This window comes from Catellatospora sp. NPDC049609, from assembly GCF_040675365.1.
Classification (GTDB): Bacteria; Actinomycetota; Actinomycetes; order Mycobacteriales; family Micromonosporaceae; genus Catellatospora.
In genome coordinates, this window is the sequence record NZ_JBFAOU010000037.1 from 1 (window position 1) to 54,222 (window position 54,222).

Genomic DNA, 54,222 nt, shown 5'->3' on the forward strand with positions numbered 1-54,222 from the left:
GTGGCCATATCTGTTTCACACCAAAACCAAAATTCGAAATACTTCTCGCCCCACGTCTATGGCAGAACGGGGCCGCCCACCGCCCCGCGCCGGTCGGGGCGGGACGGTGGGCGGTGGGTGCGGTGGTCAGGCGGCTGCGGCGGCGGCCACGTTGTGCAGGAGCAGGGCCTCGGCGAGGCAGACCCGCGCGAACTCGCCCAGGTGCAGGCTCTCGTTCGGGCCGTGCGCCTTGGCGTGCGGGTCCTCCACGCCGGTGACCAGGATCGACGCGTCCGGGAACATCTCCTGGAACGTCGCGATGAACGGGATCGAGCCGCCGACGCCGATCTCGACGGGCTCGGTGCCGTCCCACGCCGTGGCGAACGCCGCGCGGGCCGCGTCGAAGTACTTGCCGGTGGCGTCGATGACGCACGGGTTGCCGTCGTGCTCGAACTCGAAGCTGAGCTTCGCACCCCAGGGCACGTGCTTCTCCAGGTGCGCGATCAGCGCCTGGTACGCCGACTTCGGGTCGTCGCCGGGCGCCAGCCGCATGCTCAGCTTCGCGCGCGCGGACGGGACCAGCGCGTTCGGCGCCTCGGCGGTGCGCGGGGCGTCGATGCCGAGCACCGACAGCGACGGCTTGGTCCACATCCGGTCGACGATGCGGCCGGTGCCGATCAGCTCGACACCGTCGAGCACGCCCGCCTCGGCGCGGTAGCGCTCCACCGGGTAGTCCAGCGGCGCGGCCTGCCCGCTGACCAGGCCCGGCACCGCCACATCACCGTTCTCGTCGTGCAGCGTGGCGAGCAGGCGGCACAGCACGGTCAGCGCGTCGGGCACCACGCCGCCGAACATGCCGCTGTGCACTGCGGACTCCAGCACCTGCACGTCGACGAAGCTGTTGACGATGCCGCGCAGCGACGTGGTCAGCGCGGGCACGCCGATGTCCCAGTTGCCGGAGTCGGCGATGACGATGACGTCGGCGGCCAGCTCCTCCTTGTGCTTGGCGAGCAGGCCGGGCAGCGAGTCGGAGCCGAACTCCTCCTCACCCTCGACGAACACCACCACGCCGAGCGGCAGCCGGTCGTCGTCGGTGCCGCAGCCGAACGCGCGCAGCGCCGCGATGTGCGCCATGACGCCGGCCTTGTCGTCGGCGGCGCCACGGCCGTAGAGGCGGCCGTCGCGCTCGGTCGGCTCGAACGGCTCGGACTCCCACTTGCTCAGGTCGCCCACGGGCTGGACGTCGTGGTGGGCGTAGAGCAGGACGGTCGGCGCGCCGGGCGGGGCCGGGCGGCGGCCGATGACCGCGGGGTGCCCGTCGCCGATCCGGCTGACCTGCACGTCGAGCCCGACACCGCGCATCAGTTCGGCGACGGCCTGGGCCGAACGCTCCAGCGGGGCGAAGTCGAAGCCGTCGAAGGCGATGCCGGGGATGCGTACGAGCGCCTCGAGGTCGGCCCGTACCCCCGGCAGCTCGCGCTCGATCGCAGCGCGCAGCTGATCAACAGTGAGGGTCGTCATGAAAATGATCCTGTCATGGCACCCGGACACCCGCACGGCGACCTGCCCGTTCACCCGCTGCCGCGGTCGGCTCAGGCCGACCCGTCGATGCGCAGGTCGGCCTGGGCGGCGGTGGCGTCGGCGGCGAAGTGGATCGCCTCGCGGCGGCGCCACTCGCGCAGCACGGGCTGCATCGACGGCCCGTCGCGCACGATGCTGCGCGCCCGGCGTACGGCGGCGGGGGCGTGCACGTACACGGTGAGGCTGGCCCAGGCCCGGCCCTCGGCGCGGCCGCAGCCCACGCCCTCGACGATCACCACGTCGGCGGGCCACACCGCCGTCCACTCGGTGCCGAAGCGCCGCAGGTGCCAGTCGTACGGGTGGTAGCCGCCGGGCGCCCCTTGCCGGATCGGGGTCAGCACCTGCCGGTCCAGCCGCGACCAGTAGGTGAACTGGTCGTCCCAGCCGTCGAGCAGGTCGTCGGTGTGCACCGTCGCCACGCTCAGCCCGACCTCGGCGAGCGCCTCGGCCAGCCCTGCGGCGTAGAAGGTCTTCCCGGCCCCGCTCGGCCCGTCGACCAGCACCAACCTGGTGCGCCCCAGCCTCGGCGCGGCCGCCAGCACCAGGCCGACGTCCTCTCGGGCCACGCGTCCCTGCTCCCCCGGCCTTCCTCCGTGAAGGCGCGACGCGGACGGCTCCGCCGGCTCGGCACCCGGACGCAGCGGCTCGGACGGCGGCCCTGGTTCGGCGTCCCGCGGCGGGCGCGCCGTTTCCCGGACGGGCCCGTCGTCCGCCGGCGGCACGGGCGCCGCGATCCGCTCGCGGTGCCCGCTCATGCGAGCGCCGGGGCGCCGGGCGGCAGGAACGGCAGGCCGGGCGGGGCGCCCTTCTCGACGAGCCGCCACAGGGCGTCGGTGTCCAGGTGCTCCTCGACCAGGTCGCCGAGCCGATCGACGGTGGCCTCGCGCAGCGCGGCGAAGCTCGTGTCCGGGGCGGCGACGAAGCCGTGCCGCCCGGCCAGCCCCGCCACCCGCGTGAGGAACCGGCGCCGGAACTCGTCCGACTCGAACGCGCCGTGCCAGTGCGTGCCGAAGACATGGCCCGCGACCGCACCCTCGGTCTCCCCGCCCGGCAGGGTGATCAGCGGGGCCAGCCCGGCGTCGCGGTACGCCACCCGCCCGTGATGGATCTCGTAGCCGCGCACCTCCGCGCCGAGCGCCTGACCGGCCGGCCGGGCCAGCGTCTTGTCCGCCGCGAACGCGATCCGCACCGGCAGCAGCCCCAGCCCCGGCACCTCGCCCCGGCGGCTTTCCACCTCGTCGTCGATCCGCTCGGACAGCATCTGGAACCCGCCGCAGATGCCCAGCAGCGGCTTGCCGGCACCCGCGTGCGCGAGCACCGCCCGGTCCAGCCCGGTCTCGCGCAGCCAGCGCAGATCGTCCACGGTCGCCTTGGTGCCGGGCAGCACCACCAGATCGGCGTCGGCGAGCTCGCCCGGCTCGACGGTCAGCCGCACGCTCACCCCGGGCTCGCAGGCCAGCGCCTCGGCGTCGGTGGCGTTGGAGATGTGCGGCAGCCGCACCACGGCGACCCGCAGCCACTCCCCGCCTCGCGCCGGGCCCGGCCGCCCGAGCACCCGCCCGTACGCCAGCGCGTCCTCGGCGTCGAGCCAGAGGTCCACATCGAACGGCAGCACGCCGTACACGGTCCGGCCGGTGGCCGCCTCGATCATGTCGAGGCCCGGCTGGAGCAGCTCGCGCGAGCCGCGGAACTTGTTGACCACGAACCCGGCAACCAGCGCCTGGTCCGCCTCGTCGAGCAGCGCCACGGTGCCGAACATCGCGGCGAACACGCCGCCGCGGTCGATGTCGCCGACCACGATCGCGGGCATCCGCCCGTGCCGGGCCAGGCCCATGTTCACGTAGTCGTGGTCGCGCAGGTTGATCTCGGCGGGGCTGCCCGCGCCCTCGCAGACCACCACGTCGTACTCCCGCGCCAGCTCGTCGTACGCGGTGAAGGCGGCGCCGGACATGGTGGCCTTCAGCCGCCGGAAGTTCGCCGCGTCGATGTGGTCGACGGCCTGGCCCAGCAGCACGACCTGGCTGGTGTGGTCGCTGCCCGGCTTGAGCAGCACGGGGTTGAACCGCACCTGCGGCTCCAGCCCGCACGCCACCGCCTGCAACGCCTGCGCGCGGCCGATCTCGCCGCCGCGGCCCTGCGCGTCCACCACGACCGCCGAGTTGTTCGACATGTTCTGCGCCTTGAACGGGGCCACCCGCACGCCGCGTCGGTGCAGCCAGCGGCACACCCCGGCGGTGAGGACGCTCTTGCCGGCGTCCGAGGTCGTGCCCGCGATCAAGATCCCGCTCATGTCTCCCAGCCTAGGTGAGCGCGAGGTGTGCCCTCCGACACGCCGCAACGTGCCGGAGGGCCCGGGGCGACCGGCCTCCCCAGTGCGCCCGCCGGTCGCCCCGCCCCGCGGAACCCGGCGGTCGAGCCGCGTTCCGCTACCTCCGGCCCGCGTCAGCGGGGATGAGTGGCGGGCCGGAGGTGTCCCCTCCCCAGGGTCTAGGCCGCGACGGGCACCCGGGCCAGCGCCGTCGCCTCGTCGTCGAGGTCGTCGTCCTCCTCGTCGTCCTCGTCCTGCTCGCCGCTGACCAGCTCGGCCTGCAGGCCGCCGCCGCGCAGCGAGGCGATCGGGTCGAGGTCGAACGCCCCGCCGAACGACGCGTCGTCGTCCTCGGCGAACAGCGGGTCGTTCGGGTCCGGGCCGACGCGCAGGTCGGGCGCGGCCACGGTCGCCTCACCGCCGACCCGCAGCTCCGCCGCCGGGTCCTCGACGGCGCTGATCGCGGTGCTCGGCTTGGTCCGGGCGAACTTCGCCCGGCCCCGCGACAGGTCGTGCCCGACCGCCACGGCCTCCAGCTCGTACATCACCCGGCGCTGGCCCTCCTCGTCGATCCAGTCGCGGGTGTAGAGCCGGCCGACGACCACGACCGGGTCGCCCACCATGATCGAGCTGGACACGCCCTCGGCGAGCCGCCGCCAGCAGTTGACGCGGACCCGCAGGCTGTTCCCGTCCACCCAGCGGTTGTTCGCCCTGTCCAGCCGGCGGGCGGTGGACGCCACCTTGAAGTTCGCCACCAGCTGCCCGGACTGGCTGGTCCGCCGCCACTCCGGCGCGGTCAGCACGTTGCCCACGATGGTGATGTTCGTATCGAACACTGCCTTCTCCTCTCGATGTCCGACATCGCAGAGGGTGCGCCGTGCGAGCTCCGCGTTCCACCGCCGCGACGCCCGTCCTGTGGACGACGGTGCGGTTGGGGATAACCGCCTGATCATGGAGTTGATCTGTTAGGGCGGCTACGCCTCGATGCTCCGCAGGTTGTCACGGGTGGCGACCGCGTGCGGGTGGTCGGGCCCGTAGGCAGCCTCGAGGATGGACAGGGCGCGCCGCAGCGTGGCGATGGCGGCCTGCTCTCCCAGCTCGTGTTCGACGATGCCGAGGTTGCCCAGGGTGACGGCGACTTTGGGGTGGTCCGGTCCGTACACGGCCTCGTTGACGGCCAGGGCGCGCCGCAGCGTGGCGATGGCGGCCGTCTGCTCCCCCAGCTCGTGTTCGACGATGCCGAGGGTGCCGAGAATGACGGCGGCCTGAGGATGGTCGGGCCCGAACGAAGCCTCGCTGATGGCCAGGGCGCGCTGCAGCCCGGCCCGGGCGGCCGTCGGCTCACCGAGTTCGTGTTCGACCGTGGCCAGGTTGCCCAGAGTGATCGCCACCTGCGGGTGATCCGGCCCGTACTCGGCCTCGAAGACGGCCAGGGCGCGCCGCAGGTGGGCGCGGGCCGCCGCCGGCTCACCCAGCTCCCGCTCGACGAGGCCGAGGCTGCCCAGGGCGACGGCCGTCTCGGGATGGTCGGGCCCGTGCACGGCCTCGTTGATGGTCAGCGCGCGTCGCAGGCGGGCGCGGGCCGCCGTGAACTCGCCCCGGCCCGCCAGGTACTGCCCCAGCTGCGTCAACGCCGTCGCGGTGGCGGCGGCGGCGGGTGCCAGCTCGGTGGCGGCGGCGAGGTGGGGCGCCAGGTCGAGCATCACCGGCCAGGCCGCCGGTTCGGACGGCCCGTCCGGCACGGCCGTGCTCAGGACCGCCACCGTGAGCACCGCCCAGCTGTCGTACCGGTCTGCGCCGCTCGCGGCGAGCTGGTGGCGGGTGACCTCGCCGACGAGCCGGTGCATCCGCACCCGGTCGTCGGCCACCCGGGTCACCAGGGCGGTGCTCAGCAGATCTCCGACCACCTGCTCCAGGTCCAGCGGCGACCGGCACGCCCGCCACAGCTCGCCCGCCGGACCGTCCGGTGCCGGCGTCGACAGCAGCAGCCCGAGGTTGATGTCGTCCGGGTCCAGGAACGCGCAGAACCGCAGCAGCTGCAGTGCCGCCGGCGCGTGCTCGGCCAGCCACTCGAAGTGCATCAGCCACGTGGTCGCCACGCTCGCCGGGTAGCCGTCGAGGCCCTGTGCCAGCAGCCGGCCGGCGTTACGCCGGTCACGCAGCAGCGCCAGGTAGCGCTCTGCCGACAGCCCGTCGTGGCGTTCCATGTACGCGGCGGCCTGCGCCAGCGCCAGCGGCAGGAACCCCAGCTCCTGCGCCAGCTCGCGCACCGCGGGATTCGACTGCCCGGTCCGCCGGGTCAGGAACTCCGCCGACTCCGCCGGGGTGAACTGCGCCAACCGCAGCGCCACGCCCGCCAGCCCACGCCACTCCAGCGACCGGCTCGTGACCAGCACGTGCCCCGGGCCGGACGGCAGCCACTCCCGCACCGCCGCGGCGTCCGGGGCGTTGTCGAACACCACCAGCCATCGATCACGCCGGGCCAGCTCCGCCCGCACCCCGGCGACCACGGCCTCCTGGTCGGCGACCACCGGCACGCCCAGGCCGGGCGCCAGCGCCGCCAGGTCCTCGGCGACGGTCAGCGGCGACTCCGCCCGCACCCACCACGCCACCTCGTACCGGCCCGCCGCCCAGCCCCGGTGGGCCACTTCCAACGCGAGCTGCGTCTTTCCGATCCCGCCCATGCCGCGTACCGCGACCACGGCCACCGGCCCGGCGTCGAGACCGGCCTCTACCTCGCGCAGCAGGTCCTCCCGGCCGGTGAAGTCCGGATTGCGGCCCGGCAGGTTGAACACCGGCGGCGGGGAGGTCGGCAGGGGCGGCTCCGGGATGGTCCGAGCGACGTCGACCGTGTCGCCCGTGATCCGGCCGACCACGCCCGTGCCGGACAGCGCCGCGGCCGTCGGCGTGCCGGGTGCCATCGCCCGGTGCTCGCCCGGGTCGCCGACGTCCTGCGCCCCGGGCTGCCAGCGGGACGCCACGAACGTCGTCAGTGCCGCCAGCAGCGTCAGCCCGGCCGCCCAGCGCCACGGATGTGCCTGTATCCACCCCAGCGGCCCCGGCCACCCGCCCTCGACCTCGGTCGCCGCGTTCACCGCCACGGCGATCAGGGTCGCCAACGGAGCCGACCACACCGCCACCACCATCGGCATCCACCTACGCCCGGCAGCACCCGAACGCCCGGACTGATGCGAACCCATCACTCCAACATCTCAACCCGGCACAACATCACACGGCATCGATACAACGGACAAAACGGCGCCGGGCTCCGGCCGCGCGGCAACGCGATGCATCCGGCATCCGGCACAGGAGCGGATCGTCGCCAGGCATCGCCCGAGCGTGGAGTTGATCTGTTATGGCCGATGCCTACCTCGCGGTAACATAGGCGCCGTGCAGACGGACATCCTGGGCGAGCCGTACACGCAGCGCGTCATCGAACTCCCCGACGACGACCAGGGCAAGGTCGTCGCGACGCTGGTCAGCCGGAAGGCCCCCGGGAGCAGCACGCGCGCGGTGCTCTACGTGCACGGCTTCAACGACTACTTCTTCCAGACGCACCTGGCCGACTTCTTCATCGCCCGCGGCTACGACTTCTACGCCCTGGACCTGCGCAAGTACGGCCGCAGCCTGCTGACGCACCAGACGCCCAACTTCACCCGCAGCATGGCGGAGTACTTCCCCGAGCTGGACGAGGCGGCGCGGGTCATCCGCGAGGAGGAAGGCCACGACCAGCTCGTGGTCGCCGCCCACTCCACCGGCGGCCTGATCACCGCCCTGTGGGCCGAGGCCCGCGCGGACAGGAACATCGTCGACGGGCTCTGGCTCAACAGCCCGTTCCTCGACATCAACGCGCCCTGGTTCATGCGCCGCCCGGCCGTCTCGGCGGTCGGCTCGCTGGCGCAGCGCGCCCCCTACCGGGTGATCCCGCTCAAGATGCCCGGCCTGTACGGCCGCAGCCTGCACCGCGACCACGACGGCGAGTGGGACTACCGGGTCGACTGGAAGCCGGTGATCGGCTTCCCGGTCCGGGTGGCCTGGCTCAAGGCGATCCGGACCGGCCAGCGCCGCGTGCACCGGGGCCTGGACCTCAAGGTGCCGGTCCTGGTCGGCTGCTCGACCGCCTCCTACCGCCTGCGCGAGTGGTCGGAGCAGGCCCACGAGGCCGACGCCGTGCTCAACGTGGACCACATCGTGCGCTGGGCCCCCGCCCTCGGCCGCCGGCTCACCCTGGTCCGCGTCCCCGGCGGCAAACACGACCTCACCCTCTCCCGCCGCCCCGCCCGCGACCAGTTCTTCGAGGAGTCCGACCGCTGGCTCACCACCCACCTCCACTGACCCGCCCAGCACCTGGTTGATCATGAACTTAAGTCAGTGTTCGGCGGCGTGTCGGTGCCCTAGGATCGTGGTCAACTTCCGCCGGGTAGCCGATCACGCCGGCCGTCCCGCACGGTAGCCTTCAAGTCGCGCGCTCGTAGCTCAGCTGGATAGAGCAGGGGCCTTCTAATCCTCAGGTCGCAGGTTCGAGTCCTGCCGGGCGCACCAATCTGTGAATCGTCTGTACGCGCGCGGACGATCACGGGCGGCCGGGATCGGCTACGCGGATGCTCCCGCGACGAACACTCCCTTGCCGGGGTGGCCGATGACGAGGTCGCGGTCATGGAGCAGTGACACGGCGCGGTACACGGTCGCCGGACTCACGGAGTACTCGTCGGCGAGCTGAGCGGTGCTGGGCAGCTTGTCCCCCGGCGACAGCTCGCCGCTCTTGATCTTCTCAGTGATCGCGTCGGCGATCCTGCGGTAGTCGGCTTTCGCAACAGGCATGGTGACGTTCCTCGGTTCGGCTCGTCGATCACACCACGCCCGACCTCCGTCAGCAAGCGCAGACAGTGAAGTAACTCCGATCAGGACTAGACCTACAGCAGTTACTGACGTAGGTTGCGAGGAGACCGTTCCTCGGTTCGGCGACCACCGAACGGTTCACGCTGGGGCAGCCATGGCTCGCACCCTGCGGTCTGCCCCAGCACCCGTCCGCCGAGGTGGTTCAACCGACCTCGCCCACCACCTCGGCCCGGTGCCCTGCGATGCGGCATGCATGGCAGGGCACCGGTCACGCTCCGGTTGACCGGTCGGGAGCGACGGGGGTCGGTGGTAGCTTCCGGCGGTGACCTACCCCTCACCCGACCAGAACCCCGCGCCGTACTCGGACCCGCTCGCGCCGCCGCCGGTCACGCCGTCCTACCCGCCGGCCGACCCGTACGCCCAGCCCGCGTCCCCGTACGCCGCACCGGTCGACCCGTACACCCCCGTCCCGCCGCAGCCGGTCCCGCCGCAGCCCCCCTCGCCGTACGGCGTGCCGCAGCCGCCCTACGGCACGACGCCGCCGACGTCCGTCCCGCCGTACGGCACGACGCCGTCCTACGCCGTCGCGCCCGAGTCGATTCCGCCGTACGACGTGCCGCCGCCCACCCCCGCGGCCGGCTACGGGGTGCCCTATCAGCAGCAGGCGCCCGGGGCGGGCGGGGTCAACGGCTTCGCGATCGCGTCGCTGGTGCTGAGCATCTTCGGCGGCATCCTGCTCAGTGTCGTCTTCGGCTTCGTCGCGCTGTCGCAGATCCGCAAGCGCAACCAGACCGGCCGCGGCATGGCCGTCGCGGGTCTGGTCATCAGCGGATTGTGGCTGGCCGGGATCTGCACCGCCGTCGCGATCGCGATCGCCGTCGACGACACCCCGGCCGACGGCACCACCGGCACCGGCGACGACACGTCGGTGCACTCGCTGCGGATCGGCGACTGCCTCAACGAGCTGGAGGACGACGAGGAGATCGACTCACTGCCCGTGGTGCCGTGCTCGACGCCGCACGACGGCGAGGTGTACGCCGAGTTCCGGCTCACCGGCAGCACCTACCCGGGCCTCGAAGCGATCCAGAAGGAGGCCGAGGACCGGTGCGTCGACCTGCTGGAGTCGTACGCGCCCGAGGAGGCCGCGGACCCGAAGGTCGACACGTACTTCCTCTACCCGACCGACGAGAGCTGGCGGCGCAAGAACGACCGCCTGGTGACCTGCGTGGCGACCTTCACCGCGCCGCGCACCGGCTCGATCAAGGACTGATCGCGCGGGCGTCCGGGCAGCGCGGCTCGGGCGCCCGCTACGGCCGGGCGCGGAAAGCGGGCCGGTCGCGGCGCAGCAGCGCGCCCGCGGTCTCCACGAGCCTGCGGACCGGCCCGGTGGGCACGGCGGCGGTGTTCCGGGGGACGGCGTCCGGGTCGCGGGGCGGCATCTGGATGTGCCGGTCGGCCGCGACCGCGGCGTCGACCGCGGCGAGCGCCGCCTCCGGCACCATCCACAGCGCCGGTTCCAGGTGCAGCGTCACGCCGTCGTACCCGATCAGCCGCCGTGTGCCGTCGGGCCAGGCCAGCAGCGCCGCGCAGTCGCGGTAGCGGACGGTGATGCGGGATCCGGGGCGGGTGATGCCCACCGCGTCCGGTCCGATCACGAGCCGGGCCGCGACCGCCTCGCGGGGGGCGTACCGGCGGCCGGCGGCCTCGGCGGGCGACGACGTCGGGGCGGCGGCGAACCCGGCCGGAACGGCGCCGGTGCCCCGCGGCGTCTGCAGCAGCGTGCTGGCGGCGGCCTCGGCCGCGACGGCGTGCACCTGCTCGGCGGTGACCGCGTCCAGCTCCGCCCGCAGCTCGTCGACGGGCAGGTGGCGCTGGCCGGTGAGCAGGTTGAGGGCGTGGCCGGGCAGCCGGGTCGCCTCGATCTCCGGGTGGTTCAGGTTCTCCAGGGCCTTGGTGCGTACGGCGGCGACGCTGCGCGGGTCCAGGTCGCCGCGCCGCATCCGGGCCAGCACCGCGACGAAGCCGCCGAGCACGGCGTCCTGTTTGGCCGGCAGCGCGTCGGCGTACGCGGTGACCGTGGCGTACCCGTCGCCGCGCGGGTCGTACGACGAGGAGGCCGTGTACGAGTGGCCGCCCTCCTGCCGCAGGTCTCGGTAGAGCTCGCGTTCGAGCACTCCGGAGTAGACGCTGGCGGCGGTGCTGCGCCGGACCACCGCGCTGGCCAGCACCCCGGTGTCGTCGCCGGTGAAGTACGCGGGCAGCCGGGGCAGCACCGCGGCGGCGGGCGGCACCGCGCGCCGCTCCCCCTCGGGCAGGCGCAGGCGCAGCCCGGCGGGGATGTCCGCGCCCGCGATCCACAGCACGGCGTTCTGCCTGGTGAACCAGCGGGCGACCCACCGCCGCAGGTCGTCGGGGCCCAGCCGGGCCAGGCCCCACTCGGGGCAGCCGGGCAGCCCGTAGCCCTGCGCCCCGTAGCGCCGCAGCGCCAGGCCGGGCAGCGGGCCGCGGGTGCGGCTCTCGGTGCGCAGGATCTCCTTCTCGGTCTCCAGCCGGTACATCGGCAGGTCGGCCAGCGACGCGCACACCCGGCCCAGGAACGCGACCACGTCCGACTCGGAGCCGCGCAGGTGGAAGTGGGTGTAGACGGAGGTCGTCGCGCCGTTGTAGTGATGGTCGGCCATCCCGCTGTCGTGCAGCGCGAGGTGCTCGACCAGGTGGGTGACCCCGTGCCCGGCCAGGGTCTCGTCGGCCTGGCCGACCCGGAACATGAGTCCCGCGCTCATCGCGCCGGAGGACGGCGCGACGAGCGCGGGGACACCGTCGACCTCGGTGGTACGCAGCACGGCTCAGCGGACCCGCAGAGCGGGCAGGCCGGGCGTCCGCGACACGGTCGCAACGGTGTTCGTCACGCGGGGCATCCTAGTGACCGGTGACGCCGTGCGATGCCCCGCGGCCCCTGTCCAGGGACTAGATGGTGACCAGCATCTTGCCGGTGTTGTCGCCGCGCATCATGCCCAGGAACGCGTCGGCGGCGTGCTCCAGCCCGGCGACGACGGTCTCCGGCGCCTTGATCCTGCCGGCCGCGTACCAGGCGCCGACCTCGCGCAGGAAGTCGGGCATGCGGTCGTCGTGGTCGGTGACGATGAAGCCGCGCAGGGTCAGGCGCTTGCCGATCAGCATCATCATGTTGTTCGGGCCCGGCACGGGCTCGTTGTAGCCGGCGATCGCGCCGCAGATCGCGAACCGGGCGTGCAGGTTGGCGCGGGCGATGGCGGCGGTGAGGTGGTCGCCGCCGACGTTGTCGAAGTAGACGTCGACGCCGTCCGGCGCGGCCTGCTTGAGCTGGCCGCTCACGTCGCCGTCGCGGTAGTTGAAGGCGGCGTCGAAGCCCAGCTCCTCGGTCAGGTACGCGACCTTGGCGGCGCTGCCCGCGCTGCCGACCACGCGGCCCGCGCCCTTGAGCTTGGCGAGCTGCCCGGCCAGGCTGCCCACGGCACCGGCGGCGCCGGACACGAACACGGTGTCGCCCGGCTTCATCGCGGCGATGTCGAGCAGCCCGACGTACGCGGTCAGGCCGGGCATGCCGAGCACACCGAGGAAGGCGCTCGGCGGGGCGACGGGGTCGAGGCGGCGGAAGCGGCGGGCGTCCTCGACCACCCAGTCGCGCCAGCCGTAGCCGTGCAGCACCAGGTCGCCGGGCTTCAGGTCGGGCGAGGCCGACTCGACGACCTCGCCGACGGCGCCGCCGTCGAGCACCGCGCCGACCTGGAACGGCGGCACGTACGACTTCACGTCGCTCATCCGCCCGCGCATGTACGGGTCGACCGACATCACCAGGTTGCGTACCTTCACCTGGCCGTCGGCGGGCGCGGGCACGTCCACCTCGACGAGGCGGAAGTCGTCCGGGGTGGGTGCGCCCTGCGGGCGGGCGGCCAGGTGGATCTCACGTCCGGTGGTCACGTCGTCTCCTTGTCCTCGGCGGCCGCGTGGGCCGCCTGCGTGATGATGCGCAGCGTGTCGCGCAGGTCGGCGAGCTTGTCCGCGGGCACGCCGGTGGCCTCGGCGATGGCCCGCGGGATGCCGGTCGCCTGCTCGCGCAGGCGGTCTCCGGCGGCGGTGAGGCTGACCACGACCGAGCGCTCGTCGCGCGGGTCGCGGGCCCGGGTCACCAGCCCGGCCGACTCCAGCCGCTTGAGCAGCGGCGAGAGGGTGCCCGAGTCGAGTTCGAGCGACGTGCCCAGCGCCTTGACCGAGGTGTCCCCGCGCTCCCACAGCACCAGCATCACCAGGTACTGCGGGTAGGTCAGACCGAGCCGGTCCAGCACCGGCCGGTAGAGCGCGGTCAGCGCACGGCTGGCCGCGTACAGCGCGAAGCAGACCTGCTTGCGCAGGTCGAGGTCGGTCTCGTCCGGGACGCGGGTCATGTGCTCAGCGAAGCACGAGTTCGACGTCGATGTTGCCGCGGGTCGCGTTCGAGTACGGGCAGACCTGGTGCGCCGCGTCGACGAGCTGCCGCGCGGTGTCGGCGGGCACGCCCGGCAGCGCGATCTCCAGCGTCACCGCGAGCCCGAACCCGGTGCCCGCGCGGCCGATGCCGACCCGCGCGGTGACCTCGGTCTCGCCCAGCTCGGCCTTGGCCCGCCGGGCGACCACGCGCAGCGCGGAGTGGAAGCAGGCGGCGTAGCCCGCGGCGAACAGCTGCTCGGGGTTGGTCGCCCCGCCGGCGCCGCCCAGCTCGGCCGGGGTCGCCACGGCGGTTTCGAGCAGCCCGTCCGAGCTGCGCACCTTGCCGTCGCGGCCGTCTCCGGTCGCGGTCGCCACTGCGGTATAGAGAGGTGTCATGCCGCCGACGCTAGCCGGATTTTCAGTTGTACACAATTAAACAGTGTGCGATCAGAGTCACCGCACGGGAACGGCCCTGACTCCCGCGCGCGCTCTGCGACGATGAGCCCGTGGCGGGGGGTACGGCGCACCGCGCGCCGCCGCGAGCTGCGCGCGACCGCGTTCTGGCTGGTGGTGCTGCTGCTCGCCGCGGGCGGCTGGCTCTGGTGGACGCTGCGCAGCAGCCCGCCCGGCGCCCCAGGCACTCCGGCGCCGTCAAACCCCGGGCCACCCGCCGGCGCCCAGCCGGTGCGGGTGGACTTCCCGCTCGACGGCGACTCGCTCCAGGTCACCGCCGCCGCGTCCGGTGCCGTGCTCGACGTGCCCGGCGCGGCCCAGCTGCGCCTGCTCGGCATCGACGCGCCGGAGCTGCCCAGCACCGACGGCGGGCCGCAGTGCTGGGCCGACACCGCGCGCGCCGAGCTGCGGCGGCTGGCCCCGCCCGGCGCCGAGCTGTGGGTGCTCCCCGACACCGAGCGCCGCGACCCGTACCAGCGCTACCTGGTCTACGCCTGGACCGCCGACGGCCGCTTCGTCAACGCCGAGCTGGCCGCCCGGGGCGCCGTACGCGAGCGCGCGGTCCGGCCGAACCTCGCCCACCAGCGCGGCATCCACGACGCCGTCGCCGCGGCGCGCGCCCAGCGCCGCGGGCTCTGGGGCAGCTGCGAGGGCACATAAGACATTTAGCGAAGATTTCAAGTAGCTGCGATGGCTTATCGCCTGCAAGTGCGGAAGAATCCCGCCCGTGGATGTCCCCATCGGCACGGCTCTGGCAGGGCGATACGTGCTGACCAGGCCACTGGCCCGGGGCGGAGTATCCACTGTGTACCAGGCGGTCGACGCCGCCAAGGGCGCCCGGCTGGCGGTCAAGGTGGTCGACAGCCACTACTCCCGCCTGATCCGGCACGAGGCCGCGATGACCGACCGGCTGCGCCACCCGCACGTGCCCAAGGTGATCGACGTGGGCGTGGAGACCGGCCCGGACGGCCGCGACTTCGGCTTCCTGGCGCTGGAGCTGCTCAGCGGCGAGGCGCTGATGGACGTGCTCGCCGGCGGCCCGCTGCCCTGGACCGGCGCGGTCCGGGTCGCGGCCACCGCCGCGGACGTGCTGGCCGTCGCGCACCGCCGGGGCGTGGTGCACCGCGACCTGACCCCCGGCAACGTCATGCTGACCACCAAGGGCCCCAAGGTGGTCGACTTCGGGCTGGCCGAGCTGATCGGCACCGGCACGCCGACCTTCGCCAGCCCCGCCGACGACGTGTACGCCCTCGGCGCGCTGCTCTACCAGTCGCTCACCGGCAAGTCGCCGTACTCGGGCCCGCACCGCAGCCCGCAGGACACCGGCGCGCTGCGCCACCTCGCGCCTACGCCGGTGCTCACGGTGCCGGGGCTGCCGCAGGCCGTCTCCGACCTCTGCCGCGCCTGCATGAACAAGAACTCGCTGGCGCGGCCGAGCGCCCGGGAGGCGGCACTGCGACTGTGGACCATCGTGGGCAACGCCCTGCACTAGGCGAGTTCGCCGCCCAGCTCACCCCTGCGGACGCCGTCCGTGAAGGCCCGCCACTCGTCCGCGCTGATGGTCAGGACCGGCCCGTCCGGGTCCTTCGAGTCCCGCAGCAGGACCGATCCGCCCTCGAAACACACCTCGAGGCAGTGCCCGGACTCACACCGCGACGACTTTCGCCAGTGCCTGGGGGGCCGCTCAACACCATTCACCGCCCATCGGTCTCGTCAAACTTCCATCATGGGCCATGGGGTTCAATCAGGACAGGCCTACGGCCGAGCCGAAAGCCGGATCCTACGATTCGAAATGGCGACCTCCGTGTCTCCGCCGGCCGGGCGCGCCATTGCCCTTTTCGTCCCCCAACACGTGACGAGATCATTGACGCGGCCGTCAACGATTGACGACGATGAGCACATGCTAAGGCGTGGTTCTGCCCTGTCAGCAACAAACGCACTTGCCGTTCTCACCACCATTGCGCTTATCGGGCTCGTACTGCTGGCTCCCATGCTCCTCGATCTGGCCACCAAGGCGATGTCAGGCGACTGGGCGTTGCTCAGCGACGTCGGCCAGACTTACGGTGCGGCATCCGCGATCCTGTCCTCGTTCGCGCTGATCGGAATTGTGTTGTCCACGGTCATCGGACTCCGGCAGGCTCGCATCGGTCAGCAGGAGGCCGCGCGTTCCATGCAGTTCGAGCTGATGAAGATGCAGCTCGACGATCCGACCCTGGCAACCTCGCTGCCCCCGGACGCAGGGGAGGGCGATCGCCTTCTCTGGAGACGAGCGATATATCGCAACATGACGTTCATGTACCTCAGGTCGAGCTACCTGACGGAGGACATCTCCGATGTCGCACTGGGGCTGCAGATGGGGATCATCTTCCAAAACGCCGAAGCCCGCGCGTGGTGGCAGAAGGTGCGCTCCGACTATGCGACCGGGAATAGGCGCCGACCGGAACGGAAGTTCGTCGAGATCGTCGAGCAGCAATGGCAGGCCGCCCAGGACCTTGCGATGCCTGCGAATAGTGAGGCCACCCACAAAACGAACGAGCCGGCACCATCACCGGAGGAGGTGACGATGCCGGCCGAGAAGTCGATCTAGCTTAGATCAAACTCACCGGCCTTCACACCCTCGATGAAGGATCGAAACGACTCCGGCGACAGCGTGATGTGCTGCTGCGGGATCGTCGAGTCGCGCAAGCCGACGGCCCCCGGCAACACGGCGACCTCCACACACGTCACCGAGTCACAGCGGCTGCTCTTCTGCCAGGTCGCGCCCTGAACTGACGTCATCTTCTCTCCGAAGATCAACATGAATGGCGGTCTGCCAGCACGCCCGCGCGCTGGCAGATAGGACAGTGTCCAGGTTAAACTCCTTAGATTGAAGGGTGGCAAGCAGCCATGGTCACATTGCCATGTGGCGTGTCGCGGCACCTCAGATCAACCACTTCGTGAAGGTGGGCTGGCAGGTGAGTCCCAGGACGAATCCAGCAGTCGCCCGGCTCCGCCTGCGCAACGCGCTGCGATCCGCGCGCGACTCCTCTGACCTGACACAGGAACAGGTGGCAGAATCTCTGGACTGGTCCCTGTCGAAGGTCATCCGGATGGAGAACGGCAGCGTCCGCATGACGGTCACGGACGTGAAAGCACTGATGCAGCTCTACGGCATCCAGGACCCCTCTGAGGTATCGCAGATGGAGTCACTGGCACGCACCGCGCGCGAGCGCACCTGGTGGAAGGAGGCGGGCGCAAACGCCTCCAAACTCTCCACCTACATCGGGCTGGAGGACGGGGCATCGGAGCTGCGTTTCTATCAGCTCCTGGTCATCCCTGGACTGCTCCAGACCGAGGCCTACGCACGATCCGTCCTGCTGGCCAGCCACGTGACATCACCAGACAATGCCGAGAACCTCATTGCGATCCGGATGCGCCGACAGCAGGAGGTGCTCGATCGTCCCGACCCGCCGCAGATCCAGGTGGTTCTCGACGAGGGAACGCTCTACCGCACGAACGGGGACGCCCATACGCAGCGGGAACAGCTGCGACATCTGATCCATCTGGGCAGCCGGGACAACATTCATGTTCAGGTGCTGCCGTTCCATGCGGGCTTGCACGTGCTGGAGCCGGCATTCGTGGTGATGTCGTTCCCCTACGGTGCGGACTTCGACGTGGTCTACCTCGAGTTCAGTAACAACAGCCCGACCGCCCAGGACATGGGAGAGGTCCTAGACCGAGAAGAGACGATTGCGCCGTATCGCGAAGCCTTCGACCGTTTGACGAGCGCAGCGCTGAGCAAGGCGGATTCGCTGGCCTTCATCGCCCGGGCCGCCGAGGACTTGAGGACGGGGCCGGCAGGCGCGGATCCGCCGAGGCGAGCGGCTGCAGCGGTGGTGCGGGAGCCGCTGCGGCAACGCTCGGCGGCGGTCGCCGCGGAGTGAGCAACGCCCGCGCGTGACCGCGGTGCGGCCTACCGGCACACACCGCTTCCTGGAACGCGGGCAAGCTGCGCTGAGCGCTACTCGGTGTGGACGACGGTGAACGCCTCGGCCAGCCGTCCCGGCAGGCCCAGCGACTCCGCGAGCCCGGCGAGCCGCTCGCGCAGCATCGAGTCGAGTTCGGTCAGGTGCGCGGTCTGCGAGACGTGTGCCCGCAGCGCGGCGAGCTTGCGGTCGAAGGTGTCGGTGATGTCCACCGCGTGGTCCGGGTCGGGCCCGCCGGCGTACCAGATCTCGCGGACGGTCCAGGCGTCCAGGCCCGCCGCGGCGAACTCGGGGTGCGCGAACTGGTTGCGCGCGTCGGGGTAGACCGCGCAGGTGGTCGCCTCGCCCACGGCCAGGTGGTCGGGGTGGCTCGGCCCGGCGATGCGGTCCCAGCGGCGCAGCGGGGAGCTGGTCAGGATGCGGTCGGGCCGCGCCCGGCGGATCGCCGCGACGAGCTCCTTGCGCAGCTGGAGGCTGGGCGTGACGGAGCCGTCGGCGTACCCCTCCAGGAAGTCGACCTGCTTGACCCCGACGGCGGCGGCGGCCGCCCGCTGCTCGGCCTCGCGCAGGGCCGGCATGCGCTCGCGCGGGGTGTCGTCGAAGCCGCCCGCGTCGCCCCGGGTGACCAGCAGGTACGACACCTCGATGCCCTGGTCGACCCAGTGCGCCACCGTGCCGGCCGCGCCGAAGTCGACGTCGTCGGGGTGCGCGAAGACGCACAGCACGCGCTGGACGTCCTGGCAGGGTGTGGCGGAGGGCGGGAAGCTCATGCGGCCGAGCATATGCCGCGGCCGGCGCAGATGATCAGGCGCTGCCGCAGGTGCGCGGCAGCGCCTGAGGGGTGCGAGGCAGCCCGCCGGGTCACGCGGCGCGTTCCCAGCCGGACCGGCGGCCGCCGGGGGTGAGCCGGGAGGGGTGCATCACCGAGGGGTGCGGGACGCCGCGGGTGGGGCGCTGCGGCAGGTTGAAGTGGCCGAGGCGGGCGTCGGCGAGCACGCGCCGCAGGTGGCGCTCCACGCCGTGGAACAGCCACCAGTCGTCGCTGACGAACAGCTGCGTGGGGTGGCCGTGGTAGTCGGCCCACAGCTCCAGGCGGCGCGGGCGGCGGCGGGAGCTGATCAGGGTCAGCACGGCGAGGCCGCTGAGCACGGCGACCGCGGCGACGATGCCGGCCGGCCGCAGCAGCGGCGCGAACACGCCGAGCAGGACGACTCCGCCCGCGGCCATGGCGCCGGCCCGGCGCGTCAGCGGGTCGTGCCCGGCCTGTCGGATGTGGACGCTGTCCAGCGCGGTGAGGGTGAAGTGACGGCCGCCGACCTGGAAGCAGGTCGACGAGAAGTGCAGCCCGGGGCCGATGGTCATGATCCGTTGTTCTGGTGGCCGATCCGGCGCCCGTGTAGGCTTCATCGAAGTCTCCCAACTGCTTGTTTCGCGGGCTCGGCTGGTGGTTGTGCCCGCAGGTGGCGACGCCTGGCATGTGGTGGACCCGAGACCGGTATCCGGTGGCCGCCGGGTGCCGGTCTCTTCGCGCTGTCGAGCCGCTGCCGTGAGCTGGTGCGCTCCGGACGCTGCGGCTGCCTCGTGACCTCAGTGTGACCGAGACAGCAATCGTTGTGAAGTCTCTCAATCAGCCACCTGGCAGGTTGGCACGTTCCCGAACCTAATGTGCGTTCAGGCCTCACCCAAAGTGAGGTGATTTTCTTCGTAATGCCCCGCAGTTCGGGCACATCGGTCAGTGAGCACTTGGGTCCGGCGTATTACGCGGATACGGTGGCCGGTACTGGACCGGTTGTCCGCCGCCCACCCCCGGGCGGCATCGGACCAGCGCCGCCGAGTCGCCAAGCGATCGTGACGATCGATTTCGTCCGGACGCGGCGAGCCGGGGAACCACGTTCACCGGGGTGAATCAGCGGTCACTTTCCGTGACCGCAGTAGGGCGCCCTTCGCCCGAACCCGTCAGCTAACCCGGTAGGCGGCTGTGGAGAAGGGCCACCCATACCTTGTCATCCCCCCATGGCAGGGGCTGGCGCGCCGCCGCGCGCCTGCTCGCCCCCGCCGGAGCACTGATCATCGGGCTGCTGGTATCCGGCACCCCCGCCCACGCCGAGCCCAGCGCGGCGGACCTGCGCAAGCAGATCACGCAGAAGTCCACGCAGCTGGAGAAGATCGTCGAGCAGTACAACAAGCTGAACACGCAGCTCAAGCAGACCCGCGCCGAGGTCGCGCGGCTGGCCGAGGAGCTCGGGCCGCTGGAGGTCAAGGCCGACGCGGCGCAGGCCAACGTCGCCCGGATCGCCGCCACCGCGTACCGCACGGGCGGCTTCAGCGGCTGGAACGCCCTGCTGGACAGCTCGACCGACGGCGAGCTGCTGGCCCGCCTGAGCACCCTGGACCAGCTCGCCCAGTCCCAGCAGAAGCAGCTCGACGAGGCGCACCGCGCGGCCGGTGACCGGTTCGCGGCCAAGGCGGCTCTCGACGCGCAGCTGCAGGAGCAGGCCACCCGGGTCAAGGCGCTGGCCGACCAGCGCAAGACCGTCGAGCGTGACCTCGACAAGCTCAAGGAGCTGCGCCGCAGGGCCGGGCTCACCGACGAGGCCGCCTCGACGTACACCGGCGCGGTGCCGGCGTACGCGGGCAAGGCGGGCATCGCCGTGAAGTACGCGTACAAGGCGCTGGGCAAGCCGTACGTCTGGGCCGCCGACGGTCCCGACGGGTACGACTGCTCGGGCCTGACGCTGGCCGCGTGGCGCGCGGCCGGCGTGAGCCTCTACCACCAGGCCGCGACGCAGTGGCGCGAGGTGAGCCACCTCAAGCGCTCCCAGCTCGCCCCGGGCGACCTCGTCTTCTACTCCGGGCTGGGGCACGTGGCGCTCTACGTCGGCGGCGGCAAGGTGATCCACGCGCCGACCACCGGCGAGGTGGTCAAGATCGCCAGCGTCGACATGATGACCCCCTACGGCTACGGCCGCGTCAGGCTGTAGCCCTGAGCGAGTCTTCGGCGGCACTGCCGGAGCCTCGTTCAGACGGCGAAAGGCCCCTCCCGGTGTCCCGGAAGGGGCCTTCGTCGTGTGAGGGAGATGTGGGATCAGACCGCCTGCAGGCCCTCCGCGCGGGCCAGCTCGCGCAGCCGGCCCAGCGCCTGGATCTCCAGCTGGCGGATGCGCTCGCGGGACAGCGAGAACCGCGACGCCACCTCGGTCAGCGAGTGCTCGCGACCGTCCTCCAGGCCGTAGCGCGCCCGCATGATGCCGGCGGAACGGTCGTCGAGGTGGTTGAGCAGGCCCTCGATCCGCTGGCGCTCCAGCGCCGAGAGGACGATCTCCTCCGGGCTGGGCGTGTCGCGGTCGGCGACCAGGTCACCGAGGTTGGTGTCGCCGTCGTCACCCACCGGGGTGTCGAGCGACACGGTGTCCTGCGACCACCGGATCAGCTCGGTCACCCGCTCGACGGTCACGCCGAGGGCGGTCGCGATCTGCTCCGGCTCCGGCTCGCTGCCCAGCTCACGGGTGAGCTGGCGGGCGACGTTGCGCATCCGGTTGACGTCCTCGACCAGGTGGACGGGCAGCCGCACGGTGCGCTCCTGCTGGGCGATGGCCCGGCTGATCGCCTGCCGGATCCACCAGGTGGCGTACGTGGAGAACTTGTAGCCCTTCACGTAGTCGAACTTCTCGACGGCGCGCACCAGGCCGGTGTTGCCCTCCTGGATCAGGTCGAGCATCGGCATGCCGGATCGCACGTAGCGGCGCGCGATCGAGACCACCAGGCGCAGGTTCGCCCGGATGAACAGGTCCTTGGCGTGCTCGCCCTCGCTCACCAGCTTTTCCAGCTCGTCGCGCTTGAGGCCGCGCCGGAGCTTGTCCGCCTCGAGCAGGTGCTCCGCGTAGAGGCCTGCTTCGATCGCCTTCGAGAGGTCGACCTCCTGCGCGGCATCCAGCAGGGGCGTACGTGAGATCTCGTGCAGGTATACACCGACGAGGTCGCGCTCCTCAGCCACCTGGTCGGTGCGCAGCATGGTCATGTTCTCCACGTTCGGGTCCCTCCCACGTAATCGCCGCAGGGCCTTGCGGTACTGACACCTTCACAACAGATGACGCCTGCGAATGATTCCGCGTTGCCCATCGAAACTGTCACGAAAAGCTGTGAACTCGCTGATACCGACATACCGACTCGCTGGACGCGAGCCGCTCGGTCCGCAATGCCCTATTTATGACACCAGACAGCGGCGCAGGGTACAGCGACCCACATCACTACAACGCTGTGACCTGCGTCGCCATTTCTTGTGACGCCGAACTGGGCGCGCTATTGCACGGTTCCACACCAAGCGCACCTGATCGCATGACCCGCATACCCCAAGGAGTGAAAAGCACACCCATTCGGCCATCAAAAACCCACGAACGGCCGCCCCGATCACCCGACTTGCCAGGCACATGGGCGTATCTTGAGCGCGCTTTCGCCCACTTGCCTGGCAAGTCGGCAGATCTTGAGGGCGGACTGGGGTGATGATCGCCGTTTCAGGTCAGAAAGTGCACTCTGAGCACAGTTTCTGACCTGAAACAGCGATCTTCCGGTGGGTTACTCGGTGAGGGCGGCTACGGCGTCGCGGACGCGGTTGCCGTGGCCGGCCAGCGCGCCGCGGGCCGCGGCGACCTCGCGGCCGGCCAGCAGCGCGACCAGGGCGGCGCGCAGGTCGCCGCCGGCCGCGTCCAGGGTGCGGCGGCACTCGTCCTCGTCGTGGCCGGTCGCCTCGACCAGGATGTTGAGCATCCGGCCGCGCAGCTTCGCGTTGGTCGGCACCATGTCGATCATGAAGTTGGAGAACACCCGCCCCAGGCGCACCATCACCGCGGTGGAGAAGGCGTTCAGCAGCAGCTTCTGTGCGGTGGCGGCCTTCATCCGGGTGGAGCCGGTGACCACCTCCGGGCCGGTGTCGACGCCGACGAAGACGTCGACCCAGGCCGACGCCGCGGCGTGCGGGTCCGCCGCGATGAGCGCGGTCCGGCAGCCCAGCTCGCCCGCGGCCCGCAGCGCGCCGAGCACGTACGGGGTGCGCCCGCTGGCCGCGATGCCGACCACCACGTCACCGGTGCGTGCGCACCGGGCGATCTCGTCGGCGCCCGCCTCGGTGTCGTCCTCGGCGTCCTCGACGGCGGCCAGCAGCGCGCCGGGGCCGCCCGCGATGTGCGCGCAGAACCAGCTCGGCGGGGCGTTGAAGGTCGGCGGCAGCTCGGCCGCGTCGACCACGCCCAGGCGGCCGGAGGTGCCCGCGCCGACGTAGTGGACCCGGTTGCCGCGCTGCAGCGCCGCGACGGCGTCCTCCACCGTGATCGCGAGCGGGTCGAGCGCCGCGCTGACGGCCTCGGCGACGGTGCGGTCGGCGTCGTTGATCACCTGCAGGATCTGCCGGGTGTCGAGCATGTCCAGGTTGGCGCTGGGTGCGTACCGCTGTTCGGTGGGGGCGCTGACGCGGACCGAAGCGGTGGGCAGCTCAGGCATCGCCGGACCGGCGGCGCGAGGTGCCGATACGACGTCCGCGCACCGCCTCGGCGGTGACCTCGAGCGCCTTGCGTGCCTTGGCGCGGGTGCGCGCGGCGACGCCCACGAACAGGCAGTCGACCACGGTGAGCTGCGCGAGGCGGCTGGCCATGGCGCCCGACCGGTACGTCGTCTCGCGGGCCGCGGTGGTCAGCACGAAGTCGGCGACGTCGCAGATCGGCGAGCGCGGGAAGTTGGTGAGCGCGACGGTGACCGCGCCCGCCGCCTTGGCCCGCTCCAGCACGTCGATGGTGTCGGCGGTGGTGCCGGTGTGCGAGATGCCGAGCGCCACGTCGCCGGGGCCGAGCAGGGCCGCCGAGGTGAGCGAGGTGTGCAGGTCGGGCCAGTAGTACGCGACGCGGCCTATGCGGTGCAGCTTGGCCTGGAAGTCGGCGGCGACGAAGCCGCTCGCGCCGGCGCCGAAGACCTCGACGCGGGACGCCTTGACCAGCGCGTCCACGATCTTGTCGCAGACCTCGGGGTCGAGCTGCTCGGCGGTCTCCTCGACGGCGCGGGCGTCGTTGAAGGCGATGGTGGCGATGATCTGCGCCATGTCGGCGCCCGGCGGGATGTCGCCGCCGACCACCCGGGAGTCGGCCGGCTCGACCCGGCGCGCGGCCTCGGCGGCGAGCCGGATGCGCAGCTGCGGGTAGCCGGACATGCCGATGGAGCGGCAGAACCGGATGACCGTCGCCTCGGAGGTCTCCGCGGCGGCGGACAGGTCGGTGATGGTGCGGCGAGCCGAAGCGGCCGGATCGGCGAGCACGAGACGCGCGACGCGCTGCTCCGCCGGGGAGAGTGCGGGCAGCAGGCCGTTGATCTGAACGATCAGACCGGCCGGCTCCTGCGCGGCGCGCGCGGCACCGTCGCTCTCCTCAGAAACTTTCGACTTCTTCGCCACGGTTGAAACTTACTTTCACGACTGCCCGGCGTCAACTGCCAAACCGTGTCCGATGCCCGGCCAGACGGCTGCCCAAACGGCCTGAGCGACGGCGTCGGGATCACCACTGCCGTCGACATGTACCGCATCCGACAGTACGTCCTTGTAGGCCGCATGGCCCGCGTTCAGATAGCCGATGTCCTCGTGGTCGTCGCCGCGCTGCTCGATCCGGTCGTAGGCCAGGTCGGGCGGGACGTCGAGAAAGATGATGACAGCCGGCCGGGGGAACGGGGCATACGCCGCGCGTACCAACCGCTCCAGCCGGTCGCCGCCGCCGTGTGCCCGAATGCTCACGAGCTGGCACGGCGTGTACCGGTCCATCACCGCGATCCGGCCCGTGACCCGGGCCGCCAGCAGCGACCGGGCGATGGCCAGCCAGCGCAGCACCGCCTCGATGACGAGCAGGCCGGGCCGCCCGACCAGGGCCACCGCGTCCTCGCGCCCCAGCCGGCGCGCGATCCGGCCCAGAAAGCGCCGGCCACCCGGGTTGGGGCCGTACCGGGCGGGGATGCCGGCCGCGACCAGGGCCGCGGCCAGGCGGATCGCCTGGGTCGTCTTGCCCGAGCCGTCGATGCCGACCAGGGCGATCACCGACGCACTCGTGCCTGCCATGCACCAGACGCTACCCTGCGCCCGCCACGCGGTGATCCACAGTGCGGGCACGGACACGCTGTGCGATGGCGCGTGCAACTTCCATGGCGCAATGGCGTCCTCGGCTACCGCCCGGAGGCGCTCCCATGGCAGAAGTGCACCATTTCGCGTACGGCTGGTTCAACCCGGTGACCGCGTACCTGATGGCGTTCATCGGCTCGCTGCTCGGCCTGGTCTGCACCGCCCGCGCCCGGCGCGCGCCGAGCGCGGGACGGCGCGCCCGGTGGCTGATCATCGCGGCGCTGTCGATCGGCGGCACCGGCATCTGGCTCATGCACTTCATGGCGATGATCGGCTTCGACGTGCCGGCCAGCCCGGTCCGCTACGACGCGGTCACCACCTTCATCAGCCTGGCGCTCGCCGTCGTCACGGTGGGTATCGGCCTGTTCATCGCCGGGCAGGGGCGCAAGTCGGCGCTGCGGATCGTCGCCGGCGGCGGCTTCACCGGGCTCGGCGTGGTGGCGATGCACTACACCGGCATGGCCGCGATGCGGGTGGCCGGCGACGTCAGCTACGACCTCGGCCTGGTCGGCGCCTCGGTGATGATCGCCGTGGTGGCGGCGACGGTGGCCCTGTGGTTCACGGTGACCGTGTCGGGCATGCGCGCCATCACCGCCGCCGCGGCCGTGATGGGCGTGGCCGTGTGCGGGATGCACTACACCGCGATGGCGGCGGTGCGGATCACCCTGGACACCGACGGCACCGGCGAGGTCGCCGGGCTCAGCCCGTTCGTGCTGATCGTGCCGATCGTGCTGCTGTCGGCGCTGTGCCTGATCGGTGTGATGTTCAGCGCACTGCAGGCCATGACGCAGGAGGAGTTCGACGGCACCGCGCCGGCGCGGGTCGGCCAGCATGCCGCCGTCTCCGGCACCGTCATCCCTGGTCCGCGTGCCGGTGCCGACGCGGGCGCGCCCGTCAACCAGCCGTTCAGCCTGGCCCGCGCGCTGGCCGACCGCAACCGCACCAAGGTGCCCCGCTGACTGTCGCGTCCATATCGGAGGGACGGCGCGGTACGCGCTGATCGGATATAAACACCGGCATGGACGCGACCGCGCCGGCGTACCTCATGACCATGCCCCTGCACGCCATCACCGAGGTGCTCGGCGAGCAGGGGCTGCGCGACCGGTTCCGGCTGGAGATCGAGCGGCTGCCCGACGACGACCGAGCGGTGCTCGAGCAGGCGCTGGAGCTGGCCGCGCGGCTGCACGCCGAGCAGCGGCGGGTGCGCGAGCCCTACCTCAACCACCTGCTGCGCGTCACGATCCGGATCATCCACTACTACCGGATCACCGACCGGGACGTGCTGGTCGCGGCGCTGCTGCACGACTCCGTCGAGGACCAGCCGTGGGGCATCACCGGCCAGCCGCACCGGGGCGGGCCGCCACCGCGGGACCAGGCGCTGGCCGTGCTCGCCGAGCGGTTCGGCCCGCGGGTCGCCTCGCTGGTCGCCGCGGTCACCAACCCGGAGTACGACCTCGACCGCGACAAGGACGAGCAGTACCGCACGCACGTGGTCGAGTCGCTGGACGTCGACCCGTGGGCGCGCGTCATCAAGGTCTCCGACTTCACCGACAACGGCGTGGGCGTCATCCACACCATCGGGCCGAAGGTGCGCCGGGCCGCGACGAAGTACTCCCCGCTGGTGCCCGCCCTGCGCGAGCTGGTCGCCCGGCCGGACACGCCGCTGCTCGGCGAGGTCAAGGCGCACATCTTCGCCCAGTTCGACCTCGCCGAGCAGCGGTTCCAGGCCATTCTCGGCACCAACTAGCGGCCCGGCCTCCCCGTCAGAAGTCCTCGTCGAGGCTGACCGTGCCGCCGACGGCGACCTGGTACGCCGTCACCCGGCGCTCGAAGAAGTTCGCCAGCTCCTGCACGTCCTGCAGCGCCATGAACGGGAACGGGTTGGCCGAGCCGAACCGGGCCGGCAGCCCGAGCCGGGCCAGCCGCTGGTCGGCGACGTACTGCAGGTACTCCCGCATGTCGGCCAGGGTCATCCCGGGCAGCCCGGCGCCGCACAGGTCCTCGGCGAAGGCCAGCTCGGCGTCGACCGCGTCCTCCAGCATCCGGGTCACCGCCTTGCCCATGGCGTCGTCGAACAGCTCCGGCTCCTCGGCGCGCACCGTGTCGACCACCGCGAACGCGAAGTCCATGTGCATCGACTCGTCGCGGAACACCCAGTTGGTGCCCGCCGCCAGCCCGTCCAGCAGGCCGCGCGAGCGCAGCCAGTACACGTACGCGAAGGCGCCGTAGAAGAACAGGCCCTCGATGCAGGCGGCGAAGCAGATCAGGTTCAGCAGGAAGCGCCGCCGGTCGTCGGCCGTGGTCAGCGCGGGCAGGTCGAACACCGAGTCGATCCACTCGAAGCAGAAGTTCGCCTTGCGGGCGATCGACGGGATGTTCTCCACCGCCGCGAACGCCTTGGCCCGCTCCGCGTCGTCGGGCAGGTAGGTGTCCAGCAGGGTCAGGTAGAACTGCACGTGCACCGCCTCCTCGAAGAGCTGGCGGCTCAGGTAGAGCCGGGCCTCCGGGGCGTTGATGTGGCGATACAGGTTCAGCACCAGGTTGTTGGCCACGATGGTGTCGCCGGTGGCGAAGAACGCGACCAGGCGGTTCACCAGGTGCCGCTCCCCCGCCGACAGCCCGGCCAGGTCGGGCAGGTCGTTGCCGAGGTCGACCTCCTCGACGGTCCAGGTGTTGCGGATCGCGGCGCGGTAGCGCTCGTAGAAGTCCGGGTAGCGCATCGGCCGCAGGGTCAGGTCGAGGCCCGGGTCGAGCAGCATCTTCTTCGGGGTGGTCACTGGCATGCCTCGCAGATCTCCGGGTTCTCCAGGTTCAGGTTGATCGGGCTCGCGGCGGTGCGCAGCGTTGCACCCGGCGCGCTCGCCGGAGCGGACGCGGCAGCCGGTCCGGTCGCACGCGACGCGTTAGGAAGGTGCCCTTCCGCTACGGAAAGCGATGGGAGGGTGCCCTTCCTTACCGTGGTCTGGGCGATGGCGGTCGCGGGGCGGGAGCGCAGGTAGTAGGTGGTCTTCAGGCCCTTGCGCCAGGCGTAGGCGTACATCGAGGAGAGCTTGCCGATCTCCGGGGCGGCCATGAACAGGTTCAGCGACTGCGACTGGTCGATGTACGGCATCCGCGCCGCGGCCAGGTCGATCAGCGCCCGCTGCGGCAGCTCCCACGCGGTGCGGAAGCGCCGCCGCAGCTCCGCCGGGATCTCCTCGATGCCCGCCACCGAGCCCTCGGCCGCCAGCACCCGGTCGCGCAGCGCCGCCGTCCACAGGCCCCGCGCCTTCAGCTCGTCCACCAGGTAGCGGTTGACCTGGAGGAACTCGCCCGACAGCGTCTCGCGCTTGAACACGTTGGCCACCGGCGGCTCGATGCACTCGGCGCAGCCCGCGATCGACGCGATGGTCGCGGTCGGCGCGATGGCGATCAGCAGCGAGTTGCGCAGGCCGGTGCGGGCCACCTTCGCGTGCAGCTCGTCCCACGCCCACGGGCGGGTGGACACCGCGTCCGGGAAGTGGTCGGCGTGCAGCACGCCGCGCGCGGCGCGGGTGTCCGCGTACGACGGGTGGGTGCCCAGCTCGGCGGCGAGGTCGGCGCTGGCGTCGTACGCCGCGAGCGCGATCTCCTCGGCCAGCCGGGTGGACAGGGCCAGCGCCTCGGGCGCGTCGAAGTCCAGGCCGAGCGCGAAGAACACGTCGGCCAGGCCCATCACGCCCAGGCCGATCGGCCGCCAGCGGTTGTTGGCCCCGGCCGCTTCGCCGGTCGGGTAGTAGGACAGGTCGATGGTGCGGTCGAGCACCCGCACGGCGGTGCGCACGGTCGAGCGCAGCGCGTCCCAGTCGACGCCGTCCGGGCCGAGGTGCGCGGCCAGGTTGACCGAGCCGAGGTTGCACACGGCGGTCTCGCCGTCGCTGGTGACCTCCAGGATCTCGGTGCACAGGTTCGACAGGTGGACCGTGTTGCCCGCGACGGCGGTCTGGTTGCAGGTGCGGTTGGCCGCGTCCTTGAACGTCATCCAGCCGTTGCCGGTCTGCGCCAGGGTGCGCATCATCCGGCCGTACAGCTCCCGGGCGGGCAGCGTGCGCACGGCCAGCCCGGCGGCCTCGGCGGCGCGGTAGGCGGCGTCGAACTCCTCGCCCCACAGGTCGACCAGCTGCGGCACGTCCTTCGGGTCGAACAGCGACCACGCGGTGTCGGCCTCGACCCGGCGCATGAACTCGTCCGGCACCCAGTTGGCCAGGTGCAGGTTGTGCGTACGCCGGCTCTCCTCGCCGGTCGAGTCACGCAGCTGCAGGAACTCGTCCAGATCGGCGTGCCAGGTCTCCAGGTAGACGCACGCCGCGCCCTTGCGGCGGCCGCCCTGGTTGACCGCGGCCACGCTGGCGTCGAGCGTGCGCAGCCACGGCACGATGCCGTTGGACAGGCCGTTGGTGCCGCGGATCAGCGAGCCCCGGGACCGGATCCGGCTCCACGACACCCCGATGCCCCCGGCGTACTTGGACAGCCGGGCGATCTGGGCGTACCGGTCGTAGATCGACTCCAGCTCGTCGCGCGGCGAGTCGAGCAGGAAGCAGCTGCTCAGCTGCGGGCGCCGGGCACCGGCGTTGAACAGCGTCGGCGAGCTGGGCAGGTAGGCCAGGCGGCTGAGCACGGCGTAGAGCGCGGCGACCTCGGCCACGTCGCCGGGCAGGCGGCGGCCGGCGGTGCCCGCGTCGCCGACCTCGCCCATCAGCCCGCAGGCCACCCGCAGCAGGAAGTGCTGCGGCGTCTCCAGCACCTTGCGGGTGACCGGGTGGCGCAGCAGGTAGCGGTCGTAGACGGTGCGCAGCCCGAAGTACTCGAAGCGGTCGTCGGCGGCCGGGTCGACGAGCCGGTCCAGCTCGGCCGCGTGCGCGGCGACGAACGCGGCCAGGTCGTCGGCGAGCACGCCTGCCGCGTGCCCGGCCCGCACGGAGCTCGCGAAGTCGTGTACGCCCTGGGTGGCCGCCTCCTCGGCGATGTGCACCGCGAGCAGCCGCGCCGCGAGGCGGCTGTACGACGGCTCCCGCACGACCATGGCGGCGGCGGTCTCGATGGCGCGCAGCCGCAGGTCGGCCTCGGTCGCGCCGGGCCATACACCGGCTGCCACCGGGGTGAGGACGGTATTGTGATCCACATCGGGCAGCCCCCGGGCCGCCTCGGCGAGCAGCCGCGCGAGCGACGCGGTGGTGTCAGACGACGTGCTCTCGGGCGACGCGGCCGTGCCGGGCGGCGCGTTCTCGGGCGACGCGGCCAAGCCGGGCGTGGTCTCGCCGGGTGCGCCGGCGTCGGTGGTGGTGTGGAAGGTGGTGCTGGTCAAGGCGTGCGCTCCCCCTCGTCGAAGCGCGGGAGGGCACGCGAACGGCGCTCACCCTCCCCGGGGGGACACGCGCCATCCACCGTGGACCGTCCCGCGCGGCCCGGTGTCCGCGACCGGTCCCGTCCAGCCGGACGGGAGGGTCGTGGGCGCGACACGGGCAGGGCCGTGGCGCGCACGCCGGCAGGTCTTCGGGCTCGTGGGCACGGCCGGGCGGCGCGGCGCGGACGCCGTGCTGCGGAGACCCCCTAGACCGTCGCTTCCCAGGCCGGACCGGCCCAGTGCTGCTCCGCACCCCTCTTCGCGGGAGGGGCGCGGGACGGTTTCGTTCCCACTCACCGCTGCGGGGCAGCTCCGGATTCGCACCGGATTCCCTCTGCGCGGGCCGCGTTCCGGCGGCTCGCGCGGCACCCCTCGACCCGGTGTCCGGTGGACACCGGAGGGGTGGACCAGCGATGCGCTCACACTACATCTAGTGGCATCGCGAGGAAAGCGACCCCATATGAAGTTCGGCGTGTCGTCGATGGTCCACCCCGACGGGCGTCTATGTCCCGCCCTCAGCAGGCGCAGGCGGCGCCGCTCGCGGGTGCGGTGAGCGGGTCCACATCGTGCTTGCGCAACCCGAGCGGGGTCTGCGTGTCGAAGCCCTCGCGCACCCAGTACTCGTACCCGCCGAGCATCTCCTTGACCCGGTAGCCGAGGCGGGCGAAGGCCAGCGCGGCCCGGGTGGCGCCGTTGCAGCCGGGGCCCCAGCAGTAGGTGACCACGACGCTGCCCGCGGGCACCACGGCCGCCGCACGGGCGGCGATCTCCGCGGTGGGCAGGTGCACCGCGCCCGGGAGGTGTCCCTGCTCCCACGCCTCCCGCGAGCGCGAGTCGACCAGGACGAAGCCGGCGGCACCCGAGGCCAGGTCGGCGTGCACGTCGGACACGTCGGCCTCGAACGACAGGCGGGCGGCGAAGTGGGCGGCGGCGACATCGGCGGCGGCGGCCGGGGCGGTGCCGAGTACGGCGGACATGAGCTGCTCCTCTACTGCTCGATCACTGCGTTCATCCTCGCGGTGGCCGGCTGCCGACCACGAGTGGCGGCAACGCCGCTGTTCGCTAAGATCCCGCCATGGGTACGCCGCTGACGCTCCAGACCCGGCCCCGGCACCGGATCGCGGTGCTGGCCTTCGCCGGGATGGCCCCGTTCGAGCTGGGCTGCGTGGTGGAGGTGTTCGGCCTGCCCCGCCCGGAGCTGGACGTGCCGTGGTACGACCTGGACGTCTGTGCCGAGGTCCCCGGCGCGGCGCTGCCCGCGGTGGGCGGGTTCGCCGTCACCGCACAGCACGGCCTGGATGTGCTCGCCGCCGCCGACACGGTGATCGTGCCCGGGGTCGCCGACGTGCGCGCCGAGGTCTCCCCCGCCCTGGTCACGGCGCTGCGTACGGCCGCCGGGCGCGGCGCGCGCCTGGTCTCCATCTGCTCCGGCGCGTTCGCGCTGGCCGCCGCCGGGCTGCTGGACGGCCGGGCGGCCACCACGCACTGGCGCTACGCCGAGCTGCTGCGCGAGCGCCACCCGCTGGTCGAGGTGACGCCGGACGTGCTCTACGTGGACACCGGCCAGGTGGTCACCAGCGCGGGCAGCGCCGCCGGGCTGGACCTGTGCCTGCACCTGGTGCGCCGCGACCACGGCGCCCAGATCGCGAACACGGTGGCCCGGCGGCTGGTGCTGCCGCCGCACCGCGACGGCGGGCAGGCCCAGTTCATCGAGCTGCCCGTGCGCGACGTGGTGGACGACGACGGGGTGGCCCGCGCGATGGCGTGGGCGCTGGACCACCTCACCGAGCCGCTGACGGTCGACGCGCTGGCGGCACGGGCTCGGATGTCGCCGCGCAGCTTCCTGCGCCACTTCGCCCGGCACACCGGCACCAGCCCGATCCGGTGGCTCATCGCGCAGCGGGTCGCGGCCAGCCTGGCCCTGCTGGAGACCTCCGACTCCCCCGTGGAGCAGGTCGCCGCCGCGGTCGGGTTCGACTCGCCGGCCACCTTCCGGCACCACTTCAGCCGGTGCATGCGCACCTCGCCGTCGTCGTACCGGCGCACCTTCCGCGGCCGCGCCTGACTCAGAAGGGCGTGCGGGTCATCTCCACGGTGGACTGCAACCGGCGGGCCTCGGCCAGGTACGCGTCGGACAGGCCGAAGCGCTCGTCGCCGCGGTGCAACTCGCCGAGGCGGCGCGCGGTCTGCGCCTGAGCGCGCCGGTCGCCGATCCGCTCGAAGATCTCCAGCGCCTGGGTGAGCCGCCGCACCGCCACCTCGGGCGCCTCCAGCCCGGCCAGGTCGGTCAGGCAGTACGCCTCGCAGTGCGCGTCGCCGAGCACCGCGAACCGGTCCAGCGCCGCCACCAGGTCGGCGCGGGCGTGCGCCAGGTCACCGCTGCGCAGCCGGACCAGGCCCAGCTGGCGGGTCAGCAGCGCGGTCCGGTGCGCGTCGCCGATCTCCTCGGCGATCCGCAGCCCGGCGCTGAAGTCGCGGTACGCCTCCGCGAGGTCGCCGCGGGCCAGCCGCACCATGCCGAGCGCGCCGAGCGCGTAGGCCTCACCGTGCCGGTGCCCGAGCAGCCGGTACGCCTCCAGCGCCTGGCGGTGGCAGTCCAGCGCCTCGTCCAGCTCGCCGCGGATGCGGTGCCCGGTGCCCAGCCCGGCCAGCGCCGCGGCCTGCCCGCACAGGTTGCCCAGCCGCGCGAACAGCAGGCGGGCCCGGCTGAACGCCTCCGCGGCCTCCTCGTAGTGGTCGCGATACAGGTGCAGCTGACCGAGCCCGCGCAGGGTCACCGCCTCGCCGAGCAGGTTCCCGGCGGCCCGGCAGGCCGACAGCGCGGTGCGGTGGATCTGCTCCCACTCCGCGGTGTGCCCGCCCATGTCGCACCAGGGCACCATGGCGTGCGCCAGCTCCCAGGCCAGATCGGACAGCCCGTTCGCCGCGGCGGCCTCCACCGCGCCGAGCAGCGACTCCCGCTCCGCGGCGAACCAGCGCACCGGGTCGCGGGTCAGCTCCGCCGCCTCCGGCACCGGCCAGCGCGCCGCGACGGTGAGCCCCGGGCCGAACACCTGCGGCGGTAGCCCGCCCGCGGCGCGCTCGGCCAGGCTCAGGTAGCCGCTGAGCGCGCGGGTCAGCGCCGCGCCGATCGCCTCGCCCGGCAGGTCCGGGGCGAGCAGGCCGACCAGCACCGGCAGCCCGTACCGCGTCTGGCCCAGCTCGTCGGGGCCGGTCGGGCGCAGCAGGCGGGCCCGCTCCAGGGCGGCCAGCACCTCCGTCGCCTCCGGACGGCCGAGCAGCGCGGCGGGCACCCAGCACGGCGCCGAGGCCATCCCGAGCCGGGCCAGCCCGCGCAGCACCAGCGCGGCCGCCCCGTCCAGCCGGGTGCCCAGGGCCAGCGGGCCCTCCTCCTCGACGAGCAGCGTGCGGTGCAGCCGGCGCAGCGGCTCGCCCGGCTCCACGCCCAGCTCCTCGGTCAGCGTGCGGCGCGCGGCCGCGTACGTCGCCAGCGCCTCGGCTCGGTGGCCGGCGTCGCGCAGCGCGGTGACCAGCAGCAGCCACGCCTCCTCGCGCAGCGGCTCCTCGGCGACCAGCCGGCGCAGCTCGTCGACGGCGACGGCAGGCTGCCCGGCCTCGATGCGCAGCCGCGCCCGGCTCTGCCGCACCGCGCGGCGCCGCTCGACGAGCCGGTCGATCTCGCTGCGCCACAGCGGCGCGGGGGGCAGGTTCTCCAGCGGCTCGCCGCGCCACAGCGCCAGCGCCGCGTCCAGGCTCTGCGGATCGGTGCCGCGGGCGTGCTCCTCGAAGCGCAGCAGGTCCAGCTCGTCCGGCACCAGTTCGAGCCGGTAGCCGGGCGGCTGGCGGCGCAGCCGGTCGCCGAGGCAGGTGCGCAGGGCGCTGACGTACGTCTGCACGTTCGCCAGCGCGGAGCGGGGCGGGTCGTGCGGCCAGAGCACCTCGATCAGGTGGTCCACGGAGACGGTGCGGCCATGGTGCAGCGCCAGCGTCGCCAGCAGCTGGCGCGGTTTCACTCCGCCCACGTTCGCGGCGACGCCGCCGCGGGACAGCTCGAAGGAACCGAGGATGTGCAGTTCCAGCCGGTCCGACATTCGCCCAACCACCCGCGATCCGTGATCGATTGCCTGAGCCTACGCGTGCTCGGCCGATCGGACCAGAGCACTCGGCTGAACGGCTGTAGTGGTTCTGGAGAATCGTTGGAGAGCCTGTCGCGACGCTGTCCACACCCCACCGCCGGTGGCTCGTCCGACCGGCCCGCCTGACCGGCGGGCCGCCGAGGAGGCGATCCGGCGGGCACCAACGGGTTTCCTGTCCACCATCCACGGAAAGGAACCGGCCACATGCGACCCATCAGGCTCCTGTCCGGTGCCGCCGCGCTGATCCTCGGCATCGCGAGCTCCGTCCTGCTCGCCGCGCCGGCGCAGGCCGCGCCCGCGTTCCAGCTGCCCTTCCCCTGCGGCCAGACCTGGAACGGCAACAGCACCAACAGCAGCGCCCACGTCTCCTGGGAGATCGACTTCAATCGCGGCTCGACCGCGACGGCCGATCTGGGCGACACCGTGGTCGCGGCCGCGGCGGGCACCGTCGAGGTCTCCGCGCACCAGGGCTCCGTCAACGGCTACGGCAACCTGGTCGTCATCGACCACGGCGGCGGCTACTTCACCTACTACGCCCACCTCGACAGCCGGGCGGTGGTCGCCGGGCAGTCCGTGCTGCGCGGGCAGGCCATCGGCGCCCTGGGCAACACCAGCAAGCCGGGCAACGGCATCTCGCCCCACCTGCACTACGAGGTGCGCTACCCGGACCGCTCCCAGTCGCACATCATCAAGGCCGTCTTCAACGGCAGCACGTTCGGGTACGGCTCGGCCAACGTGACCAGCAACAACTGCGCCACGTCGTACGACCCGGCGGAGGTGTGCGGCGCCGGCTTCCAGATCATCGACTCGGTGAAGCTGGGCAGCGCGGGCACCGCGAACCTGCTGTGGAAGGGCTCGACCGGCCAGAACTGCACCGTGACCCTGAAGACGGCGAGCGTCGGCACGGCCACCGCCACCAGTTCCTTCCTGGAGCCGCAGGGAGCGAGCAGAACCACCGACTCCGGCAGCTACTCGTACTACGCCGGGCCCGTCGTCCGCACCGCCCCCAGCTGTGTCAAGTGGGGCGGCAGCGCCGGCGGCAACAGCTACACCTCCGCATTCGAACACTGCGCGTGACCCTCTCACCCCCGAGGAGACCCCCCATGCTCAAGCGCGTCCTGGGGCTGGCCACCGCCGCCCTGGCCATCGGCGCGGCGGTGCTGGTCGAGGCCACACCGGCCATGGCCGCCCCCACGTTCAAGGTCCCGTTCCCGTGCAACCAGGTCTGGTCCGGCCAGACCCGCACCAACCACAGCCCCGCCAACGCCATCGACTTCAACCGCACCGACGACCAGGGCGACCCCGTCGTGGCCAGCGCCCCCGGCACCGTCGACGTGGTCACCAACCTGGGCGACACCAGCTACGGCAAGTACGTCCGGATCAACCACGGCAGTGGCTACACCACGTACTACGCGCACCTGAACTCGTTCAACGTGTCCGTGGGCCAGACCGTCAAGTACGGCACCGTCATCGGGTACGTCGGCACCACCGGCGGCTCGACCGGCCCCCACCTGCACTACGAGCAGCGCTCCGGCGGCTCCGCCATCCAGATCAAGTTCAACGGCGTGACCGCCCTCTACTGGGGCACCAAGAACTACACCAGCGACAACGGCTGCGGCGGTGGGGCGGCGCAGGGCACCGTCAACACCGCGGGCTCGCCGCTGACCGTGCGCTCGGGCCCCGGCACCGGCTACGCCTCGGTCGGCACCGTCAACGACGGCGCCACCGTCTCGATCCAGTGCCAGACCACCGGCACCACGGTCACCGGCACGTACGGCACCAGCAACATCTGGGACCGGATCGGCTCCGGCCGCTTCATCTCGGACGCCTACGTCTACACCGGATACGACGGCTTCATCCCCGGCGTCCCCCGCTGCTAGGCAAGGAAGGGCACCTTCTTAACGCTATACGGGGTAGACCCGCATCCGCACGTTTGTGCGGATGCGGGTCTACCGTCGCGGTGGCGGTGTCGATTACGGCTGTTTGATCTTGTTTGGCGATGGCGGCCGCTGCGGTGGGGCCGTCTCCGGCGAGTGTGATCTTGATGGTGGCGGCGGTGCGGCTGGTCATGATCACTTGGAGTCGGAGTGCTTCGTAGAGCTGTCTCTGCACCTCGGTCGGCAGCTCGGCCAGGTTGACGGCGGTGGTGGTGGGGATGGCGTCCAGCAGAGTGGTGTCCTGTGCCGGGCTGTCCAGGATCTTGGCCTGTAGGCCGGTGATGCGTTCGGCGACGTCGAGTCGTTCGGTTTCGAGTTCGCGGTGGCGGGTGCGGATCTGCTGTCGCCAGGTGCGGTCGTCGGGGTCGGCTTGTTCGAGGTCGATGGTCAGGTTCTTCTGGCGCCGTTCGATGTCGGTGAGGTGACGTCGGGCGGCTTCGATCGCGGCCTGCTGTTTGGCGTGTTCGGCAGCTGGTGCGGCGGCGATCTGGTCGGCGAGCAGTTGGGCGCGTTCGGGGCTGAACACGCGGCGGGTGATGGCGTCGTTGACGGCTTGCAGGATGGATTCCTCCCTGATGTAGACGGTGCCGGGGTGTGCTGGGGCGCGGTCGGTGAGCTGGTCGTCGCTGTTGCGGGGTCCGCGGCAGGTGAGGTAGCGGCGGCCGTTGTTGTCTTTGCCGACCATGCGCCGGTGGCATTCGGGGCAGCGGACGTAGCCGCGCAGGCTGTAGGTGGTCTTGGTCGCGGGGTGGCTGTTGGGCTGGTTGCCGCTGCGGGATCCGCTGCGGCCGAGGTCGATCATCTGGGCCTGCCGGTAGGTGTGCAGGTCGATCAGCGGTTCGTGGGTGATGGTGGGCGACCAGATCCACTCGGAGGGGCGGACCGGGCGCTTGCGCTTCTTGCGGCGCACGGTGACGCCTTCGCGGTAGGTGGAGCGATTCCACACCATGTGGCCGGTGTACTTGGGGTTGGCGAGCATGTCGCGCACGACCGGCCACCGCCAGCGCCGCTCGCCGTGCTCGCGGGTGGGGATGGGTGGCGGGTAGCGGTCGGGGTCGGCGTTGAACAGGTCGGCGATCTCCCGGTAGGTCTTGGCGTCGTTCACGCGCAGCATGAACATCTCGGTGATCACCTCGCCGCGTTGCGGGTCGGCCACCAGGCGGGTCTTGGTCGCTCCTTGAGCGGCCCGCGCGGCGGCGGGGTGGCGTTCGCGGGCGGGCAGGTAGCCGTAGGGTGCGCGGCCGATGTTGTACCCGGCTTTGGTGTGTTCAGCGGTGCCCTCCCAGGCCAGTTCCATGGTCTGGATCGCGAACATCTCGCCGAAGGCCTGCTTGACCCGCCGGATCAGGATCTTGGTGGCCTTGCGGCCGGACTTGCTCTCGCCCTCGTCGACGGCGATGAGTTCGACACCGAACTGCTGCAGTTCGTGCTCGATCTTGGTGTTGTAGTACACGACGCGGGCCAGCCGCTCGGCGCTTTCGCAGATGACCAGGTCGAAGGCGCGGTCCTTGCGGCCGGCTTCCTGGAGCATCTCGTGCATGCCGCCGTCGCGCTGGTGCGGGACGTTGAAGCGGGCCAGTAGTTCGTCGGTGCCCTCGCCTCGGTCGTCGAACTCCATGCGACCGGACTCCACGTCGATGAAGATCCGGGTGATCACCATCAGCGGCAGGATCCGCTTCTTGCAGTTCTCGAACTGCCGGTTGATCGACCCGGCGACATCCTGCAGCTCGCTGGCGGACACCCGGAACAGCAGTGCGACGTTGAGAACCTGGCCTGGCACCAGGGGCGAGATGCTGGTCCAGGGCGTGGGGTGGGAGTCTGGGCGCGGACCGAAGACTTCCGGGCCCAGGGGTGGGCGCTCTTCTTCTGGCTGGCTGTTCATGCCAGCACCTCCTTGATCATCTGATGTGCGGTGGGATGGTTCGCCGGTCGAGGCGACCTCGGTGGGTGCCTCGACCGGCGCTGGGTCAGTGCCGTTGCCGACGGCCGCGCTGGCGGCGGGCCGAGCCGCCCATCTGCCGGTGGTCGTGTCGGCCGGACTCGTCGTCGAGGTGGATCTTGTCGGCGAATCCGTTCAGCACGGACGCGGGCAGACGCTCGCGGGCCTGCCCGGACGCTGCCGGGGTGGCCGGGTCGTCGGGAGGGCGACCCGCCCGGGTCAGGACGACCGCCGCGAGGGGCGGTCGTTGAGCGGTGGACGGGTTTTCGTGCGGGGTCGGCCGGGAACCGGTGTCGGCGGTGGGCCGGGGGCTCAGTTCTCGGCGGTGTTGCGGCTGGCTAGCCATGCCAGCACCTCCTTGATCGCCAGGGTTTGTTCGTGTTGAAGGCGGGCTGCTCGCGGGCCGGTGACCGTGGTGATCTCGACGGTGGCCTCGATCGGCTCGGGCCGGCGCTGGGTCTTGTCGCGGCGCGGGCAGCGCTGTGGGCTGGCCGGGCCGGGTTCTGGGGTGGTGATGTCAGCCTCCACATGCCGGTGGGATAGGTCGGGCGTGTGCGGTTGCTGCGCATCCGGTTCCTCCTCGTGATCGGGGTGCCGTGCCGCCTTTCGCGGGCGGTGGTCTGGTGGTGAACGGGAAATAGGGCCGGTGTCGCACCGGCGGTACGCGGGGTCGGGGCCGCCATGGCCCCACCGCGCGGTCCATTGACGCTCTGCTTGCCGACGTGTTCAAGCCCGGCGCGGGTGCGGCAGGCCAGCCGTCGTATCGCAGCTCGTGGATATTGCGGCGTCGGTCGGAATGGGGCCGACCTGGTCGGCGGTCGGCGACGGGCGGGTGGTCGTGGGCGCGCGGCATCGGCCCGGTTCGCGGGCGTGCGTGTCGCGGCGGCGACGGTCCGGGCCGGTGGCGGCCTGGGCTGGTGGTGCTGCCCGTCGTGGGCGGATCGTGCGTGGTGGTGCCACGCGGCCCGCTGCCGACCCTCGGGTGGGCGGCGGGCTCGTGGACCTGCACGGTTGCGCTCGTGTCGGTGGTGCTGCCCGGTCCGGGCGGGTGTTCCGTTGTGGTGGCCGGTGCTCCGCTCAGATCACCCGCTGGGGGTCCCTGTCGGGCCTGCGCACCCGGAACTCCCGCGCATTGCGGGATGGTGCCGGTGGGCTTGACAATTCAAGTGCCTCCACCATGGCTCGGCCCGCTGACAGCGCAAGATCGCCGAAAGCGCGCTGAGCTGCACTGTCAGCGAATCGCCGATTTTTGTCAGCGAATTTGTTCAAGATTCTTTCGCTGGCGGGGTGACGCCCGGCACAATCGCGCGATGACAGTTCGCCTCGTAGCGGCCCTGGTGGCGGTGCTGGCGGTTTCGGGGTGCTCGGCCGAGCCTGACCCCAACGCCGTGGCCGCCGCCAAGTGCCACCTGCCGCTGAGCCAGCACCTTGGGCTGACGGCCGAGCAGCGGCTGTCCACGGGCCAGGTCGCGGTGAGAGACCTGGGCGAGGGCCGCCGGGAGGTATCCGGTCCGTTCTCGGTCACGCCCGGTGGCAGGGTCGGCGGCTTCGTATGCGTCGTGGCCCCCGACGCCGGCGACAAGCTCCGCGGCCTGCGCGTGGAGTCCCTGCGCGTCGAATAGCGCCTCGCGGATACGACCTCCGTGCCCATATCTGCGCTGCGGGAGCCACGGCTTGGGTCGTGGCGATGTGCGACCGTCGCGGCTGATCAGCGCGGTCGGTAACCACTCCGGTCGTAACCTCCATTCCTTTCCAGCCCCCGGGGAGAACTCCCGATAGGGAGTCTGACTTCCACCGGCGGCCCTTGAACGCCTGTCAGTGCAGGCAGGTGGGCGTTGACGACCGCGACCCTGGTCGATCTTGGGCGACGGCTGCCCGACGACCAGCCCGACAGCAGACCGACATGCGAACGACAGCGAAGGACTCCGATACACGGTTGCTGTGGGTGAGGTTCCCCGGCGGTACCGCCGCCAGGGAACCTCCATCCTCAGTGGGCTGACTCTGGCTCGGCGGCAGCGCGGTCGTGGCGGCGGTCGCGGGCGCGTGCGAACGGCCGGTCGGCGACCGTGGCCGCGCCGCGGGCCGGGTCGTAGGCGGCGCAGCCCGCGTTACGGTCCTTGGCGTCGTGCATCGCGAGGTCGGCCTGGTGCGGCAGCAGCGACAGGTCCATGCCGGGCCGGTGTTCGGCCACGCCGATCGACATGGACAGGGTCAGGGTGGTGCCGTCGGGTAGCGGCATCGGCGTGGAGGCGATGAGGTGGCGCAGGTGCTCGGCGTTGACGAGGCTGTCGTCGAGGCTCGCGGGCCAGGCGAAGACGAACTCGTCGCCGTGCAGCCGCCACACGGCAGTGCCGGGTGCCAGGGTGCGGAGTACGGCGGCGATGTGGCGCAGTGCGCGGTCGCCGGTGGCGTGGCCGTGGTCGTGGTTGAGCTGCTTGAACCGGTCGAGGTCGGCGAAGGCGACGCACACCGGCCTCCTGCTGCCGAGCATCGCGGCGATACGGGTCTCGGCGTCGGCGCGGTTGGGCAGGCCGGTGAGAGCGTCGAGGTGACGCGCCCGCCACAACTGCTCATCACGCTGGCGCAGCCTGCCGACCAGCGCCTTGCGCTGGCGCCGTCCGGCGGCCCAGCCGCCGAGAACCGCGAGCGTCAGCAGGCCGAGCAGGGTCGTGGTGTGGCACATTCGGAGTGCTCCTCTTCGTCAGGAGCGCCGAAGGCGGCAGGGCTGGCAGGCTTGCTGCCGCCTTCGGGCTACACGGGTCGAGCCGACGGCCAGTGGCCGTCGGCGTCATGGGCGCTCGGACGGCCGCCGAGGTCAAGTGGTCGACGGCCGGCAAGTGCCGCAGCCGGGCTGACGTGGGCTCCTGCTACCTGCGTTTGCGCCGCTCCAGCACCACCGGGGCGTACTGCCACGTCGCCAAAGCGTGGTCGTAGAGCGCGCGCAGTTCGATGAGCCGGTGCAGGCCACGCCGGCCTGGGATCGACCAGATCCGGTCGGCGGGGGTGTCTACGGGACTGAGCCGGTCGGCGGCGACGGTCGCCACCGGCACGGGCGTGTGCAGGTCGCCGATCCGCTCGTGCAGGGCCGCCTCCCGGCGGGCGGAGTGTAGCCGGAACAGCAGCGGCCAGGGCGGGGCTTCGCTATAGGTGATCGCCTCCTGATATCTCTCGATCTTGCCGGTGAGCACCGACAACTGCTCGGTGCCGGTGTCGTACTCGAACAGCAGCGCCACGAACGTGTCCTGTTCGCTCCACTCGGCGTAGCCGTCGGGCTGCAGGTACACGCGCGCGGACCGGCCGGGCTCGGGGTCCCAGCGCAGCAGCCGCGCGGGCGGGTTACGGCGGGCGTGCCCGGCCAGGTCGGTGAAGAAGCCGTTGACTCCGGCGGTGTGGGCGTGGTTGCGGCTGGTGGCCAGCCGGTGGCGGCGCGCGGCGGTCTCGGCGGGCCGTGGCGGTTTTAGGCCGTAGGACGCGGCCACCAGCAGCGCACCGGGATGCGCAAGGACGTAGGACCACGGGTAGGTGCCTCCGTCGGGGCGGTGCGGCCGGAACCGGTCGATCACCTTCATCTGCATCAGCTCCAGCAGCCGATGCTGGGCGGTGCGCGGCGACGGGAACAGCGCCGTGGTGACCTGCGGGGTGGTCAGCACCCCGTGGTCGAACAGCCAGCACAGCAGCGTCCAGTCCCGGTCGGTCAGCCGGGACTGCACCCGCAGGACGATGTCATCGCTAGTTTTCATACGGCACCCCGCCCAGGGGAGAACCCACCTGGGTTATCGGGCTCATCCGGCCCGACCCGTGAAGTGGGCAAACGCTGCGGCGTCGCGCATGTCAGTGGGTACGGCTGCGGGTTCGTCTCAAGACGAGCCCACACCCGAGGCCGTACCCGAACGCCCCGGCGGCGATCCCGCCGCGACGGCTCGGCCACGCTGTCAGTGATCACCGACCGGTGAGCGGTATCGCACGGCGGCGTAAGCGCGCCGGAAAGGAAGGTTGCTGCTGCCGCGGCGGTGGTCATCGGTATCGTGGTCATGTCGTTGCTCCCTGTCTTCGAAGAAGATGTGGACCTGCCCCCGCCCGGTCGGGCCGAGGGGTTGGGTCGCCTGTGTGCAACGCCGGGCCGGTGCCGACGGGGCGTGTGATCAGCGGTGCTGCGGCCTAGAGCACAGGCGCTGTCAGGAAATCGAGCGATTCGGACAGTGGACTGCTGGCGCTGTCAGCGCTACTCTCCGCCCAGCCCGGCGAGGGCTACGAGACGGCGTCCTCCAGGTTGGACGGCGCTCCGCTGGCGGTGGTACCTCGTACGTGGCGCATGAGGTCGTTGGCGGTGGCGTTGGACAAGGCATGACCCTGGGCGCGCAGCCGCCGGGCCACGCTCGCCCGCGACACCGCCTCGCCCGCTGCCGTCAACTCTCGCGCCGCCGCCAGCGCGGATGGCAGCAGCGCGGCCACCTCCGGGTCGATGTCCGGGCCTGCGGGACTGGTCCCGGACCGGTCCGCCACCCCACCGGGCTCGTGCCCGGAAGCGGGTGGTGTGCCGTCGGCGCGGCCCATCGCGATCTTCACCATGGCCAGGAACCCCACCGCCGGGAGCATCGCGGCCAGCCACCCGATGACCGACCGCTCGGCCTCCACGACCTGCGCCGCCAGCGACAGCAACACCGCCACCACCAGCACCGACGCCGGGAAGAACACGCCCAGTCCGAGTCGTTTGCGCCGCCGCAGCTCCAGTCCCGACGCCACGGACATCAGCTCCAAGATGACCGCATCCGCCCAGGCCAGCCAGCCTGGCTGGCCGTGCTCCTCGGCGACATCGTGAACGTGGGTGAACGACGCCGCCGCAGCGGCCAACCCGATCGCCAGCATGATCAGGATCTGAACCCGGTCCTCTGTTCGGTGTCCGACCACGGTCCGCGCGGTCCGGGCGTCCTGGCCTGCTGGGGACGGGGCCCCGGCCGGGTCGCGCACACGGGACAACGGAACAGGTTGTTGCAAGGTCATCACTGCCTCCAGAAGAGAAGAAGAGCCAGCCCGCACCGAGAACCGGTGCGGGCTGGCCACGAACACGCTCTGCGCATCCCGAAGCCCGAGGCGCGCAGCACTTCTACCTATGGGACAGGCGCGGCCTGCCCCCGGATTCGACCGCCTGTGACGCACGGCACAGGATGTCCGTTCACGGGTTGGGCTTCGGACGTCAGGCAGATGACGTCTGATCTGGACGCGGGCAACAAACGGGCTACGCGCACACCGTCCAGCGGGCATGATCAGTCGATGAAGTCGCTCACCGGGACCTGATGTACGTCGCGGCGACCTACCAGCGCTCCCATCCCTCCTACGCCGACGACCGATCGGCGTGGCTGGCCTGGACGCCGCCGCGCGGCACCGACGCCACCGCGGGGGCTCCGTGGCCATCGCTGAGTTCTGTGCCGCGACCGGCGCTGGACACGGCTGGGCGCGCTCGTGGCGGCGGACCTGCCGGGAGCGACTGAGCTGACCGACCGTGGCGGATCCCAAACGGCGGTGGTGGCGGCAGCCGCACCGGCGATCAACGAACATGAGCGCGACTCGGCATGTCGGCTAGGTCAACGCCGAAGGCGGGGCCAGAATCGAGCAGATGACTGCGGTAGATCCCGTATTCGTCCGAGACGGACCCCTGCTGGACTGGTTCGGCAACGTCTTCGACGCACTGACCTGGATCATCCCGGTAGGCAGCCTCGGCGGCGGCCTGCCGCACACCTCCATGACGCCGATACGGCTCAGCGGACATCTCCTCGACCCAGCCACCACCCTCGACGAGGTCGACCGAATCTGGGCGCGCGTCGTACTGAGCTCCCGCGATCCCGCGACAGGCCCGCGGATGCGGCTGGTCGCGCTAGGACTGGCCCTACCGGGGCTGATGGGATGGCGCGCGAAGGTCAGGCCGTACGACCCCGTTCAGCGCGCCGACCTCGACGCCGACCTGGCCCACGGCTTCCTGCGGCGCCTGGCCGTCATCGACCCGACCGCCACGAACCTTCCCGGCAGGCTCCTCGACACCGCCACGGCCGCCGCCGGCCGCCGCCTCACCGTCCACCTGACGCGACCCACCCCGACCGAATCCGTGCAGCTGTCCGCTCCACTACCCGACCAGTCAGATGCCCCGCGCCAGGCCCTTTACGAGGCGGCCGAGCAGATGCGCGCCAGCGGCAACCGCCTGGCCGCAACGGATGTCGAACTGATCGCCGCGACCCGCCTCGACGGACACCGACTGGCCGATGCAGCCCGCGCCCTGGGCATCGCTGTCCCGGCCGCCTACAAACGCCGACAGCGCGCCGAAGCCCGCCTCGCCGCCCACCTCACCGACGTGAACGCCACGGCCCGTCCGGAGGCGGCGGCGGCGACAGCGACTCGTCCACCGGCGGCAATCCCCGCCCAGCGCGCACCAGAGCCGACACCAGCGCCTTCAGCTCCATCTGCCAGCTGAAGTCCAGATCGACCCGCAGCACGGCCGCAGTCCCGTCGATGAGCAGCAACACCGGCCCGCCCGAGCGCGCGACCACCGACCACGACGGGCCGTGCGCCAGCACGACCACACCCGCGACACCATTGCTGACCTGAACATGATCGGTCAAAGGGCGCGAGTGGGCGAGGTCGAACGCGTCAGTGATCACGTCGGCGGCACCCGGCCGCCTGTCGATGTCGACCGCGACCGACTCCAGCCGTCCGCGTGCGCCCTGATCCCACAACGCCGCGCTGCATTGCGTCATCTCCGTGGCCAATGCGCTGCCCAGCGCCTCCCGCCGCGCCCGGTCCATCACCGCGCCCGGTCGCTCCGCCTGCCCACCTGCCATGCTCACAGCTTCCCATCGCTCGGCCCGCAAGCCCAAGTCTTGCTGCGGTGCGCCTGCCGACCGGCTGTGCCCAACCCGATCTCAGCAGGCCGATCCCAGGCCAGCAGTCAGAGCTGCTGCTGCGACAACCACCGGCTCGGAGAGCTGTCGCAGGTTAGCAGATCGCGAACCACTTGATCTTCCTGTAGTTACGAGCGTCCATGGACGTCCCCCTCACGTCCATGGAGGCCACCGCGATGCCCAGGCAATCAGACCAGACCTACCGCGACGCCGAGTACGTGCTCGGCCAGCACCGGCCCGTCGACGATGGGCGGCGATGCGACCAGAAACGATGCGCACACGAGGCATGGCCGTGCACGGCGACCGTGACCGCCCGCCGGGTCATGGCCGCATACGGCGGCCCGCCCTTCCCCGCCGGGTCGTCAGCCGCGCACGGGGACACCGCACGGGTATGGCTGCTGACCTCGGCCGCCTACGACGTGCCGCCGACCGCACCGCTGGTAGCCGACATGGGCGACGTGATGGAGCTGATGCACCGCATGGGCGCCGTGTCGGTCGCGCAGGTCGCCGTCCGGCTCGGCCGACCACGTCCGATCATCGCCCTGATCCTCCGCGCGTTGACCGCCTGTGGCTGGGCCACCAACACGGCCACTATCTGAGCCGAATACTGCCGTGCAGGTACCACTTGAGCCGGATGTTCACGATGCGGCGAACGCCGCCAGCGCCGGATGCTCGTCGGGCAGACAATGCCGGCGCAGGAGGTGGCCCGCGCCCCGATGGCCGCCCTCAAGCGCCTGGGGGTGGGCCACGAGGAACTCCACCAGGCACCGCTGCGCGGGGGTCAGCTCAGCGAACGGCACCGGCCCATCCGGCTCGCCATCTGGATAGGCGAGGTTGAACGGGTTCACCAGCCGGTTGTGCCACATGGCACCCTCATTCCAACGTTCCTCCAGCGCCGCCGCGACCCGCACCCGCCGCATCTGCGCAGCCATCACCACATCGACGGCGTCGAGCAACGCCAGGGACCAGTCGGCCCGGCTCCACCGCCACGCCAGCCAGTGGTCCTCGTCATCGTCAGCAGACTCGCCGAGCACCTGCAGTACAGCCTTCGCGGCGTCCGGCGTATCCGGTCCGGTGGTCAGCGCCCACGTTCCCGCAGCGGCCCAGCGCAGATCCTCGTCGCTGTCGTGGATCAGCCGCCCCAGCAGGTCCGACAGCAGGCGCGGGTCGCGCCCCGCCATGCCTGCCGCGAGAAGCGCTGTCGCCCGTACTCCCGGTCCCTGGGCCTCGTCGGCCGCGACTGCGGCCAGCGCGGGCACGGTCAACACTGCCTGCTCAGGAAACCAGGCCAGCGCGTGAGCCACCGCGCCCACCAGCTCGTCGTCGGCGTCGTCGAGCAGCGTGATCAGCTGGGGCACCGCGTCCCGCACCGCCTCGTACACCCGCAACTCATCCAGGCTGGTCGCGATCGTTCGCTCGACCTCGTGCGGCGGCTCCCTATGTTCGATGTCCTGCACCCACCACACGTAGCGAGCGCTCACCTCGGCCCGCCACTCGGCGCCGAACCCGCCCACAGCCGAGCGCAGCTCCTCCCCAGGGAACGGGCTCACCATGTACTCGTACTGATAACCGACCGCCAGATCGGCCAGCAGCCCGACGATCTCGGCCCGGTCCGGGACGGACGGCTCCAGCGTCAGCTCCACCAGGAACGGCACCGCATAGGCGCTGGCCTCGAAACGGGTGCCCTGATGGAAGATGTTGCCGTAGAGCTCGTACCGGGCCTGACCTCGCGTTTCCGCATCGGCCGAAGCCAGCAACCTGATCAACACCGGCACATCGGCGGCGGCACCATAAGCGTGCGTCAGCTTGTCCCAGGCCACATCGTCCAAGGTCTCCAACATGAGCGGCATCATGCATGATCGGCCCGACACCTGCTATCCCACCGCACGCCGCTCGGCATGAACACGGCCACCTGAACCGGACCCAGCACCTGCTGCCCCGCTGACGCGGTGCGGCAGCTCTCGTCTCATGTTCGATCGGTGCTGTCGAGCAGGCGGCCGAGGACTGCAGCGCTTGTCGAAAGGGCCGATGTGAGGGCAACGTACAGCGCCGACGGAATGGATCCCCGGCCAAGCTCGCTGGCATCCAGCGCTGCTACGAGGTCGCGGGCCTGATCCGGTCGCAGCCGGGAAACGCAACCGTCGTGGGCCATCACGTCGCGGATCGTGATCACGTCCCGGTCGGCCATCGCGTGCTCGATCAGACCAAGTGCGACTGCTCGGGCGTCCCTGTGATCGACACCCCCGGCGGCGTCGATCATGCAAAGGCCGAGCCGGGTATGGAATGGCGCCGTTGCCGGTGTCCGCACGACCTCCTTGTACAGGCCGAACATCGTGTCGACGTGTTCACTGGCCGGAGTGCTTCCACTCGTGCAGAGCACGCGCAGGCACGCGGTGACCGCCGCCTGCCAGGGCTCGCCGGGCAAGGTCGTGTCGATGAGCGTGACGGCGGCGGGAACATCGCCTCCGGTTGCTTGGGCGATGACGGCTGTCTGTCGCCCGTCGAGCATGAGGTCGCCGACGCCCCTGTGGAGCAGCACATGCCGGTGTGCGCCCTGCCATCGTCCGAGGCTGGTCAGGGCTCGGGTGCCGTCGGACAGGTGCACGCTCCACAGCCACTGTCGCAGTTGGCGGTGGTCGGCGTCGGTGGCGGTAAGGTCGCCTGGAACATCGATGCCGTCGATGACCGCGCTGGTGCGCGAGGCGACGGCACGGTAGAGGCTGTCCAGCAGCCGGAATGCTTGTTCCCCGTTGCCGCCGCGGATGTGCAGGCGGGCGAGGTTGACCAGTGGCTCGAGGGCGTGCCGCGCCACCTGCGCGCCCCGCGGGAGGGCGCGCAGGTGGAGGGCTGCGTGGTCGTGGCACCACTGGCGGGCCAGGTCGGGCAGCCCGCAATCGGATGCGATGAGGGCGGCCAGGTTGAACACCGACGACGCCCCAGCCAGGTCATTATCTCGGTCGGCCGCCTCAGCGCGGGCACTCAGGTCGGCGACGCGTACGGGCAGCGGGCCGCTGGTCGGCCTTGGCCGGGCTACGAGGGGGAAGCGGCGCACGGCCGGACCAGTGGCGTCCACGGTCATTCCCAGATGACGACGATGGGGTTCTGCGGGCGGTGTAGGACGAAGCGGCCTGCTGCCGGCTCGGCGTCGGCGGCAGCGTCGGGGATCTCGAACCGGACCGTCTTGGCGCGGTACTGCTCGTCCCAGACGCGGACCTGCTCGGCGACGTCGCTGGCCAGCGCTTCACCGGCCGGTCCGTGGCCGATGGCGCCGACCTCGTAGCGCCGGCCGCCATCGGATTCGGGCGTGGCGGGACGGACGGTGAGGTAGGCGAGGTCCGTGCCGCGGGTGGTCGCCATCGAGCCCCACGGGAACATCGGCGTGACCGTGCCACGTTCGGTGGCAGACGGCCGCACGTTCATCCGCATGATGGCGTTGGGAAGGGTGCAGGCCAGCCACAGGTCCATCCACTCGTACGGGACCATCGGCGGGAATGTCACGCTCGTCCACACCTCACGACGCGGCATGCCCAGCACGCCGGTGAGCGCGGATGCGTCGACGTCCTGGTCCTTGTGGATCTGCAGCGTGACGTCCTCGGCGAGGGCGACGGTTCGGCGTGCGTCGTCGCCGATGCCGCGCAGGGGCATGAACACGGCCAGCTCGCTGCCGTGGCTGGTCCACCGGTCGGCGTTCCGCTCGAAGGCGATGCTGCGCGATGCCGCCCCGGCCAGCCGTAGCGGCACCACCATCCGCCCGTTCGGTGCGAGCTGGTCCAGCCAGGCGCCGGGGATCTCCCAGGCACCGACGGTGGCGATGATCCGGTCGTACGGCGCGCCTGCCTCGTGTCCGAGCGCCCCGTCGCCGAGTATGACCTCGACGTTGCCAGCTTCGGCCGCGGCCAGGTGCTCGCGGGCGGCTTCGACGAGGTCGGTGTCGACATCGATCGTGGTGACGTGCCCGCTGTCTCCGGCGAGGGTGCCCATGAGCGCGGCGTTGTAACCGGTGCCCGCACCGATCTCCAGGATGCGGTGGCCCGGCCGGATGTCGAGCTGGTGCAGCATCATGGCGACGATGCCCGGCTCGGATGCCGCGCTGATCTGCGCGCCGTCCTGGGCGGTCTTGGTGTACACGGAGTTGTCGCCGTAGGCCTGTTCCAGCGGGAAGCCCGGCACGAACAGGTGCCGGGAAACGCCCTGGAACGCCGCCTCGATCTCGGGGCTGCGGAGCGCTCCGCGCTGGCGCAGGCGCTCGACGAGCGCGTCGCGAGCCTGACGCGGGCTCTTCGTGTCGGCGTGCGGATCGCTCATCGCGGTCATGGTCCGTCCTTCATGTCTCGTGGGTTCGGCCGGCTCGCCGTCGGCGAACACGGTGTTCAACGCCAGCGTGGCGAGGTTGGCCTGGTCGGCCAGTGGTAGCCCCGCCCGGTTGGCGTGGAAGATGAGGTGGTGGGCGAGCACAGCGCGCAACCCGCGCTGGAGCCTGCCGTGCCGGGCGTGGTGGGCCAGTGCCTGCCCGGCGGCCTCGAACGCGTTGACCCATTCCTCGTGACCGGCCAGCGCGCCGCCGGGCGCACAGAGGGCGCGTGCGTCAGTCGTCATGAGCTCGCGCATCGACCTGATGAGCCGCGCTCGCCCCGCCCCCTCCGGCGGCAGTGAGGTGTAGACGTCGGATCGTTCTTGGGCGAATCGGGCCCATACGTCGCCCTGCTCGTACCAGTCGAGCCCGGCGGCGCGGAGCATAGCGGTGCAGAGCAGAACGGTGGTCTCCCGGCGGCCGAGCCCATCGCCGCCTGCTTGGTGGAGCAGGTGTCGGCTGTCGTGGTGGAACAGGGTGTGCGCGATGTCCATGCCTTCTGGACCGCCGAAGGCCGCCGTCTCCGGCTCGTAGATGCCGCTTCTCCAGCCGATGATCAGGCCGTCGGCGGTCAGCGCGTCCAGCAGGTCGCCGATGATGCTGGTACCTGGATCGGCAGGCATGTAGCGCAGCTTGAACGGGTTCTTCCGCAGGAACCACCAGGTGTGCAGGTGCCCGTCGGATTGCGCGGATCTCAGAGCTGGCGCGAGGTGCTCGATCGCAACGGCATCGGCGCTGGCGCGGTCGGTGAACTCGATGTTGTGCTGTCGCCAGGTCGTGTGCATCAGGCGTCTTCTCCTCGAGCGTTGGTGGCGGCGGTGATGAGCAGGCAGGTGTCCCAGCCGGAGCGGGGCGTCATCCCGGAGGCCGCCAGGCACGCGAGTGCGACGCCCGCAGCACCGTCGAGCAGTCCTGGCCCGGCTCCGGAGTGCAGGAGCGGGGCCGCGCGAGCGTCGGGCATGCTGTCAGAGGGCAGAACGGCGTCGTCGAGCAGCTTGGCTACGAGGGCTTCCAGGCGGGTGGTGGAGGCGGGTGCCGCGTCGGCGGCGATCTGGGTCGCCACATGTGCGATCCCGGCGTATCCGTGGCACAGCCCTGGATCGCTGATCGTGTCACGCTGTCTGGGGTCGGTGAGCGCGTGGACGAGTGCGGTCTCAGCCTGGAGCGCTCGACCGAGGTCGCCGGTTGCGCGGGCAGCGAGCTGCAGCGCGCGGCCGACTCCGGCGGTGCCGTAGCACCACGAGGGCCGCTGCTGTTCGGGCAGGTGCATCGGCCCGGTGCGGAGCTCGGCCCTGGACGCCCAGTAGGGCCAGATCGTGTGACCAGTGGCGGTGTCGGCACGAATGCGGTCGTACCAGCCGACGACACGGCCGATCGCATCGCGCTGGTTGTCGACGACGACGCCTTCCAGCGCGGCGAGCGACAGAAGGGCGAGCGGGCCGGCGATGCCATGCGCGAGTCCAGCGTTGGCGTGCCCGCCACGCATACGCTGCTCGGCGCGGCCCGACGGCCCATCCGGCGTCCACCAGCCCGGGAGGGTCTCGCCGTCGACAGTGACAGGCTCGGTCAGCCGGACCAGGTACTCCAGCAGCGAGCGGATCGTGCGGCCGTCCGGGTCGTGGCGAAGCAGGTGAGACCCGACGCCGGTCAGACCGCGGACGACGTCGAACTCCGCCAGCCTGGCTGGTCGGCCGGCATCGATACGGGCATGGGCGATCTCGACCCGACGCCGGGCGTCAGCTGTGACCGTCTCGTTCAGGCGGGTGAGTACGCGCTCGTACGCGCCGGGCCGTACGGTCGCGGCGCAGGCGAGCGTGTGTGCGATTGCGGGGGCACCGTGGAACAGGTGGCTGTCGAAGCCGCTGGTGACCTCCCCGGAGGTGGCGCAGAGCAGCCAGTCGTGGGCGCGCTGCCAAGGACGCAGCCCGGTTGCCGCCACCTCGATGTGCAGCAGTGCGACCGCGGGAGCGCCGAGTGACAGCGACTGCACCCGCCACGGCTGAGCGGTGAGCATGTCGCCGAGCGCCGCCGGGGAAGCGAGCTGGTCGGCGATGGCCAGGGCGAGACGGGCGACGGGGTGGTTCATGATCGGCCAGCCGTGGCGCGGGCGGTCCAGGCCAGGGCTGCGGATCGGGCGAGGTACAGGCAGATCGCTTCGTCGTCGAAGTCGACGCCGACGGCCCGGATGAAGTGTGCGTGCGCGAGCGAGCCGAGCACGTCGTCCGGGTCGACACCCTCGGTGTGCGGGCCAGGCAGGTGCCTGCGGTAGGCGGCGAGCGCCTGGGCGCGTGCCTGCCAGGCATCGACGATGGCGGTGCCGCCCGGCGCGGCCCGCAGGGTGGCCCAGTCGCTGCGCGGGTCGGCGATGCGGACGGCTTCGGCGAAGACCGCGCGGTCGACAGGACCCGGAGCTGCGGCGGGGATGTGGTCGATCAGCCACTTCATGCCGGCCTCGGTGCTGCCGGTGAAACCGACCGCGATCGCCGCGGTGTGCGCGGCGACCAGCGCCTGCTGGTGCGGATGCTCGTACTGGCGCAGCTGGGTCACCACCGTCGCCGAGTCGGCACGGAACACTGCCTCGGCGGCATCCATCGCGGCTTCGGATCCCCAGCGGCCGGTCTCCGGGTAGGAGGTGGCGTACTGCACCTCACGAAGCAGACCTGCCCTGCGGAGCTGGTCTGCCCAGGCGCTGACGATCTGCGCCGTGGGACCGAACGCGTCGACGTGCGGAAGCGCGATACGCAGACGCAGGTGCTGGTCGGGATCACGGAACCGCAGGAACCACCACGGCGGCACGGTCTCCCATCGGGCGAGCAGGCGCGGCAGGTGCTCGGCGAGCAGTTCGTCCTGGCGGTCGCGGTCGCCATACAGCTTGGCCAGCATCACCAGCGATGCGCCAGGCGTCTTGCCCTGGTCGCGGCCGATGAGACGGGCCGGGGTGGGCTTGGGTAGGCGCGGCCACGCCGGGGCGACGGTGGCCTTGAGCGGCACGATCACCTCGTGTGGCCGGCCTTCGCACCAGCCCGTCGAGTCCCCGTCCGGGGCCTCAAGCAGCACGGCGTGCGGGTGCCTGCCGAGATGCGTGCGCAGCAGCACACGGTGTGCGGTCTCAGCAAGGTCGAGGGGCAGCCGCTGGTCGCCTTCCGCCAGGTACACGCGGCGCGGCAACCTGCGGTGGTTGCTCCAGGCGGCGAAGGCGTCATCCCACGAAGACCAGGGTCGTTCGCGTGGCGGCAGGTCCGCAGCGGGCAGCCGCCAGGTCGCCGGCGCAAGGATGACGCGACCGTGGCGCAGCCGAGGCAGGTACGGCAGCTTCGCCGCGGCACCCCAGTCGAAGGCGGTCACCTGTGCGTACTGTGCGCGGCTCAGCTCGATCAAGAACCTGGCCAGCGACGGGGTGTGACGGGTCGGGTTGAGCGCGTGCAAGCTAGTGGCTTCGATCCGCTGTCCACGGGCCGGGGCCGCCAGGTACATGCGGCGGCCATCGCATGCGACCGCGAGGTCCTCGACGCTCAGCACGTCTGGGTCTGGGCTGCGGTGCTCGGCCAGGCTGATCACGGTCGGCAGGATGCGCGGCGCGCGTGCGACGTGCGCAGCGGCGGGGTCGAGTGGGGCGAAGGACAGCTGGGCGGGAACCGTGTCGGCGTCGGCGGTGGGCAGGTCGGCCAGTTCGGCGGACAGCCGTTGCCGCTCGTCGGGCGTCAGCACCTGGAGGAACCGGCCGCACAGCGTGCCGGTGCCACGGGAGACGGACACTACCTCGACGCGGAAGTCTCCGCGGATCAGCGCCTGCTGGTCGCGCGCGTGTACCCGCACACACAGCTCGAGATGCGGGGGCAGGCGGGGTTGGTCGGTACCAATATCGAGTGCGTCGAGCAGCTCGGCGTCCAGGATGACTTCGCGGCGGCCGTCGAGCGCGGCTGCCTGGGCCAGTGACAGCAGCAGCTCATCCCGGCGGGCGGCCGGAGCGTGCCGCTCCGCGGCAGCGGCCGGGTAGCCGTCCGGCCAGCCGATGCCGGCATCGGTGTCGATGACGTCGCGTAGCGGCGCCATCGACCCGATGCCGTAACGCTCGTAGAAGCGCATGTGGTAGTCGCGCCACGATGCGCGGCCGAAAGGGTAGGCGCTCAGGCGGGTCAGAAGCAGCGCGGCGCGCTCCACCTCGCGCGCTACCGACTCCGGCAGCACCACCGTCGCGTCCAGGCGCAGGTCGAGCGCGAGTGGGTGCCGGTGACACGGCTGTGCCATGCGCATGGTGGCGGCGAGGTCGTCGCGTACCCAGGCGACGTTGCTGCCGAGTTGGCCGTTGTGGCTGCTCATGAGCGCGCGGATGTCATGCAGCGCAGCGACCAGGTCGGCGACCTGCTGCACAGCACCACCGTCGGCAGCGTCGACCTGTTCGACCAGGTGCGCAAGCGCATCGGTAGTTGTGCTGGGCGCGTGCAAGGACGTGATCAGCGCTCGCCGCGAGACCAGCTCGGCCAGGAGAGCGGTGATCCTCTCTGCGGGCGCCGAGGGTAGGACCTCTCGCACCTTCGCGGCGAGGTCGCTCATCCGGATCGGCGCGCGAGCCGCTTCGACCGCGACGCGCACCGGCGTGGTCAGGCGCAGCACGGCATCCACCGAGGCCAACTGCCCGGCCCGTCGTGGCTGGTCGGGGATCACGAGGCGGTCACCACGGACCGTCATCGTCGTGTTCGCGACGACAGGTAGCCGAGCGAGCAGTTCCGGGCAGCTCTCCAACGTCTGGATCACTTCGTCGAGCCACGTCGCGGCCGGGCTGGCAACCGCGTGGTGCCGCCTGCCCCACCGGAGTCGGGGCTGCCCGCCGAAGGTCGCGACCGCCACTCCGGCAGCCAACCCCAGCGGAGTTGCCCGTCCGGTCATCCGCT

Annotated in this window: 48 protein-coding genes, 1 tRNA gene and 2 riboswitches; of the genes, 16 read left to right on the forward strand and 33 right to left on the reverse strand. The window is 71.6% G+C overall.

The annotated features are described in order from the left end of the window. Positions 1-126: 126 nt before the first annotated feature. The 5 genes from AB0J67_RS13425 to fxsT form a co-directional block, all read right to left on the reverse strand. Entirely contained in the window at positions 127-1,500 is a 1,374-nt protein-coding gene (locus AB0J67_RS13425; RefSeq protein ID WP_363480912.1) for a dipeptidase, read from the reverse strand. Positions 1,501-1,571: 71 nt separating this feature from the next. Next, positions 1,572-2,126, reverse strand: coding sequence for a hypothetical protein (locus tag AB0J67_RS13430; RefSeq protein WP_363480915.1), 555 nt, complete (start codon positions 2,124-2,126; stop codon positions 1,572-1,574). A 185-nt stretch (positions 2,127-2,311) separates the two neighbouring features. After that, on the reverse strand, positions 2,312-3,850 hold the full coding sequence (locus AB0J67_RS13435) for a cobyric acid synthase (RefSeq protein ID WP_363480917.1): 1,539 nt from the start codon (positions 3,848-3,850) through the stop codon (positions 2,312-2,314). Positions 3,851-4,047: 197 nt separating this feature from the next. After that, the gene (locus AB0J67_RS13440) at positions 4,048-4,704 is read right to left on the reverse strand and encodes a single-stranded DNA-binding protein (RefSeq protein ID WP_363480920.1); all 657 of its coding nucleotides are present in this window, start codon (positions 4,702-4,704) and stop codon (positions 4,048-4,050) included. A gap of 138 nt (positions 4,705-4,842) precedes the next feature. Next, on the reverse strand, positions 4,843-7,014 hold the full coding sequence (fxsT, locus tag AB0J67_RS13445; RefSeq protein ID WP_363480923.1) for an FxSxx-COOH system tetratricopeptide repeat protein: 2,172 nt from the start codon (positions 7,012-7,014) through the stop codon (positions 4,843-4,845). 244 nt (positions 7,015-7,258) lie between these two features. Between fxsT and AB0J67_RS13450 the strand changes: the two genes are divergently transcribed. Then, positions 7,259-8,203 (forward strand): alpha/beta hydrolase, encoded by a 945-nt coding sequence (locus AB0J67_RS13450; RefSeq protein ID WP_363480926.1) that lies wholly within the window; start codon positions 7,259-7,261, stop codon positions 8,201-8,203. Between the two features lie 130 nt (positions 8,204-8,333). Further along, positions 8,334-8,410, forward strand: a tRNA-Arg gene (locus tag AB0J67_RS13455). A gap of 51 nt (positions 8,411-8,461) precedes the next feature. Here AB0J67_RS13455 and AB0J67_RS13460 read toward each other — a convergent pair. Further along, the gene (locus tag AB0J67_RS13460; protein WP_363480929.1) at positions 8,462-8,689 is read right to left on the reverse strand and encodes a winged helix-turn-helix domain-containing protein; all 228 of its coding nucleotides are present in this window, start codon (positions 8,687-8,689) and stop codon (positions 8,462-8,464) included. Positions 8,690-9,029: 340 nt separating this feature from the next. On the opposite strand from AB0J67_RS13460, the gene AB0J67_RS13465 reads away from it, so the two are divergent. Then, positions 9,030-9,977 carry a DUF4190 domain-containing protein gene (locus AB0J67_RS13465; protein ID WP_363480932.1) on the forward strand — a complete coding sequence of 316 codons (948 nt, stop codon included), beginning with the start codon at positions 9,030-9,032 and terminating at the stop codon, positions 9,975-9,977. A 37-nt stretch (positions 9,978-10,014) separates the two neighbouring features. Here the strand turns inward: AB0J67_RS13465 and AB0J67_RS13470 are convergent, their stop codons facing one another. The 4 genes from AB0J67_RS13470 to AB0J67_RS13485 form a co-directional block, all read right to left on the reverse strand. Next, the gene (locus AB0J67_RS13470; protein WP_363480934.1) at positions 10,015-11,550 is read right to left on the reverse strand and encodes an insulinase family protein; all 1,536 of its coding nucleotides are present in this window, start codon (positions 11,548-11,550) and stop codon (positions 10,015-10,017) included. A 124-nt stretch (positions 11,551-11,674) separates the two neighbouring features. Further along, positions 11,675-12,667 (reverse strand): NADP-dependent oxidoreductase, encoded by a 993-nt coding sequence (locus AB0J67_RS13475; protein WP_363480937.1) that lies wholly within the window; start codon positions 12,665-12,667, stop codon positions 11,675-11,677. Further along, positions 12,664-13,131, reverse strand: a complete 468-nt coding sequence (locus AB0J67_RS13480; protein ID WP_363480940.1) for a MarR family transcriptional regulator — start codon at positions 13,129-13,131, stop codon at positions 12,664-12,666. Before AB0J67_RS13480 ends, AB0J67_RS13475 begins: the two co-directional genes overlap by 4 nt. A gap of 4 nt (positions 13,132-13,135) precedes the next feature. Then, the gene (locus AB0J67_RS13485) at positions 13,136-13,549 is read right to left on the reverse strand and encodes an organic hydroperoxide resistance protein (RefSeq protein WP_363480943.1); all 414 of its coding nucleotides are present in this window, start codon (positions 13,547-13,549) and stop codon (positions 13,136-13,138) included. 102 nt (positions 13,550-13,651) lie between these two features. Between AB0J67_RS13485 and AB0J67_RS13490 the strand changes: the two genes are divergently transcribed. Further along, positions 13,652-14,266, forward strand: a complete 615-nt coding sequence (locus AB0J67_RS13490) for a thermonuclease family protein (RefSeq protein WP_363480946.1) — start codon at positions 13,652-13,654, stop codon at positions 14,264-14,266. Between the two features lie 67 nt (positions 14,267-14,333). Beyond that, on the forward strand, positions 14,334-15,098 hold the full coding sequence (locus tag AB0J67_RS13495; protein WP_363480949.1) for a serine/threonine-protein kinase: 765 nt from the start codon (positions 14,334-14,336) through the stop codon (positions 15,096-15,098). Here AB0J67_RS13495 and AB0J67_RS13500 read toward each other — a convergent pair. Then, entirely contained in the window at positions 15,095-15,304 is a 210-nt protein-coding gene (locus AB0J67_RS13500; RefSeq protein WP_363480952.1) for a DUF397 domain-containing protein, read from the reverse strand. The genes AB0J67_RS13495 and AB0J67_RS13500 overlap by 4 nt on opposite strands. Before the next feature lie 94 nt (positions 15,305-15,398). Here AB0J67_RS13500 and AB0J67_RS13505 point away from each other — a divergent pair, with 94 nt between their 5' ends. Continuing rightward, positions 15,399-16,193, forward strand: a complete 795-nt coding sequence (locus AB0J67_RS13505) for a DUF6082 family protein (RefSeq protein WP_363480955.1) — start codon at positions 15,399-15,401, stop codon at positions 16,191-16,193. Here the strand turns inward: AB0J67_RS13505 and AB0J67_RS13510 are convergent. Then, positions 16,190-16,405, reverse strand: coding sequence for a DUF397 domain-containing protein (locus AB0J67_RS13510; protein ID WP_363480958.1), 216 nt, complete (start codon positions 16,403-16,405; stop codon positions 16,190-16,192). The two genes, AB0J67_RS13505 and AB0J67_RS13510, sit on opposite strands and share 4 nt — an antisense overlap. Positions 16,406-16,479: 74 nt before the next feature. Here AB0J67_RS13510 and AB0J67_RS13515 point away from each other — a divergent pair, with 74 nt between their 5' ends. Further along, positions 16,480-17,529, forward strand: a complete 1,050-nt coding sequence (locus AB0J67_RS13515) for a helix-turn-helix transcriptional regulator (RefSeq protein ID WP_363480961.1) — start codon at positions 16,480-16,482, stop codon at positions 17,527-17,529. Between the two features lie 77 nt (positions 17,530-17,606). Here AB0J67_RS13515 and AB0J67_RS13520 read toward each other — a convergent pair whose 3' ends face one another. Both AB0J67_RS13520 and AB0J67_RS13525 read right to left on the reverse strand, forming a co-directional pair. Further along, positions 17,607-18,341: a PIG-L deacetylase family protein gene (locus tag AB0J67_RS13520; RefSeq protein WP_363480964.1), complete on the reverse strand. Its 735-nt coding sequence runs from the start codon at positions 18,339-18,341 to the stop codon at positions 17,607-17,609. A 91-nt stretch (positions 18,342-18,432) separates the two neighbouring features. Further along, entirely contained in the window at positions 18,433-18,933 is a 501-nt protein-coding gene (locus AB0J67_RS13525) for a DUF6232 family protein (RefSeq protein WP_363480967.1), read from the reverse strand. Between the two features lie 490 nt (positions 18,934-19,423). After that, positions 19,424-19,562: riboswitch (cyclic di-AMP (ydaO/yuaA leader) on the forward strand. A gap of 9 nt (positions 19,563-19,571) precedes the next feature. Here AB0J67_RS13525 and AB0J67_RS13530 point away from each other — a divergent pair. Next, complete coding sequence (locus AB0J67_RS13530) at positions 19,572-20,552, forward strand: NlpC/P60 family protein (RefSeq protein ID WP_363480969.1); 981 nt, start codon at positions 19,572-19,574, stop codon at positions 20,550-20,552. A gap of 104 nt (positions 20,553-20,656) precedes the next feature. Here AB0J67_RS13530 and AB0J67_RS13535 read toward each other — a convergent pair whose 3' ends face one another. The 4 genes from AB0J67_RS13535 to AB0J67_RS13550 all read right to left on the reverse strand — a co-directional run bounded on the left by AB0J67_RS13535 (position 20,657) and on the right by AB0J67_RS13550 (position 24,655). Then, positions 20,657-21,589, reverse strand: a complete 933-nt coding sequence (locus AB0J67_RS13535; RefSeq protein WP_363481042.1) for a sigma-70 family RNA polymerase sigma factor — start codon at positions 21,587-21,589, stop codon at positions 20,657-20,659. 554 nt (positions 21,590-22,143) lie between these two features. Continuing rightward, positions 22,144-23,064, reverse strand: coding sequence for an N-acetylmuramic acid 6-phosphate etherase (locus AB0J67_RS13540; protein ID WP_363480972.1), 921 nt, complete (start codon positions 23,062-23,064; stop codon positions 22,144-22,146). Beyond that, a complete protein-coding gene (locus tag AB0J67_RS13545) occupies positions 23,057-24,004 on the reverse strand; it encodes a MurR/RpiR family transcriptional regulator (RefSeq protein ID WP_363480975.1) in 948 nt (315 codons plus the stop codon). The genes AB0J67_RS13540 and AB0J67_RS13545 overlap by 8 nt, the downstream gene beginning before the upstream one ends. A 15-nt stretch (positions 24,005-24,019) precedes the next feature. Next, the gene (locus AB0J67_RS13550; protein ID WP_363481045.1) at positions 24,020-24,655 is read right to left on the reverse strand and encodes a thymidylate kinase; all 636 of its coding nucleotides are present in this window, start codon (positions 24,653-24,655) and stop codon (positions 24,020-24,022) included. A 125-nt stretch (positions 24,656-24,780) separates the two neighbouring features. Between AB0J67_RS13550 and AB0J67_RS13555 the strand changes: the two genes are divergently transcribed. Further along, complete coding sequence (locus AB0J67_RS13555; RefSeq protein ID WP_363480978.1) at positions 24,781-25,674, forward strand: MHYT domain-containing protein; 894 nt, start codon at positions 24,781-24,783, stop codon at positions 25,672-25,674. A gap of 59 nt (positions 25,675-25,733) precedes the next feature. Beyond that, positions 25,734-26,462, forward strand: a complete 729-nt coding sequence (locus AB0J67_RS13560) for an HD domain-containing protein (RefSeq protein ID WP_363480981.1) — start codon at positions 25,734-25,736, stop codon at positions 26,460-26,462. Between the two features lie 16 nt (positions 26,463-26,478). Here AB0J67_RS13560 and AB0J67_RS13565 read toward each other — a convergent pair whose 3' ends face one another. From AB0J67_RS13565 to AB0J67_RS13575, 3 genes are all read right to left on the reverse strand, one after another. After that, positions 26,479-27,498 carry a ribonucleotide-diphosphate reductase subunit beta gene (locus AB0J67_RS13565; protein WP_363480984.1) on the reverse strand — a complete coding sequence of 340 codons (1,020 nt, stop codon included), beginning with the start codon at positions 27,496-27,498 and terminating at the stop codon, positions 26,479-26,481. Further along, the gene (locus tag AB0J67_RS13570; RefSeq protein ID WP_363481048.1) at positions 27,489-29,864 is read right to left on the reverse strand and encodes a ribonucleoside-diphosphate reductase subunit alpha; all 2,376 of its coding nucleotides are present in this window, start codon (positions 29,862-29,864) and stop codon (positions 27,489-27,491) included. The genes AB0J67_RS13565 and AB0J67_RS13570 overlap by 10 nt, the downstream gene beginning before the upstream one ends. Before the next feature lie 356 nt (positions 29,865-30,220). Continuing rightward, positions 30,221-30,413, reverse strand: a riboswitch (cobalamin riboswitch). A 179-nt stretch (positions 30,414-30,592) separates the two neighbouring features. After that, the gene (locus tag AB0J67_RS13575) at positions 30,593-31,054 is read right to left on the reverse strand and encodes a rhodanese-like domain-containing protein (RefSeq protein ID WP_363480987.1); all 462 of its coding nucleotides are present in this window, start codon (positions 31,052-31,054) and stop codon (positions 30,593-30,595) included. A 98-nt stretch (positions 31,055-31,152) separates the two neighbouring features. Between AB0J67_RS13575 and ftrA the strand changes: the two genes are divergently transcribed. Then, on the forward strand, positions 31,153-32,142 hold the full coding sequence (gene ftrA / locus AB0J67_RS13580; RefSeq protein WP_363480990.1) for a transcriptional regulator FtrA: 990 nt from the start codon (positions 31,153-31,155) through the stop codon (positions 32,140-32,142). Position 32,143: 1 nt separating this feature from the next. On the opposite strand, the gene AB0J67_RS13585 is transcribed toward ftrA, so the two are convergent. After that, a complete protein-coding gene (locus AB0J67_RS13585; RefSeq protein ID WP_363480993.1) occupies positions 32,144-34,168 on the reverse strand; it encodes a BTAD domain-containing putative transcriptional regulator in 2,025 nt (674 codons plus the stop codon). Positions 34,169-34,417: 249 nt separating this feature from the next. Between AB0J67_RS13585 and AB0J67_RS13590 the strand changes: the two genes are divergently transcribed. Further along, entirely contained in the window at positions 34,418-35,290 is an 873-nt protein-coding gene (locus tag AB0J67_RS13590; RefSeq protein WP_363480996.1) for a M23 family metallopeptidase, read from the forward strand. A gap of 26 nt (positions 35,291-35,316) precedes the next feature. Next, positions 35,317-36,093: a peptidoglycan DD-metalloendopeptidase family protein gene (locus tag AB0J67_RS13595; RefSeq protein ID WP_363480999.1), complete on the forward strand. Its 777-nt coding sequence runs from the start codon at positions 35,317-35,319 to the stop codon at positions 36,091-36,093. Here AB0J67_RS13595 and AB0J67_RS13600 read toward each other — a convergent pair. The 3 genes from AB0J67_RS13600 to AB0J67_RS13610 all read right to left on the reverse strand — a co-directional run bounded on the left by AB0J67_RS13600 (position 36,068) and on the right by AB0J67_RS13610 (position 38,617). After that, a complete protein-coding gene (locus AB0J67_RS13600) occupies positions 36,068-38,032 on the reverse strand; it encodes a recombinase family protein (RefSeq protein ID WP_363481003.1) in 1,965 nt (654 codons plus the stop codon). The genes AB0J67_RS13595 and AB0J67_RS13600 overlap by 26 nt on opposite strands. A gap of 85 nt (positions 38,033-38,117) precedes the next feature. Continuing rightward, positions 38,118-38,435 carry a hypothetical protein gene (locus tag AB0J67_RS13605; RefSeq protein WP_363481006.1) on the reverse strand — a complete coding sequence of 106 codons (318 nt, stop codon included), beginning with the start codon at positions 38,433-38,435 and terminating at the stop codon, positions 38,118-38,120. Further along, a complete protein-coding gene (locus AB0J67_RS13610; RefSeq protein ID WP_363481009.1) occupies positions 38,402-38,617 on the reverse strand; it encodes a hypothetical protein in 216 nt (71 codons plus the stop codon). Before AB0J67_RS13610 ends, AB0J67_RS13605 begins: the two co-directional genes overlap by 34 nt. A gap of 782 nt (positions 38,618-39,399) precedes the next feature. Between AB0J67_RS13610 and AB0J67_RS13615 the strand changes: the two genes are divergently transcribed. Next, a complete protein-coding gene (locus AB0J67_RS13615) occupies positions 39,400-39,711 on the forward strand; it encodes a hypothetical protein (protein ID WP_363481012.1) in 312 nt (103 codons plus the stop codon). A gap of 365 nt (positions 39,712-40,076) precedes the next feature. Here AB0J67_RS13615 and AB0J67_RS13620 read toward each other — a convergent pair whose 3' ends face one another. The 3 genes from AB0J67_RS13620 to AB0J67_RS13630 form a co-directional block, all read right to left on the reverse strand. Further along, positions 40,077-40,772, reverse strand: coding sequence for a GGDEF domain-containing protein (locus tag AB0J67_RS13620; RefSeq protein ID WP_363481015.1), 696 nt, complete (start codon positions 40,770-40,772; stop codon positions 40,077-40,079). Between the two features lie 184 nt (positions 40,773-40,956). After that, on the reverse strand, positions 40,957-41,829 hold the full coding sequence (locus AB0J67_RS13625) for a replication-relaxation family protein (RefSeq protein WP_363481018.1): 873 nt from the start codon (positions 41,827-41,829) through the stop codon (positions 40,957-40,959). 508 nt (positions 41,830-42,337) lie between these two features. Next, on the reverse strand, positions 42,338-43,156 hold the full coding sequence (locus AB0J67_RS13630; protein ID WP_363481021.1) for a DUF2637 domain-containing protein: 819 nt from the start codon (positions 43,154-43,156) through the stop codon (positions 42,338-42,340). 547 nt (positions 43,157-43,703) lie between these two features. On the opposite strand from AB0J67_RS13630, the gene AB0J67_RS13635 reads away from it, so the two are divergent. Beyond that, on the forward strand, positions 43,704-44,552 hold the full coding sequence (locus AB0J67_RS13635) for a hypothetical protein (RefSeq protein ID WP_363481024.1): 849 nt from the start codon (positions 43,704-43,706) through the stop codon (positions 44,550-44,552). 588 nt (positions 44,553-45,140) lie between these two features. Next, positions 45,141-45,578, forward strand: coding sequence for a hypothetical protein (locus tag AB0J67_RS13640; RefSeq protein WP_363481027.1), 438 nt, complete (start codon positions 45,141-45,143; stop codon positions 45,576-45,578). A gap of 39 nt (positions 45,579-45,617) precedes the next feature. Here AB0J67_RS13640 and AB0J67_RS13645 read toward each other — a convergent pair whose 3' ends face one another. The 5 genes from AB0J67_RS13645 to AB0J67_RS13665 all read right to left on the reverse strand — a co-directional run bounded on the left by AB0J67_RS13645 (position 45,618) and on the right by AB0J67_RS13665 (position 54,217). Beyond that, entirely contained in the window at positions 45,618-46,820 is a 1,203-nt protein-coding gene (locus AB0J67_RS13645; RefSeq protein ID WP_363481030.1) for a hypothetical protein, read from the reverse strand. A gap of 125 nt (positions 46,821-46,945) precedes the next feature. Next, the gene (locus tag AB0J67_RS13650; protein ID WP_363481033.1) at positions 46,946-48,058 is read right to left on the reverse strand and encodes a hypothetical protein; all 1,113 of its coding nucleotides are present in this window, start codon (positions 48,056-48,058) and stop codon (positions 46,946-46,948) included. Beyond that, positions 48,055-50,115: a methyltransferase, FxLD system gene (gene fxlM / locus AB0J67_RS13655; RefSeq protein ID WP_363481036.1), complete on the reverse strand. Its 2,061-nt coding sequence runs from the start codon at positions 50,113-50,115 to the stop codon at positions 48,055-48,057. Before fxlM ends, AB0J67_RS13650 begins: the two co-directional genes overlap by 4 nt. Next, positions 50,115-51,416, reverse strand: coding sequence for a lanthionine synthetase C family protein (locus AB0J67_RS13660; RefSeq protein ID WP_363481039.1), 1,302 nt, complete (start codon positions 51,414-51,416; stop codon positions 50,115-50,117). The genes fxlM and AB0J67_RS13660 overlap by 1 nt, the downstream gene beginning before the upstream one ends. Then, positions 51,413-54,217 (reverse strand): lantibiotic dehydratase, encoded by a 2,805-nt coding sequence (locus tag AB0J67_RS13665; RefSeq protein WP_363481052.1) that lies wholly within the window; start codon positions 54,215-54,217, stop codon positions 51,413-51,415. The genes AB0J67_RS13660 and AB0J67_RS13665 overlap by 4 nt, the downstream gene beginning before the upstream one ends. Between the last annotated feature and the right edge of the window lie 5 nt (positions 54,218-54,222).

Coding starts and splice junctions, on each gene's coding strand:
- AB0J67_RS13425 (WP_363480912.1), bottom strand. CDS start 1,500: ATGACGACCCTCACTGTTGATCAGCTGCGCGCTGCGATCGAGCGCGAG.
- AB0J67_RS13435 (WP_363480917.1), bottom strand. CDS start 3,850: ATGAGCGGGATCTTGATCGCGGGCACGACCTCGGACGCCGGCAAGAGC.
- fxsT (WP_363480923.1), bottom strand. CDS start 7,014: ATGGTGGTGGCGGTGTGGTCGGCTCCGTTGGCGACCCTGATCGCCGTG.
- AB0J67_RS13460 (WP_363480929.1), bottom strand. CDS start 8,689: ATGCCTGTTGCGAAAGCCGACTACCGCAGGATCGCCGACGCGATCACT.
- AB0J67_RS13480 (WP_363480940.1), bottom strand. CDS start 13,131: ATGACCCGCGTCCCGGACGAGACCGACCTCGACCTGCGCAAGCAGGTC.
- AB0J67_RS13485 (WP_363480943.1), bottom strand. CDS start 13,549: ATGACACCTCTCTATACCGCAGTGGCGACCGCGACCGGAGACGGCCGC.
- AB0J67_RS13490 (WP_363480946.1), top strand. CDS start 13,652: ATGAGCCCGTGGCGGGGGGTACGGCGCACCGCGCGCCGCCGCGAGCTG.
- AB0J67_RS13505 (WP_363480955.1), top strand. CDS start 15,399: ATGGCGACCTCCGTGTCTCCGCCGGCCGGGCGCGCCATTGCCCTTTTC.
- AB0J67_RS13510 (WP_363480958.1), bottom strand. CDS start 16,405: ATGTTGATCTTCGGAGAGAAGATGACGTCAGTTCAGGGCGCGACCTGG.
- AB0J67_RS13520 (WP_363480964.1), bottom strand. CDS start 18,341: ATGAGCTTCCCGCCCTCCGCCACACCCTGCCAGGACGTCCAGCGCGTG.
- AB0J67_RS13525 (WP_363480967.1), bottom strand. CDS start 18,933: ATGACCATCGGCCCCGGGCTGCACTTCTCGTCGACCTGCTTCCAGGTC.
- AB0J67_RS13535 (WP_363481042.1), bottom strand. CDS start 21,589: ATGACCATGCTGCGCACCGACCAGGTGGCTGAGGAGCGCGACCTCGTC.
- AB0J67_RS13540 (WP_363480972.1), bottom strand. CDS start 23,064: ATGCCTGAGCTGCCCACCGCTTCGGTCCGCGTCAGCGCCCCCACCGAA.
- AB0J67_RS13550 (WP_363481045.1), bottom strand. CDS start 24,655: ATGGCAGGCACGAGTGCGTCGGTGATCGCCCTGGTCGGCATCGACGGC.
- AB0J67_RS13555 (WP_363480978.1), top strand. CDS start 24,781: ATGGCAGAAGTGCACCATTTCGCGTACGGCTGGTTCAACCCGGTGACC.
- AB0J67_RS13560 (WP_363480981.1), top strand. CDS start 25,734: ATGGACGCGACCGCGCCGGCGTACCTCATGACCATGCCCCTGCACGCC.
- AB0J67_RS13565 (WP_363480984.1), bottom strand. CDS start 27,498: ATGCCAGTGACCACCCCGAAGAAGATGCTGCTCGACCCGGGCCTCGAC.
- AB0J67_RS13575 (WP_363480987.1), bottom strand. CDS start 31,054: ATGTCCGCCGTACTCGGCACCGCCCCGGCCGCCGCCGCCGATGTCGCC.
- ftrA (WP_363480990.1), top strand. CDS start 31,153: ATGGGTACGCCGCTGACGCTCCAGACCCGGCCCCGGCACCGGATCGCG.
- AB0J67_RS13585 (WP_363480993.1), bottom strand. CDS start 34,168: ATGTCGGACCGGCTGGAACTGCACATCCTCGGTTCCTTCGAGCTGTCC.
- AB0J67_RS13590 (WP_363480996.1), top strand. CDS start 34,418: ATGCGACCCATCAGGCTCCTGTCCGGTGCCGCCGCGCTGATCCTCGGC.
- AB0J67_RS13595 (WP_363480999.1), top strand. CDS start 35,317: ATGCTCAAGCGCGTCCTGGGGCTGGCCACCGCCGCCCTGGCCATCGGC.
- AB0J67_RS13600 (WP_363481003.1), bottom strand. CDS start 38,032: ATGAACAGCCAGCCAGAAGAAGAGCGCCCACCCCTGGGCCCGGAAGTC.
- AB0J67_RS13605 (WP_363481006.1), bottom strand. CDS start 38,435: ATGGCTAGCCAGCCGCAACACCGCCGAGAACTGAGCCCCCGGCCCACC.
- AB0J67_RS13615 (WP_363481012.1), top strand. CDS start 39,400: ATGACAGTTCGCCTCGTAGCGGCCCTGGTGGCGGTGCTGGCGGTTTCG.
- AB0J67_RS13620 (WP_363481015.1), bottom strand. CDS start 40,772: ATGTGCCACACCACGACCCTGCTCGGCCTGCTGACGCTCGCGGTTCTC.
- AB0J67_RS13625 (WP_363481018.1), bottom strand. CDS start 41,829: ATGAAAACTAGCGATGACATCGTCCTGCGGGTGCAGTCCCGGCTGACC.
- AB0J67_RS13635 (WP_363481024.1), top strand. CDS start 43,704: ATGACTGCGGTAGATCCCGTATTCGTCCGAGACGGACCCCTGCTGGAC.
- AB0J67_RS13640 (WP_363481027.1), top strand. CDS start 45,141: ATGGAGGCCACCGCGATGCCCAGGCAATCAGACCAGACCTACCGCGAC.
- AB0J67_RS13645 (WP_363481030.1), bottom strand. CDS start 46,820: ATGTTGGAGACCTTGGACGATGTGGCCTGGGACAAGCTGACGCACGCT.
- AB0J67_RS13650 (WP_363481033.1), bottom strand. CDS start 48,058: ATGACCGTGGACGCCACTGGTCCGGCCGTGCGCCGCTTCCCCCTCGTA.
- fxlM (WP_363481036.1), bottom strand. CDS start 50,115: ATGCACACGACCTGGCGACAGCACAACATCGAGTTCACCGACCGCGCC.
- AB0J67_RS13660 (WP_363481039.1), bottom strand. CDS start 51,416: ATGAACCACCCCGTCGCCCGTCTCGCCCTGGCCATCGCCGACCAGCTC.
- AB0J67_RS13665 (WP_363481052.1), bottom strand. CDS start 54,217: ATGACCGGACGGGCAACTCCGCTGGGGTTGGCTGCCGGAGTGGCGGTC.